40 protein-coding genes and 1 pseudogene are annotated in these 48,406 nt (G+C 50.6%); 27 read left to right on the forward strand and 14 right to left on the reverse strand.

The window, feature by feature from the left end:
* Nucleotides 1-259 (reverse strand): annotated as a pseudogene (locus tag ED901_RS25430) (spore coat protein U); the annotation flags it as partial.
* Nucleotides 260-681: 422 nt separating this feature from the next.
* Here ED901_RS25430 and ED901_RS14635 point away from each other — a divergent pair.
* Nucleotides 682-1,458 carry a YdcF family protein gene (locus tag ED901_RS14635; RefSeq protein ID WP_122096331.1) on the forward strand — a complete coding sequence of 259 codons (777 nt, stop codon included), beginning with the start codon at nucleotides 682-684 and terminating at the stop codon, nucleotides 1,456-1,458.
* Here the strand turns inward: ED901_RS14635 and ED901_RS14640 are convergent.
* A complete protein-coding gene (locus tag ED901_RS14640; protein ID WP_122096332.1) occupies nucleotides 1,437-2,972 on the reverse strand; it encodes an MFS transporter in 1,536 nt (511 codons plus the stop codon). The genes ED901_RS14635 and ED901_RS14640 overlap by 22 nt on opposite strands.
* Before the next feature lie 116 nt (nucleotides 2,973-3,088).
* Between ED901_RS14640 and ED901_RS14645 the strand changes: the two genes are divergently transcribed.
* Nucleotides 3,089-3,970: a LysR substrate-binding domain-containing protein gene (locus ED901_RS14645; RefSeq protein WP_122096364.1), complete on the forward strand. Its 882-nt coding sequence runs from the start codon at nucleotides 3,089-3,091 to the stop codon at nucleotides 3,968-3,970.
* A gap of 12 nt (nucleotides 3,971-3,982) precedes the next feature.
* Here ED901_RS14645 and ED901_RS14650 read toward each other — a convergent pair whose 3' ends face one another.
* From ED901_RS14650 to ED901_RS14665, 4 genes are all read right to left on the reverse strand, one after another.
* Nucleotides 3,983-5,113 (reverse strand): aminotransferase class I/II-fold pyridoxal phosphate-dependent enzyme, encoded by a 1,131-nt coding sequence (locus ED901_RS14650; protein WP_122096333.1) that lies wholly within the window; start codon nucleotides 5,111-5,113, stop codon nucleotides 3,983-3,985.
* A gap of 28 nt (nucleotides 5,114-5,141) precedes the next feature.
* The gene (locus ED901_RS14655) at nucleotides 5,142-5,966 is read right to left on the reverse strand and encodes an amino acid ABC transporter permease (protein WP_122096334.1); all 825 of its coding nucleotides are present in this window, start codon (nucleotides 5,964-5,966) and stop codon (nucleotides 5,142-5,144) included.
* On the reverse strand, nucleotides 5,966-6,784 hold the full coding sequence (locus ED901_RS14660) for a transporter substrate-binding domain-containing protein (protein WP_122096335.1): 819 nt from the start codon (nucleotides 6,782-6,784) through the stop codon (nucleotides 5,966-5,968). The genes ED901_RS14655 and ED901_RS14660 overlap by 1 nt, the downstream gene beginning before the upstream one ends.
* A 153-nt stretch (nucleotides 6,785-6,937) precedes the next feature.
* Complete coding sequence (locus tag ED901_RS14665; RefSeq protein WP_122096336.1) at nucleotides 6,938-7,597, reverse strand: DUF1345 domain-containing protein; 660 nt, start codon at nucleotides 7,595-7,597, stop codon at nucleotides 6,938-6,940.
* 171 nt (nucleotides 7,598-7,768) lie between these two features.
* Between ED901_RS14665 and ED901_RS14670 the strand changes: the two genes are divergently transcribed.
* A complete protein-coding gene (locus tag ED901_RS14670) occupies nucleotides 7,769-9,061 on the forward strand; it encodes a hypothetical protein (protein ID WP_056774890.1) in 1,293 nt (430 codons plus the stop codon).
* Nucleotides 9,058-9,696, forward strand: a complete 639-nt coding sequence (locus ED901_RS14675; RefSeq protein WP_056774892.1) for a LysE family transporter — start codon at nucleotides 9,058-9,060, stop codon at nucleotides 9,694-9,696. Before ED901_RS14670 ends, ED901_RS14675 begins: the two co-directional genes overlap by 4 nt.
* Here the strand turns inward: ED901_RS14675 and ED901_RS14680 are convergent, their stop codons facing one another.
* A complete protein-coding gene (locus ED901_RS14680; RefSeq protein ID WP_056774947.1) occupies nucleotides 9,697-10,497 on the reverse strand; it encodes an AraC family transcriptional regulator in 801 nt (266 codons plus the stop codon). It lies immediately after the preceding gene.
* Nucleotides 10,498-10,621: 124 nt separating this feature from the next.
* Nucleotides 10,622-11,590: a sensor domain-containing diguanylate cyclase gene (locus tag ED901_RS14685; protein ID WP_122096337.1), complete on the reverse strand. Its 969-nt coding sequence runs from the start codon at nucleotides 11,588-11,590 to the stop codon at nucleotides 10,622-10,624.
* A gap of 573 nt (nucleotides 11,591-12,163) precedes the next feature.
* Here ED901_RS14685 and ED901_RS14690 point away from each other — a divergent pair.
* Nucleotides 12,164-13,525 (forward strand): APC family permease, encoded by a 1,362-nt coding sequence (locus ED901_RS14690; protein WP_122096365.1) that lies wholly within the window; start codon nucleotides 12,164-12,166, stop codon nucleotides 13,523-13,525.
* Between the two features lie 50 nt (nucleotides 13,526-13,575).
* Here ED901_RS14690 and ED901_RS14695 read toward each other — a convergent pair whose 3' ends face one another.
* Both ED901_RS14695 and ED901_RS14700 read right to left on the reverse strand, forming a co-directional pair.
* Nucleotides 13,576-13,899: an AzlD domain-containing protein gene (locus ED901_RS14695; protein WP_056774901.1), complete on the reverse strand. Its 324-nt coding sequence runs from the start codon at nucleotides 13,897-13,899 to the stop codon at nucleotides 13,576-13,578.
* On the reverse strand, nucleotides 13,896-14,564 hold the full coding sequence (locus ED901_RS14700) for an AzlC family ABC transporter permease (protein ID WP_122096338.1): 669 nt from the start codon (nucleotides 14,562-14,564) through the stop codon (nucleotides 13,896-13,898). Before ED901_RS14700 ends, ED901_RS14695 begins: the two co-directional genes overlap by 4 nt.
* Before the next feature lie 98 nt (nucleotides 14,565-14,662).
* Between ED901_RS14700 and ED901_RS14705 the strand changes: the two genes are divergently transcribed.
* From ED901_RS14705 to ED901_RS14730, 6 genes are all read left to right on the forward strand, one after another.
* Nucleotides 14,663-15,211 carry a helix-turn-helix domain-containing protein gene (locus tag ED901_RS14705; RefSeq protein WP_122096339.1) on the forward strand — a complete coding sequence of 183 codons (549 nt, stop codon included), beginning with the start codon at nucleotides 14,663-14,665 and terminating at the stop codon, nucleotides 15,209-15,211.
* Nucleotides 15,212-15,452: 241 nt separating this feature from the next.
* On the forward strand, nucleotides 15,453-17,321 hold the full coding sequence (locus ED901_RS14710) for a beta-glucoside-specific PTS transporter subunit IIABC (protein ID WP_122096340.1): 1,869 nt from the start codon (nucleotides 15,453-15,455) through the stop codon (nucleotides 17,319-17,321).
* Nucleotides 17,318-18,733, forward strand: a complete 1,416-nt coding sequence (locus tag ED901_RS14715; protein ID WP_122096341.1) for a glycoside hydrolase family 1 protein — start codon at nucleotides 17,318-17,320, stop codon at nucleotides 18,731-18,733. Before ED901_RS14710 ends, ED901_RS14715 begins: the two co-directional genes overlap by 4 nt.
* A gap of 23 nt (nucleotides 18,734-18,756) precedes the next feature.
* Nucleotides 18,757-19,596, forward strand: a complete 840-nt coding sequence (gene licT / locus ED901_RS14720; protein WP_056774919.1) for a BglG family transcription antiterminator LicT — start codon at nucleotides 18,757-18,759, stop codon at nucleotides 19,594-19,596.
* Between the two features lie 1,067 nt (nucleotides 19,597-20,663).
* On the forward strand, nucleotides 20,664-21,134 hold the full coding sequence (locus tag ED901_RS14725) for a helix-turn-helix transcriptional regulator (protein WP_240993937.1): 471 nt from the start codon (nucleotides 20,664-20,666) through the stop codon (nucleotides 21,132-21,134).
* A gap of 77 nt (nucleotides 21,135-21,211) precedes the next feature.
* Entirely contained in the window at nucleotides 21,212-21,910 is a 699-nt protein-coding gene (locus ED901_RS14730; protein ID WP_122096343.1) for an EAL domain-containing protein, read from the forward strand.
* A gap of 29 nt (nucleotides 21,911-21,939) precedes the next feature.
* On the opposite strand, the gene ED901_RS14735 is transcribed toward ED901_RS14730, so the two are convergent.
* Nucleotides 21,940-22,146, reverse strand: a complete 207-nt coding sequence (locus ED901_RS14735; protein WP_122096344.1) for a hypothetical protein — start codon at nucleotides 22,144-22,146, stop codon at nucleotides 21,940-21,942.
* A gap of 56 nt (nucleotides 22,147-22,202) precedes the next feature.
* Between ED901_RS14735 and wbaP the strand changes: the two genes are divergently transcribed.
* The 15 genes from wbaP to ED901_RS14810 all read left to right on the forward strand — a co-directional run bounded on the left by wbaP (nucleotide 22,203) and on the right by ED901_RS14810 (nucleotide 40,135).
* Nucleotides 22,203-23,633, forward strand: a complete 1,431-nt coding sequence (gene wbaP / locus ED901_RS14740; RefSeq protein ID WP_122096345.1) for an undecaprenyl-phosphate galactose phosphotransferase WbaP — start codon at nucleotides 22,203-22,205, stop codon at nucleotides 23,631-23,633.
* Nucleotides 23,634-23,863: 230 nt separating this feature from the next.
* Nucleotides 23,864-25,003, forward strand: a complete 1,140-nt coding sequence (locus tag ED901_RS14745; protein WP_056773354.1) for a polysaccharide export protein — start codon at nucleotides 23,864-23,866, stop codon at nucleotides 25,001-25,003.
* Complete coding sequence (locus ED901_RS14750) at nucleotides 25,003-25,437, forward strand: low molecular weight protein-tyrosine-phosphatase (RefSeq protein ID WP_305775601.1); 435 nt, start codon at nucleotides 25,003-25,005, stop codon at nucleotides 25,435-25,437. Before ED901_RS14745 ends, ED901_RS14750 begins: the two co-directional genes overlap by 1 nt.
* A 21-nt stretch (nucleotides 25,438-25,458) precedes the next feature.
* Nucleotides 25,459-27,633: a polysaccharide biosynthesis tyrosine autokinase gene (locus ED901_RS14755; protein ID WP_122096346.1), complete on the forward strand. Its 2,175-nt coding sequence runs from the start codon at nucleotides 25,459-25,461 to the stop codon at nucleotides 27,631-27,633.
* Between the two features lie 36 nt (nucleotides 27,634-27,669).
* Nucleotides 27,670-28,884: a hypothetical protein gene (locus ED901_RS14760; RefSeq protein ID WP_122096347.1), complete on the forward strand. Its 1,215-nt coding sequence runs from the start codon at nucleotides 27,670-27,672 to the stop codon at nucleotides 28,882-28,884.
* 44 nt (nucleotides 28,885-28,928) lie between these two features.
* Nucleotides 28,929-29,669 carry a glycosyltransferase family 32 protein gene (locus ED901_RS14765; RefSeq protein WP_122096348.1) on the forward strand — a complete coding sequence of 247 codons (741 nt, stop codon included), beginning with the start codon at nucleotides 28,929-28,931 and terminating at the stop codon, nucleotides 29,667-29,669.
* Nucleotides 29,670-29,729: 60 nt separating this feature from the next.
* A complete protein-coding gene (locus ED901_RS14770) occupies nucleotides 29,730-31,010 on the forward strand; it encodes a flippase (protein WP_122096349.1) in 1,281 nt (426 codons plus the stop codon).
* Nucleotides 31,011-31,063: 53 nt separating this feature from the next.
* On the forward strand, nucleotides 31,064-32,122 hold the full coding sequence (locus ED901_RS14775; RefSeq protein WP_240993938.1) for a glycosyltransferase: 1,059 nt from the start codon (nucleotides 31,064-31,066) through the stop codon (nucleotides 32,120-32,122).
* Between the two features lie 45 nt (nucleotides 32,123-32,167).
* Nucleotides 32,168-33,319: a cellulase family glycosylhydrolase gene (locus ED901_RS14780; protein ID WP_122096350.1), complete on the forward strand. Its 1,152-nt coding sequence runs from the start codon at nucleotides 32,168-32,170 to the stop codon at nucleotides 33,317-33,319.
* A gap of 53 nt (nucleotides 33,320-33,372) precedes the next feature.
* Complete coding sequence (locus ED901_RS14785) at nucleotides 33,373-33,762, forward strand: serine O-acetyltransferase (RefSeq protein WP_122096351.1); 390 nt, start codon at nucleotides 33,373-33,375, stop codon at nucleotides 33,760-33,762.
* Nucleotides 33,763-33,824: 62 nt separating this feature from the next.
* Nucleotides 33,825-34,880, forward strand: coding sequence for a glycosyltransferase family 1 protein (locus tag ED901_RS14790; RefSeq protein WP_122096352.1), 1,056 nt, complete (start codon nucleotides 33,825-33,827; stop codon nucleotides 34,878-34,880).
* Nucleotides 34,881-34,915: 35 nt separating this feature from the next.
* On the forward strand, nucleotides 34,916-36,337 hold the full coding sequence (locus ED901_RS14795) for a mannose-1-phosphate guanylyltransferase/mannose-6-phosphate isomerase (protein WP_122096353.1): 1,422 nt from the start codon (nucleotides 34,916-34,918) through the stop codon (nucleotides 36,335-36,337).
* Between the two features lie 14 nt (nucleotides 36,338-36,351).
* A complete protein-coding gene (gene cpsG, locus ED901_RS14800; protein ID WP_122096354.1) occupies nucleotides 36,352-37,731 on the forward strand; it encodes a phosphomannomutase CpsG in 1,380 nt (459 codons plus the stop codon).
* A 21-nt stretch (nucleotides 37,732-37,752) separates the two neighbouring features.
* Nucleotides 37,753-38,907 carry a glycosyltransferase family 4 protein gene (locus ED901_RS14805; protein ID WP_122096355.1) on the forward strand — a complete coding sequence of 385 codons (1,155 nt, stop codon included), beginning with the start codon at nucleotides 37,753-37,755 and terminating at the stop codon, nucleotides 38,905-38,907.
* A gap of 133 nt (nucleotides 38,908-39,040) precedes the next feature.
* Entirely contained in the window at nucleotides 39,041-40,135 is a 1,095-nt protein-coding gene (locus tag ED901_RS14810; RefSeq protein WP_122096356.1) for a GDP-mannose 4,6-dehydratase, read from the forward strand.
* 101 nt (nucleotides 40,136-40,236) lie between these two features.
* Here ED901_RS14810 and ED901_RS14815 read toward each other — a convergent pair whose 3' ends face one another.
* From ED901_RS14815 to ED901_RS14825, 3 genes are read right to left on the reverse strand one after another with little or no spacing between them, the layout of a single operon-like run.
* Entirely contained in the window at nucleotides 40,237-41,211 is a 975-nt protein-coding gene (locus tag ED901_RS14815) for an acyltransferase (protein ID WP_112164147.1), read from the reverse strand.
* Complete coding sequence (locus tag ED901_RS14820) at nucleotides 41,208-44,273, reverse strand: efflux RND transporter permease subunit (protein WP_122096357.1); 3,066 nt, start codon at nucleotides 44,271-44,273, stop codon at nucleotides 41,208-41,210. Before ED901_RS14820 ends, ED901_RS14815 begins: the two co-directional genes overlap by 4 nt.
* Entirely contained in the window at nucleotides 44,273-45,358 is a 1,086-nt protein-coding gene (locus tag ED901_RS14825) for an efflux RND transporter periplasmic adaptor subunit (protein WP_122096358.1), read from the reverse strand. The genes ED901_RS14820 and ED901_RS14825 overlap by 1 nt, the downstream gene beginning before the upstream one ends.
* Nucleotides 45,359-45,639: 281 nt before the next feature.
* On the opposite strand from ED901_RS14825, the gene ED901_RS14830 reads away from it, so the two are divergent.
* On the forward strand, nucleotides 45,640-48,351 hold the full coding sequence (locus ED901_RS14830; protein WP_122096359.1) for a cation-transporting P-type ATPase: 2,712 nt from the start codon (nucleotides 45,640-45,642) through the stop codon (nucleotides 48,349-48,351).
* Nucleotides 48,352-48,406 lie beyond the last annotated feature (55 nt).

Genomic DNA, 48,406 nt, shown 5'->3' on the forward strand with positions numbered 1-48,406 from the left:
TGGTGACCGCGCCGGTGCCGTCCGCACCAAACACCCTACCGTTGATGACGCTGGTCAAATCGGCGTAATTACCGAAGTTCAGCGTACCCCACTGGTTGGTGCCGCCGGTGGCCGTGCCATTACCGACGGTACACCCGGTACTGATGGTTAACTGAACGCCCACTTGCCCTGTTAAAGTACCGGCCGCCTGTGCGCCTGCGGACAGCGCTAAGGTTGCCGCGGCCAGAATAGCCGGAAATAAAGAATGTTTATCGCCCATGATGACTCCCAATAACTGCTTATACACTGGTGTGCATGCATGCAATCGCGTTGCGGCTGCATGTGGAAATCCTCTGGTGGTCAATTTAAAAGCATAAAAAAAATAAAAAGCATCAGTCATTCAGCCGGGATTTGCGTTTTACACTCAAGCAAAAGGGATCCCTGACCGCAGGCGCGTGGTGTCCCACGTCGCTACAGTTAAATATAAGTTAATAAATTTACCTTAAGAGGATCTTTACGTCATTTCGATGAATAAGGATAAAAAGACTAAGAAAACAAAATTAATGGTTTTTTATTCCGGTTTAATGGCTTTTTTTATGTTTAATGATGGGCGTCACGCCGCGTAACCGTGAGTTTTTTTAACCATTTTTTGAGTGGTGTTATAGGTTTATGATGGCTGCCCTTATCCGACGGAGGCTGCAAATGTTTTCTGACGCTGTGATTAACGATATAAACCGGCTGGCGCGTTTTCTCTCTTTTGATCAGACCGGGGGAAAAGGGCCAGCGGGAACGCCTTCATTGCTGATCCTGCTGGGTAACGCGATTTTACCGACCGCCGAAGCGGCGTTTGAGGCGCTGGCGCAGGGCCGGGTTTCACGTTTGCTGATTGCCGGAGGCGTCGGCCATTCCACGCAATTACTCTGTCAGACGGTGCAGGCGCATCCGCGTTACCGGCACATTTCCACTGCCGGGCGCAGCGAGGCGGACATTCTTAATGACATCGGCGTGCAGTGTTTTGGCCTCTCGGCGGACCAAATATTGCTGGAAACCGCGTCAACCAACTGCGGCGACAATGCCGTGCAGGCGCGCCGCGTGCTGGAAGCTGCGGGCGATACCCACACCCGGATTACCCTGACGCAGGATCCGCTGATGCAGCTGCGCACCGACGCCAGTTTCCGCCACGTCTGGCGCGACAGGCCGGACATCACCTTCACCAGTTGGCCGACGCTGATCCCGCAGCTTGAGCGGGCAGGCGACGGGCTGCGGTTTGCCGGCGGCCATCAGCAGGGGATGTGGTCGCTGCCGCGATTCGCGTCGCTGCTGCTGGGGGAAATCCCCCGTCTGCGTAATGCGCCGGGCGGTTATGGCCCGCGCGGTGCGGGCTTTATCGCTGAGGTCGACATCCCCGCCGACATCGAAGAAACCTATGCCCGGCTGCGGCCGGTACTGGAAGCCGATTACGGCGACAGATCTTTCTGACCGGCGGCGGTGACCTGGTCGCTTTCCTGATGATTGCCTTTCAGCGCCAGCAACACCACCAGCGCCGAAAACAACGTGATCGCCATCAGGCACAGCAGTAACGGATGCAGAGAGGCGGCATAAAGCTGCTGAAGCTGCGCGGTGCTGGCTTCAGGGATCAGCTGTTGCGTCACCGTCAGATTACCGGTCGCCAGCCGCTGCGCCGCCTGACTGAGTTCGCCGGAGCTGAAATGTGCCGCCAGCGCGCGGTGGCTCATGGCCGCCAGGATCGCCCCGACGATCGCCAGCGAAATGCCTTCCCCCGCCACGCGTGTGGTGCTGAAAATACCGGTCGCCATTCCCGCCCGCTCTTTCGGCACCACGCTGACCGACAATCCATCCATCAGCCCCCACGGCAGGCCGGTGCCGATGCCGATAAGCAGCATCGGGGCGATCATCGCCGTGACGTTTTGCGCCAGCACCGCCTGGCTCAGCCAGCCTAAACCTGCGGCGGCAATCACCAGCCCGGCGGTGCACAGCACGCCGGCTGAAATCCAGCGCGTCAGCCACGCCGCCAGCAACGGCACAATCAGCATCGGCACGGAAAGCGCCATCATCATCAGTCCGGCGCGCTCTTCGCTCAGGCCTCTCACGCCGATGAACAGCATCGGTAAAATCACCAGCAACACCACAAAACAGAAACCGGTCGCCAGCGGCAGCGCCTGCACGCCGATGAAGCGGATATAGCGAAAAAGAGAGAGATCCAGCATCGGCTGTTTGACCCGCAATTCCACCCCGACAAATATCACCAGCAACAGCGCCGCACCGGCCAGCAGCGCAACAACCTGTGTGCTTTGCACGCCGTATTGCGGGATCGCCATCAGCGCCCAGGTGAGCAGCGCCAGCATCGCGGTAAAGGTGACGGTGCCCGGCCAGTCGATGCCGGAAGCCTGCGGATTGCGGGTTTCCCGCATTTTTGATGCGCCGGTCAGCAGGGCGATCACCGCAATCACCGTGGCGGAGAAAAACACCGCGCGCCAGCCGAAATGAGCAATCAGCAGGCCGGCGAGAAACGGCCCGAAAGCCAGACCGACGCCAAAGCTGCTGCCCATCAGGCTGAACGCGCGGGTGCGCGCCGCGCCGTCGAACTCCTGCGCCAGTGCCGCCGCGCCGCCCGCCAGCGCACCGGCGGCGGCAATGCCTTGTGCGCCACGCAGCACATCCATCCACAGCAAACTGTTGCTGAACGCCTGCAATAACGACAACAGGGCAAACAGCGAAACACCGCTGATGAACACTTTTTTACGGCCAATTTCATCGGCCAGCGCCCCGGCGGCCATCAGAAAACAGCCAAAGGTCAGCATAAAGGAATTGGTTATCCAGCTCAGCGCCTGCGCGCTGCCGCCGAGTTCGCGGGCAATCGCCGGTGTGGCTACCGCGCCGCTGACAAAATTGAGCGGCAGGATCACGGCGGCGATGCACACTGTTACCAGCACCCTGAGGCTGCCAGCCGGATGGGACGAGGATGTATTCATGATTTCTCCAGAAAGTGGTGTATAACGATGATGATAAAATGTCGGCAATCTGGCGGAAACAGGCTGGAAGTCCGATGATTCAGGACAAAAACGCTCGAATAAACGGGAGTGAAAAAATGGAAAACCTGAACGGCCTGCTGGCCTTTGTGCGGGCGGCGCAGAGCCAGAGTTTTGCGGCGGCGGCGGAGCGCATGGGCATATCGGCGTCGGCGGTCGGCAAAAGTGTGGCGCGGCTGGAGGAAAAACTCAGTGTGCGGCTGTTTAACCGCAGCACGCGACGCATCAGCCTGACGGATGAAGGCCAGCTGTTTTTCGAGCGCTGCCAGAATATTGTCGCGCAACTGGAAGACGCCGAGCAGGAGCTGGTGCGGATTTCCGCCGTGCCGCGCGGCAAGTTACGCATCACCGCGCCTGCCATCGGTTACCGCATGTTGTTGCCGCACCTGCCGGAGTTCCGTCAGCGCTACCCGGAGGTCGAACTGGATCTGGATTTCAGCGACCGGATGGTGAATGTCATCGACGAAGGGTTTGATATCGCCATCCGCAGCGGAGAACTGAACAGTTCGCAGATGATGTCACGCCGCCTCGGGCCGTTTCGTTTTGTGATTGTCGGCGCTGCCGGTTATTTTGCCGAACATCCAGTACCGCTTACCCCTGACGATCTTTATCAGCACGCCTGCCTGCGCTACCGGTTTCCGGGCAACGGCCAGTGGCAGGAATGGGAGATGACCAGCGCGATGCCGCCGGAGCTGCCGCTGGCGCTGAGCAGCAACAATCTGGAATCGATTTTACAGGCGACGGTGCAGGGCCTCGGGCTGGCGTATGTGCCGGAATTTATCGTGCGGCCTTATCTGGCCTCGGGCGAGCTGATCCCGGTGTTGTCACCTTATCTGAAAGAGGGCGGCAAATTCTCGGTGGTGTGGCCGAGCAGCCGCCATATGCTGCCAAAAGTGCGGGTGTTCATTGATTTTCTGACCGAAAAGCAGGTGCTGGACTGAGCCGTTTCCTTCTTACTGTTTATCCAGCCATTTGCCCATTTCGCCCAGCGCATCGTCGAGATTTTCCCGCCCGAAACCGATGCGCAGGAAATCTTCAGACACGGCGTTGAGCGCTGAACCGTAGGCCACGGAAGGGATCACCATCACTCCGGCTTCTTCCACCAGCCGCGTGGCGAACGCTTGCGCCCCTTCTGCGCCGGTGTAACGGGGAAAGGCGAGCACACCGGCTTTCGGCACGCTGAGCGTAAACAAGTGCGGGTATTTCGCCAGAAACGTCGTGAGCGTCGCCAGCTGACGGCGCGAACGTTCCATGACCCGTTCCAGAATGGGCGCACGGGCGTTGAGCGCGAGGGCCGTCAGGAACTCACCGGGCATGGAATTACAGATCGACAAATACTGCTTCATGCGCTCCAGCTCCAGCATCCAGGCTTTATCCTGACAGGCTACCCAGCCGATACGCAGCCCCGGCAATCCGTAAGCTTTCGAGGTCACGTTCAGTGAAATGCCGCGTTCGTAAAGATCAGCGAGCTGCGGCAGCCGGTCAGCGGGATCAAATTCGGTCAGCCGGTAGACTTCGTCAGAGAAAATCCAGATCCCCCGCTCGCGACACATTGCGACCAGTTCGTCGAGTTGCGCGCGGCTTATCAGCGCACCGGTCGGGTTGTGCGGGAAATTTATCACCAGCACTTTGGTGTTGGCGCGCAACGCTGCCCGCACAAGACCGGTATCCAGTGCCCAGTGATTATTTTCATCCAGCGCCACGCCGGTCACTTCGCAGCGCGACATCGGTACGCTTTCCAGCGACTGATAATTCGGTGTGATGACCACCGCGTGATCGTCCGCGTTCAGCAGCATCTGGAAACTGGCGTAAATCGCTTCATCGGCCCCGGCAAAACTGATCACCTGCTGCGGCGTGATATGCCGGTACGTGGCGGCGATCGCTTCGAGCAGTTCCGGCGTACCGCGCAGGGGCGGGTAATCCAGCTGGGTTTGCATAAACGCCGCGCGATGCTCTTTCCCCGCCAGTTCAAACAACGTATCGATGCTCATCGATTCGGGATAGGAGGAGGACAACGGGAAACGGACGGCGTGTTCGAGGCGCGAGAGATAGCTGATTAAACGAAAATCTTCAGGAAAAGACATGGCGTATCCGTGATGAAAAAGGGCGAAATTAGCGGCGATGGCCTTGGGCAAAACGGCGCTCGAGGCGGCTTTGCAGCAGTTCTAATACAATCGACATGATCCAGTATATCGCCGCGGCGGTGGCCAGCATTTCCATATACCGGTAGGTGCTGCGGCCATAGGACTGCGCCAAAAAGTTAAGTTCCCACAGCCCCATCAGGGACACCAGCGAGGAATCTTTCAGCATCGAGATAAACATCGACCCGGCGGGCGGAATAATGATGCGCAGCGCCTGTGGCGCGGTGACGTGCACGGCCACCGTCCAGCGCGAGACGCCGAGCGCCAGTGCCGCTTCCTGCTGACCGCGCGGCACCGAGAGCACGCCGCTGCGGATCGTTTCCGCCAGATACGCGCCGTAGTTCATCGACAGCGCGATAATGCCGGAACTGAGTGCGCCGAGCACAATCCCCACCTGCGGTAACGCCAGATAGATAATCAGTACCTGCACCAGCAGCGGTGTGCCGCGAAACAGCGAGGCGTAAAACGTCGCGCAGCCAAACGCCAGCGCGTTATCGGACATCCTGCCCAGCGCGGTGATAAGGCCAATCAGCAGACAGAAAAACATCGAGCAGGCGGTGATCATAATGGTCAGCGCCGCGCCCTGAATAAAGCCGTCCGGCGACAGGCGCAGGCCGAGCAGGAACGGCAGTTTCTGGCTAATCAGGCTCCAGTCCAGCCCCATTTTGCTGAACGTGCCGAGCAGCAGGCTGAGCAAAATCAGCCACGTCAGCCCGGTTTTGAATTTAAACGCGTGTGCGTGGTGCCAGCGTTCGGGCGTTTCCACTTTCGGCTGGCTGTCCGGGATTTGTGGCATCAGGGTACCTCGTGGGTGATATCTTCACCCAGCCAGTGCTGGGAGATTTTAGCCAGCGTGCCGTCGTCGCGCAGCGATTTGATGGTGTCCGCCACTTTCTTATCCCACTCGGCGTCGCCTTTGTCGGTCGCTACCCAGTTCGGTTCCGCATACAGTTCGGTGACGATTTTGAACATCGGCGCGCGTTTGATGCGTGCGTTAGCAGTGGCTAAATCCGACACCACGCCGTCAAGGCGCACACCCGGCCCGAGCGCCAGATTCTGGAACGCCACTTCTTCATCGCTTGGAATGACATGAACGTTATCAAACGGGAAGTTGATGGGCTTGCTGCCGGGGATCACCAGCGTTTTTTGCAGATACGTTTCGTAGGTCGAGCCGATGCCGACACCAATCTTTTTATTGCTCAGGTCGGCCGCCGATTTTATGCGGTCGTCTTTCTTATTGACCACTAACACCGCCGGAGAGTTGTAGTAAGGCGTCGGGAAATCCAGCACTTTGGCGCGCTCGCTGTTTGGCGTCATCGAGCAGATACAGGTATCCCAGCGCCCCTGCCATTTACCGCCGACAATGGTTTCCCAGCCCGGCGCGATGATCTCAAGTTTCACGCCCATGCGCTGTGCCACGGCTTTTGCCACATCGACGTCAAAACCGGCCAGCTGGTTGTTGTCATCAATAAAGCCGAACGGCGGATAGTCATTCACGATGGCATTGCGCAGCACACCGGTTTTCGTGACGCGATCCAGCGTGGTGCCTGCCAGCGTGGCGGCGGAAAACAGCGTGGTGGCAAGGAGTGTCAGAGCAACAAACGAAGTGCGCATAAGCAGATCTTTCCTTAAATGTAACCAAACCGGGAGAATATTGTAAAAACCTACACTAAGTTTTAGACGTATAGAAGTCTGAATGCACGGTTTTCCGGCTTATAGTGATCTCTGCCGGAAATTTACCTGATGGCAGTGAATTGCTTTGCTCCGCTAGTTTAACAACCCCGCGCCCACGTTAATCGACAGCCCCAGGATCGCCAGATTAAAGACGAAAGAAATCACCGACTGTAACAGGGCAATCTGCCGCATGTCGGTGGTGCCCGTCTCCACGTCGGCAGTCTGCGAGGCCACGGCAATGGTGAAAGAGAAATAGAGAAAATCCCAGTAGCCGGGCAGTTCGGGCTTCTCCGGGAAAATCATCGGCGTCACCTCTTTGCTGCGGCGCAGATAATGATGATGGGCGTAGTGCAGGGCGAAAGAGGTCGGCAACAGCGCCCACGACGCGATAAGCGTGGTCGCGGTGAGCAAAATGTGCAGCACGCGCGGCGTGCCGGTCAGATCTTTCAGCGTACCGAGCTCCATCAGGATCGCCAGAATACTCACCAGACAGGTGAGGGTGACCATGCTCAGCACCAGCGTGGCGCTCTCATCCTGCGTTTTGGCGATGTGCGCAATATCCTTCGCTTCGGTGCGCAACATGCGAAACCACAGGAAAAACAGATACAGCCACGCCAGCACGTTCCAGCTAATCAACAGCCGCTGCAACAGCCCGAGCTGGGCAGGAAGAATAAAAAAACAGACCAGCCCGGCCAGAATCGAGAACAGCAGCCGGGTACGCACCTGAAGGTAATGTTTGAGAGAAAAGCTCATGGTGTTAAGCGCTTAGCAAGGAGGAACCTGTGCTTCAACTGTAGTCGCAGATTGCGGTGTTGTAATGCCACCGGGTGACACTTCCTGACGTCTGCGCAATTTCTTCCAATACCCGCTGTGATGACAGTGATGTAGTGAACTACCTCTCATGCGTACACAGGATTGGAAATCATGTTTACTACGTCATTCTGGCCAGCTGCGGCGGCCTATCAGGTTTCAATGATGGATCTGGATGTTCCGCATCATATCAATCCTAAAGCGGTGCAAACGATCCACTATTGTCTGCGCCTGACCGAGGCCATCAATCAACTGGAGGTCACCTGCGAAAGTCGTTTGCTGGATGCTTTGCGTGAGGAAATGGCTATCCAGTGTTTCCGCCTCGCGCCGCTGTTTGACGATCCGGATACCCGGCGGGGGCTGTTTCTGCGCGCCGAAATCCTGGCGGACGAATCAAGTGGCAAAACGTTGCTGCCGCAAATTGCCGGTCTGAATGAACAGCAGCTGGTGCTGGGCATTGGCAAAACCTCAACGTGGATTGGAAAATCGAAGCAAAGTTATTACTCGTCATGGTTCGGCGAGCCCGCGCCGGTGTTGCAGGAAATCTCTGACGTGATGGACAGTCTGTTTCCGGAAAGCCTGCTGTTTCTGCAAAAAGAGATCGCCGCCGATTTACTGGCGCTGCCGGGCTGCGCCTACAAAATCATCACTCTTTTCGGCATTGCCGGAGAAGCCAATACCTATCCGAAACACTTCGCCTATTTCTTCCCGGAGGACGAAGGGCTGAAGCATTCCCCTGTCAAACGCACCGTGGTGTTTGCCAATACCTACCTGCAACTGTTCGAAATGTTCTCCCGCACCGAAGCCGTGCGCCTTGGCTGGGCGGAAGAGGATTTGCCGGAAAGCCACGTCTGCCAGCGTTATCTGATCGCCTGGTTCCGCGGGCATGATCTCGGGCATTCGCTGGTGCGTAACGAAAACGTCTTCCCGATGCTCAGCAAGATTGATCGCTGGGGATCGATGATGGTGCAGGAAGCGCTGGCGGATCAGTTCGGATTGCTGATGTGCCTGACGCCACAGGTGGCGGACGGATTACAGCTCGACAGAAATGTGCTGGCGCGGATCTACTTCCTGGAAATTCTGCGCTATCTGCGTCGCGGGCCGTCGAGCTATCCGGATGCCGGGGCGGCGTGGATCCAGTTCAACTATTTACGTGAGCACGGCTGTATCGAACTCTCGGCGGAGACGATCGGTTTCCACCCTGAGCTGTTCTTTACCCAGATGGCAAACCTGACCCGCATGATGAGCGAAGAATTGCTGGGCGGCGACGCCGCGCGCGCAAAAGAGTTTATGCAGCAGTATTGCCCGCATAACAATCCGGAAGATGTGGAGATCCTGATGGCGCGTCTGGGCACTACCAACGACATGATTGAATACAACCAGATGATCAAGAGAGTCCCGCTATGATGCCGTTTTCCAATGGCTTTTTACTCAGCCTGTCGCTGTGTCTGGACATCGGCATCGCCAATATCGCCATGATCACGCTGGCAATGCAGCGCGGCTATTTTCACGGTTTCTGGCTGGGGATCGGCACCTGCATTGGTGATCTGATTTACGCTGTGCTGGCGCTGGCGGGCATGACGATTTTGCTGCAATACCAGAGCGTGCGCTGGGTGCTGTGGGTGGGCGGCTCGATGATGCTGATGTGGTTCACCTATAAAATGATCCGCGCGGCGATGGCGCCTGCGGAGGATATGTCCGCCGGGGATAACGGCCAGCCGCGGTCGGTGATGCGTAACTTCGGGCGCGGCGTGGTGCTGGCAATGTCATCACCGACGGCGATCCTGTGGTTTGCGGCGGTAGGCGGCGCGCTTATCTCGCGCATGGGGCAGGGCGGCACAGCGGAAGCGTCCTGGTTCCTGACCGGTTTCTTTATTGCCGGTGTGTTCTGGACCATCGTGCTGTGCTGCGTCGGCAGCTGGGGCGGGAAAATGCTCGGCACGAAAATGCTCAAATACTCTTACGTGGCCTCGGCGATCATCTTCTCGTATTTCGCGATCTACGTGGTGATTTCCGGCTATCGCGAATTTATTCTGGTGTGATCAGCCGCGCGCGGCAGAGCCATTGAGCGACTGCGAATACAGGTGGGGAGTGATCCCCATCATTTTTCGGAACGTGTTGATGAAATGGCTTTGATCGTAAAAACCCAGGCTGATGGCGACATCCAGCGCATTGTTATTTTTACGCAACTGATTGCGGGCTTCGAGTAAACGCAGCTGCATATGGTATTGCAGCGGCGGCATGCCGATGTGCTGGCGGAACAGCCGCACAAAATGGAACTTACTCAGCCCGCTGACCTGCGCCAGCGTGTCGAGATGGATCTTGCGGGTCAGGTGGTCGCGCATAAAATCGAGCGCCAGCGTGACCGGCCGCAGCGACTGCTCCTGCTCTTTCGCCGGTTCTTCCAGCAATGCGCCCAGCAACCACAATAAATTTTGCTCCTGATCGTCGTCGTTCAGCGTGCGTTTGTAATGGCGCAGCGCGGAAAACAGCGCCGGATTACTCAGCACGCCTTCGGTCAGCACCGGCGCGCAGTGATCGGATCGCAGATTGTGGTCGACGGATATCTGCCGCAGCAAAGACTGGGGAATGTGCACGCTGAGAAATTCCACCTTCTCATCGCCAAACAGCGATGACTGAACGGTGGACGGATTGTAGATGGTGATTTCGCCGGCACGGACCAGCTCGGTTTTGCCGTGCAGCCAGATCTCTTCCGTTCCCGTCAGATTGGCGCTGATCACGTATTCGTCGTGAGTGTGGCGCGGGAATGAGGAATTGCTCGCGGTCAGATGCGAGCACTCGATATCGTTTGCCATCGTCCATTCAGAAATAGAAAGAGACACGTTACGCTCCACGAAAGATTGCTGTGCTAAAAAGACGACTCAGACATGGCATGGGTTTTTCTTATGCGAAATTTATAGCACAAACTTTTAACAACAAAAGTGAGGAACATTCATCAGGGCCGCCTTACGCCTGCAAACGGATGTCTTCAGTGCCCAGCATCACGCCATTCTTTCCGTGATGTTTTATCGCGTACATGGCACGGTCGGCGAGCAGCAGCGCCTCGCTGAAATCACTCTCGCCGGACACCTCATCAATCCCAATCGATGCGCCGATGTGTGCATTACCGTTATCAAGTTCAAACGGGATGGTGGCGGCACCGAGACAGGCCTGCGCCACCCGTTTGACCAGCGGATGGTTCAGCCCGTAGGGCATCAGCAACACAAATTCATCGCCGCCCAGCCGCCCCGGAATAATGCCCGGCGGGCAGGCTTCCCTGAACCGCTGACTCAGCCGCATCAGCACCTCGTCACCGCTGCGATGCCCGAGGGTGTCGTTCACATGCTTAAAATTGTCCAGATCGATAAACGCCACACACAACGGGCCGCTGTTTTTTAACGCCGTAAACTGCTGGTGTAACGCGTGGCGGTTGGCCAAGCCGGTGAGCGGATCGTGATTGGCCAGCGTCGCCAGTTGCTGTTCGTAATGCTTCTCTTTGGTCATGTCGATGTGCGTGCCGGTCACTTTCAGCGGACGCCCCTGGTTATCCCACTCAGTCACCCGGCCACGATCCAGCACCCAGGTCACGGTGCCATTTTTGGCCTGCATCCGGTGCAGTGCTTCGTAAAACGGCGTCTTCCCTTCCAGATGATTGTAAAAAGCCGCCAGCACATCGTCTTTATCCTCAGGGTGTAAATGTTCGCGCCAGACTTCAAAGCGTGCGCTCAGTTCTTTTGGCTGATAGCCCAGCATGGCGCCCCAGCGGCGGTTAAAGATCACCAGTTTCCCGCTGGGCACGTCGAGCTGCCACAGGCAGAGCCCGGTGCCGTCCAGCGCCGCACTGAGCTTATTTTTGGCATCGTGCGCAATCCGTCTCAGCCGGGCGTTATGCTTTTTCAGGTTCTGGAGTTGAAGCTTCAGTGAGGATTCAGACATTTCTTACTTTTAGAGCAAATAATTTTCATTCTTGCCACATGTCTGTCTTTTGTAAACCGGGAAGCCCAAAAAGAGCGCGTCGCGCCAGATTTTCAGATTTTGCCCATACCCTGGTCTGAGGTGGCTGAAGGCGCGGGGCACAGAGGCAATGTTAAATAATGCGTGCGGAGGTTATTTTTTAATGTCCAATGCTGCCGCTTTATAAAAGCAATAACCGGACAATTCTTTTTGTTTTACATATTAAAAACAATTAATAAACCCGCAGGGAAAGGTATTTGGCAATACGTGCCAGATTTCGCTGAGTATTTTATTTAATCCCGGTGTGAGGCCTTCTTCATCTTGTCATTTCCCTGGTTATTAGGGCAAAATATGCGCCCCGCGAATCGGGGATGACCCGTTTAAAAACTTCATTCAAGTACACATTCTTCTTACAAGAAAACATTCAAAAACCAGAGGCCGGGCTTCGTACCGGATAGATATTTACTTTCAAATACCGACAGTCATGTCGCAAGGAAACATAAATGGTGCATCACTCTTTTTATGTGGCGTTCTCCGTCATGGGAATTAAACATCATGTCAGATAACGTCGTCACAGGCAGCACTTCCCGCGTGGAATTGCGTAAAACGCTTACGCTGATTCCGGTTGTGATGATAGGCCTGGCCTACATGCAGCCCATGACCCTGTTTGATACGTTCGGTATTGTCTCTGGCCTGACCGACGGCCATGTGCCTACGGCTTACGCTTTCGCGTTAATCGCCGTGCTGTTTACCGCCCTGAGCTACGGCAAACTGGTGCGCCGCTACCCTTCGGCGGGGTCGGCGTACACCTACGCACAAAAAGCCATTCATCCGGTGATCGGCTTTATGGTCGGCTGGTCGTCATTGCTGGATTATTTATTTGCCCCGATGATCAATATCCTGCTGGCAAAAATCTATTTTGAAGCGCTGGTGCCTTCCGTACCTTCGTGGATATTTGTGATCGTGCTGGTCGGGTTTATGACGATATCGAATTTACGCAGTATTAAAACTGTCGCCAATATTAATACGCTGGTGGTGGTATTGCAGATCATTCTTATTACGGTCATTACCGGCATGGTTATTTACGGCGTGAATCATGGCACCGGCTATGGCACGCTGGTCAGCACCAAACCTTTCTGGGGCGAGCACGCGCATACCGTACCGATGATTACCGGCGCGACCATTCTGTGTTTCTCGTTTACCGGTTTTGACGGTATCAGTAATTTATCCGAAGAGACGAAAGACGCCGAGCGGGTTATCCCGAAAGCGATATTCCTGACGGCGCTGATCGGTGGCGTGATTTTCATCGGCGCGACCTATTTCCTGCAACTCTATTTCCCGGACATTTCCAGCTTCAAAAACCCGGACGTCTCTCAGCCTGAAATCATGTTGCAGGTGGCGGGCCGTGCGTTCCAGTTCGGCGCGCTGATTTTTTCCAGCATCACCGTGCTGGCTTCCGGCATGGCGGCGCACGCGGGGGTTTCCCGCCTGATGTACGTGATGGGGCGCGATGGCGTATTCCCGAACCGCTTCTTCGGTTATGTCCATCCGAAATGGCGCACGCCGTCATTCAACGTGATTCTGGTGGGCGCGATTGCTCTGCTGGCGATCAACTTTGACCTGGTGACCGCCACGGCGCTGATTAACTTCGGTGCGCTGGTGGCGTTTACCTTCGTGAATCTGTCGGTGATTTCCCAGTTCTGGATCCGTGAAAAGCGCAACAAAACGTTGATGGATCACGTCCAGTATCTTTTCCTGCCAATGTGTGGCGCACTGACGGTCGGCGCGCTGTGGCTGAATCTGGAACAAGGTTCGATGATCCTCGGTCTGATCTGGGGCGCTATCGGATTCATCTATCTGGCCTGTGTCACCAAAAGCTTCCGCAATCCGGTGCCGCAGTATGAGGATGTGGCGTAACTTTGCTGCTTTAGAAAATGGCTCCTGAAACGGAGCCATTTTTGTTTCTGCTATTCCACACCGAGCCAGCGCATCAGCGCCGTGACCACCGCCGCCGCGAGAATAATCACGATAAGCGGTGCCTTCCGCCATGCTAAAAACAGCGCCACGCCAACCCCCGTGATGCGGGCGAATCCGGCAAAATGTGCCCCTTCAAACAGCGCCGACGTGGCGGCAACGGCCAGTAATAAAATGGTCGCGGAATCCGATAACATTGTCTGCGTCGCGGGCGACAGCGTCAGGCGCGAACCGAGTCGGTAACCGGCCACGCGCAGGATAAAGGTGCCGGCTGCCAGTAAAGCGATACCGGCCATCCAGAGCGAATGCTGCGTCATTTTTTATGCCTCCAGGCCAGTAATCCGAGCAGGGAAAACAGCACCGGCATGCCGGCTGCCACAAAAGGGACGGCCATCACCGAGATCACCGCGCCGCAGGACGCCGGGATCAGCGTTCTGCGTTGCCTGAGTGCCGGAAAAATCAGCGCCAGCAGGATGGCCGGGAAAACCGCATCAAGGCCGATCGCCCTGATATCGGGAATAAACTGCCCGATGAAAGCGCCGGCAATCACGCTCAGCGGCCAGAACAGGGCGATCCCCAGCCCGCACAGCCAGTAAGCCATTTTACGTTTTTCATGCGAGGGCTGGGAGATGCCGAACACGACGCTTTCGTCATTCATGAGGTGGCACCCCAGCCAGCTGACGTGTTTGCGGCCAACCAGGTCTTTCACGGCAATACCGAAAGGCAAATGCCGTGCGTTAACCAGTAATCCGGCCGCCGCTGCGGCAAACGGGCTGCCGCCACCGCCGACGATGGCGATAAACAAAAATTCCGATGCCCCGGCGAGTACCAGCAAAGAGAGCGTCAGAGGCACCCACAGCGGGAAGCCGCCTGCCACCGCCAGAGAACCATAAGAAATACCGACCAGGCCGTCGGCCAGGCAAACCAGAAAGATGGCTTTTACCACATCATTGCCGAGAGGCGCAAAGAGCTGCTTACGCATGATTAAATCCCATAACGAACGAATATCCATTATAATGAACGTATCTGAATCGTTCTTCAAGTCGAACGATCGTTCGTTATGTAAATCAGGGTGTCGCCATGTCTCAACCTATCAGCGTTATTTCTAAAGGTCTGGTGCGCGAACGTCAGCGTACCGGGTTATCACTGGCAGAAGTGGCCCGCCGGGCCGGGATAGCCAAATCGACGTTGTCGCAGCTGGAAGCCGGGAACGGCAATCCGAGTCTGGAAACCCTGTGGGCGCTGTGCGTCGCGCTGGATATTCCTTTTGCGCGGCTGATGGAGCCGGAACTGAGTAAAATGCAGGTGATCCGTCGTGGCGAAGGCCCGACGGTGATCGCAGAAATGGCCGATTACAAAGCGGTATTGCTGGCAACGTGCCCGCCGGGCGCGCGCCGGGATATCTATCTGCTGACCACTCAGCCGGGCGCGGACCGCATTTCCAGCCCGCATCCGTCGGGCTCGGTCGAGCACATCATTATCACCCAGGGCCGCGCGCTGGTCGGGCTGGTGGGATCGCCGGTCGAGCTCAATGCCGGCGACTATATTTCCTATCCGGCAGACGTGGCGCACATCTTCAGGGCGCTGGAGCCGGAGACGATGGCGGTGCTGGTGTCTGAGCAGAACTGAAGGCCAGGCTTTTTAAATAGTTCGTGATGCTCCTCGCAAAAAGTCATTTTCGCTGTTGCTGACCTGACAAGGGTATGGCGATACTTCAGGCGCAACGGGTTATCACCGGTTGCCAACGCATTTTTATTGAGGCGTGTTACTGCTCAGGCAGGCAAGACCAAAATAAGAATGCACTTCTCCTTAGGGGAGGTGCATTTTCATTTTGGTCTTTTTTTTTGCTTTTTTTCACCGGGGAAAACCTATGGATTACACACAGCTGGGCAGTGAAATTTTAACGCACGTCGGCGGCAGGCAGAACGTCAGTAAACTGACGCATTGCGCCACGCGTTTACGGATGGAATTCAATGATGACGCGAAGGTGAATGCGCAAGCCATCGAAGCGTTGCCGGGGGTGATCAGCGTGGTTCAGCGCGGCGGTCAGTTCCAGATTGTGGTGGGTAACAACGTGCAGCAAACCTTTCGCGCAATGCAAAAAGAGATCGGGGATCTCAGCGGGCAGGCGGGCGGACAGCAAAAACAGAAAGCCAAAGGTGGGATCATTTCGCAGATCATCAGCGTGATTTCCACCACCTTTACGCCGGTTATTCCGGCCATCACCGGTGCGGGGATGATCAAGGCGCTGCTGGCTATTTTGAAACTCACCGGCGTCATGAGCGCCGCCAGCCCGACCTATCATCTGCTCGACACCATCTCTGACGCGGCGTTTTTCTTCCTGCCTGTGCTGCTGGCCTACGGCGCGTCGATCAAATTTGAATGTAACCCGATCCTCGCCATGACCATCGCCGGGGCGCTGTTACATCCCAATCTTGCGCAGATGATGGCCGCGGGAACGGCGATCGATTTCATCGGCATTCCGGTACGTCTCGCCGATTATGCCGGTTCAGTATTGCCGATTATTTTCACCGTCTGGCTGATGTCGTATATCGAACGCTTCGCCGAGAAAGTCTCGCCGACCATGATTAAATTCTTCACCAAGCCGATGATCATTTTACTGGTGACGGCACCGCTGGCGCTGGTGGTGGTCGGGCCGTTCGGCATTTTCCTCAATGACGTGGTTGCCAGCGGCGCGGCCATGATTGATGGCAAAGCCAGCTGGCTTATCCCGATGCTGATGGGCGGGTTGCAGCCATTCCTGGTGATCACCGGCACGGCATGGGCCATGACGCCAATTGCGACCGGCCAGCTCAGCAAAAATGGTTTTGAGATGATCAACGGCCCCGGCATGCTGGCTTCCAACATCGCTCAGGGCGCGGCAACGCTGTGTGTGGCGTTTCGCACGAAAAACAAAAACCTGCGGCAGTTAGCCTCTTCGGCCGGGTTTACCGCACTGCTTGGGATCACCGAACCCTCGTTATACGGCGTGACGTTAAAACTGCGCAGGCCGCTTATCGCCGCGATGATCGGCGGCGGATGTGCCGGTATTTATGCCGGGCTGAGCGGGCTGGTGCGCTACGCGTTCGTGTCTCCGGGCCTTGCCGCGTTACCGGCGTTTATCGGTGAAAACCCGATGAACATCGTTCATGCCCTGATTACCTGTGCCATTGCCATCGTGGTGACTTTTGCGCTGACCTGGATTTTAGGCTTCGATGATCCGGTGGAAGAGGTGACTGAACCGCAGGATACGGCACGCCTTTCCGGCGATCCGCAGCAGATCCTCAGCCCGCTGGCCGGTGAAGCCGTGGCGCTGGATCAGGTCAGTGATGATGTGTTCTCACAAGGGCTTCTGGGGCAGGGCATCGCGATTATCCCGCGTGAAGGGCTTTTGCGCGCGCCGGTTGATGGCGAAGTGGTGACTTTCCTTCCCTCCCGCCATGCGGTCGGTATTCGTGGTGATAACGGCGTCGAAATCCTGATGCACATCGGTATTGATACCGTCAGTCTGGGCGGTAAGCATTTTACTTCCGCCCTTCAGGTCGGGGATCGGGTGAAAACGGGCGACGAGCTGGTGCGCTTTGATATTCCTGCCATCACCGCGCTGGGATACGAGATCATCACACCGGTTCTGGTGGTGAACAGTGAAGCCTATCCGCAACTGATGTGTCGCCAGCCGGGTGAGGTCAGTTTCGGAGAAACCATCATCACGCTGAATACCGCGAAGGAGAAAGTATGATTTATCAGAAGCTGCAGGGGTTTCCGGAAGATTTTCTGTGGGGCGCATCAACGTCGGCTTATCAGGTGGAAGGCGCATGGAACGAGGACGGCAAAAGTCCGTCGGTGGTCGATATGCTGGTGCATCCGGCTGACACGGCGGATTTCACCGTCGCCAGCGATCATTACCATCGTTTTCGTGAAGACGTTGCGCTGTTCGCTGAGCTTGGGCTGAAGGCCTACCGCTTCTCGGTGGCCTGGACGCGCATTCTGCCGCAGGGCACCGGCGAGGTTAATCAGGCCGGGCTGGCGTTTTACCAGCAACTGATCGACGAGTTACGCCATCACGGCATTGAACCGGTGGTCACGCTCTATCACTTTGACCTTCCGTATGTGCTCGAACAGCAGGGCGGATGGGCGAACCGGGTGACGATTGAAGCCTTTGTGCAATATGCCGACGTGCTGTTCACCGCGTTTGGCAGCAAAATAAAATACTGGCTGACCATTAATGAACAAAATACGCTGATTCTGCATCCGGGCGCGATCGGGTTGCCGGAGGGCGGGGAGTTACCCACGAAGCAGGTGTTGTACCAGCAAAATCATCACATGATGGTGGCGCAGGCCAGAGTCATGGCGCTGTGCCATCAGCGGTGCCCCGCCGCGAAAATCGGCCCGGCGATCAACACCACCTCGATGTATCAGGAAACCTGCCATCCGCTGGATGCCATCGCCGCCCATAACTGGGAAACCCTGCGCGGCTGGAGTTTTCTGGATGTCGCGGTGCATGGCCGTTACAACGCGCTGGCGTGGCGTTATCTTGAAGATCGCGGCCTGACGCCGGTGATGGCGCCGGAAGATGCCGCCATACTGTTGCAGGGGAAACCGGATTACGTCGCCATCAATTACTATTCCACCGCGACCATTGCCGCCAGCCGTGGCGATGCGTCTGATATCAGCGCGCGGGCGGGCGACCAGCAAATTATGCTCGGTGAGCCGGGCGTTTATCGCGCGGCTGACAATCCGTTTGTGGATAAAACGCCGTACGGCTGGGTGATTGACCCGGTGGGCCTGCGGCTGACCTTACGCAAGGTCTGCGAACGCTACCATCTGCCCATTCTGATCACGGAGAATGGCATTGGCGCACCGGACACCTTGCTGCCGGACGGATCGGTGAATGATGATTACCGCATGACGTTTATGCGTCAGCACATTGAGCAGATGCAACTGGCGATTAACGACGGCGTGGCGCTTATCGGGTATTGTCCGTGGGCAGCCATCGATGTGGTCAGCACCCATCAGGGTTACGCCAAACGCTACGGGTTTATCTACGTTAACCGGGGTGAAAAAGACCTGATGGATCTGCGGCGTATCAGAAAAAACAGCTTTGGCTGGTATCAGCGAGTCATTGCCTCAAACGGCGTGCAGCGCGATTAACACAGAGGATGATGGCTGAGAAGATGAAGGTCATTAAGGTACTCAATAATAGCCTGGTGCTATCAACGGATCACGATAACAACGAAGTTATCGTTATGGGCAAGGGTATTGGCTTTGGCAGCAAAGTGGGTGACGTTCTCGACCCGGCCAGCATCGAGAAAATCTATGCAGTACAAGATAATCAGAAAGGCCGTGAATATCTTCGTCTGATTGAAGATACGCCGGAAGCGCATATTGAGATTGTGCAGATGATCTTAAGCCTGGCAAACGCCGGGCTGAAGGGGCGGATCAACGAGCAGATTTTTTTCACGCTGGTCGATCACATCAGTTTTGCCATTGAGCGTTATCACAAGGGCATCACGATCCAGAACCGGCTGCTGTTCGAGGTAAAACGCTTTTATCCGCATGAGTTTAGCGTGGCCACACAGGCGCTGGTGTACATCAACCAGCGCCTGAATATCCAGCTCCCGCAGGAAGAGGCAGGGAATATTGCCTTTCATCTGGTTAACGGTCAGACCGATGTGCAAAACATGGAGCACACCCTGCTGGCGGTGAAAATGCTGAAGGATATTTTCAATATTATCCAATATCACTTTCGTCTCACGCTCGACACGGAGTCGCTCAATTACGCCCGTTTTCTGGTTCATATGCAGTTCTTTATTCAAAGAATGGTGGAGAAACAGCAGGTTGTCTCAAAGGATGATTTTATCTTTTCACAGGTCATTAAAGAGTATCCGCACGTTTACCGCTGCGCTCTGCTGATCCGCGATTATATTAAAAATCTGCTGGAGATGGAGATGTCCAACGATGAGCTGCTGTATCTGGTCATCCACCTGACGCGTATTACGCAAAGTGACGTCTGAACCCTCTCTCATTGCGGCAGTAACGCCGGCGTCAATGAGTCAATAACGTGACCAGTCTGCTGACCACGTTATTGACTGTCAGCAGGATGGCTCAGGCCAATTTTCCCCACCCGGTAATGTCTCTTTTCCCTTCAATAATCTCCCACCCTGGTTTTATCTCTGTGAGAATATTCATTTGATTATAAAATCCTGAAAATTCTAATAAACAGCAGAACCCCCCTCCCTAAATGAATTTTTATCTTAAGAATGCTCTTAGTATTTAACTGCCAGATGAAACGACTTATTTCGCCTGACGCCATGAAATAATGGCGAAAATAGCTGATCTCTGCTTAATAAGAATGCTCTTATAAAACAGCCGCTGTTTCAAAATGTCACATCTGTGCTCATAAACAGCATTAAAAGGCTAATGAATTTTGATTCTAAATACTTTTTTAAGAATGTTACCCAGTATCGATAATTTTGTGATTAATTTGCGTAAAAACTTAAACTAAAATTCCGACTAAAAAAGTTCATTATCCTGTCCTAATCAAAAAATACAGTCCAAATCGAGTGTTAATAAAATTATTCTGACCCTGTGAATTGCGCTTAAGAAAGGTCTTAGATTTCAAGCCTTATTAATGCTAAAAGCGTTACATGGCTCACAATTCGAGTGAGAATACGAATGATTACTAGGACAACGCCTAGTGTTGAGTGGGGTAAATAACGATAAGAAAGCGTAAATCGATCGGTGAAACCTATTGTTTGGTGTAATAGTGAGCGAGATAAACGATTTGAAGAGTTTTGGCTGCGTATTACTCTACTGGAAGTCACTGGGAAGGAATAAATATGATGTGAGCAATGATGAATAATTTCGTTTTTTTAAGCGTTATGAAAGTGCTCTATTCTTCCCGCTCTGTTAAAGAAGTGTCTGAGCGTTTTTAAAAACCACACTATTAGGCGGCCCAATGCCTCGGGTAATAATCTGGAGTGAGTGCCAGTTTACTAAATTGGCGATAAAAGAAATAATCTCCAAGAAACTGCCTTACGTTAACGGTGTCATTTTTTTTAACCGTGACGAGGAGGTGAACTTGTATACAAAAGATTATCTGATTATTGATCCATCGGGAGGCGGCTTTCACAAGTGTTATGAGTTTTTAAACGAAAATATCAATGTGCTGGATCCGGAACGAATACTTATCATTTCTTCAGAAGTAGACATGCTGATGCTGGGGTTACTGCTTAAAAAACAATTCAAATTTCTTAAAAAGAAAAAAGGGCTGTCAGAGATAGTCAGTGCAATACAGCAGTTTATTCAGCTTCAGAACATGACCAGTAACAAGGAGTCGTTTGATTATAAAATCACAAAAATGGAAGAAAAGGTTTTAGTCATGATGATGACCGGTCTTTCTGTGACCAGTATTTCAAACATACTAAAACTGAGCGTTAAAACGGTCAGCGTACATAAGTGTAATTCTCTGAGAAAGATAGGTGTTGATGCCAGCAGCAGTTCGGCTTTGTTCTTTCTGCATAAGCATGCTGTAGGTAACAGAATAACCTGATTGAATTTTAACAGACCAGGCACCTATTGCTGGTTTGGATAATGTCTCTTTGTATTATTTTTGCCATGGGGTAAGGGATGCGTACGGTCAAAAGAAGTGATTCCAGTTATCTCTTTGAACCGATAGTGACAGTATCTGGCGGGATACTGGGTTTTGAACTGGTAAAAAAGTCAGCGCATCAGGCAACCAATAAACAACATCCGCACGACGCGGGAAGCCAGACATTTCATTTATCTGCCGAAGAAAGAATCAAAAACTTCTTCGACGAGGTGACGCTGGCCTGTATTAATGCCGATATCTTTACCCACAATAATTTTTTACTTTCAATACGTATCGACTACGAGATTGCCAGCCATATCGTGAATAACGCAGCGATGCGCAACGTGTTACAGCAGCACAATTATATAAGACTCACGCTGGATGCGTTTTTCCCCGAGTTCAGTGCCGAACAGGACCGCCCGGTTCTGCACGCGCTGTCAGAGCATGGCCCCTTGTGGCTTGACCATTTTGGGGAAGGCAATACCAGCCTGACACTGGTCATGAATGAGAAGTTTGAACATATAAAAATAAGTCAGCATTTTTTTTGGCAACACCAGGGAACCTTATCTTTTCGACAAATTATTGAGCACCTTCAGCCATACAGTCAGGGCGTTATTATTGGCGGCATTGAAAGCGCCCGCCACCTGGAATATTTGAAAGGCAGTCAGATCCAGGGGATGCAAGGCATATTATGGTCGGCCTACAGTCAGGAGGAATTCATCCAGTCTTTTTTCTGACACTGTAAATATCAATAGGCATCAATTTTTTAATTCATTAAAGCAAGAATCGCCATCATCTGAATGCCCAAGGTGAGGGGATCCTGCTGCCCGGATAATTGCACTCTTTTTTTGGCAAATTGGTGGCCGTAAACCAGGGGCGGTAGCGTAGCTGAAATAACGGCACAATCAAAAAACATGATTATAAAAAAATTCCATGCTGACGCCCTGAATCTCAGCATCTTATTCACCATCATATCGTCTCTTTTCGGCTCACTGAAAAGGGAGGTTGATTATTTATTGTGGGGGGTATATGAAATTTCTCACCAGAAATGTTTGCGCCAGTTTATTTCTCGCTTTATCTGACTTCCTCAGTTTCACCCTTTCGCTTTATATAGCGAAGGGCATCCTAAATAATGTCATGACTCACTTTGAGCAACGTATTCCTGATGCTCAGACCGCCGGCTGGATTGTCCTGCATGGCGTACTGGCATTCTGCTGCGTTGCGTGGTTTCACCTGCGCCTCAGGCACTATTATTATCGCAAAACATTTTGGTTCGAGCTGAAGGAGATCCTTCGTACATTGCTGATTTTTGCTCTGATCGAAATCGCTGTGATCGCCTTCGCCAAATGGTATTTCTCGCGCTATCTGTGGGTCCTGACATGGATACTTGTTTTGATTGCGGTCCCTGTGGCGAGAATGCTGACCAAACAGGCGCTGCATGCCTTTGGCTTCTGGCAACGCGATGCCATCATTATTGGCAGCGGCAACAATGCCCGCGAAGCATATAGCGCCATCAAAAGTGACAGGAATCTGGGTTTACGCGTCACCCAGTTCATTTCCAGTGAAGGTGCTGATCAGCCGGGAGATATGATTGAAGGCATACGTATCATGCCCTCTGACGAGAACTGGGTACGGACGCATGTCGATAAAAAAACGCAGTTTATTGTCGCGGTGGAGTCGCATCAGAGCGGCATCCGTAATGCATGGCTGCGGGTATTTATGATCCACGGTTACAGTTCGGTGTCCGTTATCCCGACGTTACGCGGTATGCCGCTGGATAACACCGATATGTCGTTTATTTTCAGCAAGGAAGTGATGATCTTCCGCGTGCATCAGAATCTGGCAAAATTTTCTTCGCGCGTCACCAAACGGCTGTTCGACATCGTCACATCTCTGAGCATCATCATCCTGTTATCGCCTCTGCTTATCTACATTACCCGCAAGGTCCGCAAAGACGGCGGCCCGGCCATCTATGGTCATGAACGCATTGGGCAGTCAGGCAAACCCTTCAAGTGCCTGAAATTTCGCTCGATGGTGATTAATTCCAAAGAGGTTTTGGAAGAGTTGCTGGCAGGTGACGCAGAAGCCCGGGCGGAATGGGACATGACCTTCAAACTCAAAAACGATCCGCGCATAACGTCGATCGGTCATTTCCTGCGAAAAACCAGTCTCGATGAGTTACCGCAACTGTTTAACGTACTTAAAGGGGAGATGAGCCTGGTCGGTCCGCGGCCCATTATTACTGCGGAGCTGGTGCGTTATTACGATGAGGTCGAGTATTACTTGCTGAGCAAGCCGGGAATGACCGGATTGTGGCAGGTCAGTGGTCGCAGTGAGGTAGATTATTCCACGCGGGTTTATCTTGATGCCTGGTATGTTAAAAACTGGTCCATGTGGAATGATATTGCCATTCTGTTCAAAACCATCGGCGTTGTATTGAAAAAAGAAGGGGCCTATTAATTATCCTGTGATCATGGCAAGCATTGAATAACGCATTACCATAATGAGATCTGCAAAATAAATAATCTTACTTTTATTTCATGTCAGCAGAGCTTCTCTGTCGTGGACATGAATTTTTTGATTGTTTTTTAATATCTTCACACAGGAATGATGATTCGCGACTGCCGGAAGGGAATACGGAATTACTCTGGAAGGCAGATTTAACACTAAATAGCAGATGATGTGAGATAATGAAAAATAGCTTTTTTAATATTTCTTTAGTGATATTAACGTCCGGTGTATTGAGTGCGTGCACCGTCATACCCGGACAAAGTTTAAATACAGGGGACAAGCACGTAGTTGAACAACCGGACAGCAATTTTGATATTGATAAACTGGTCAATGTATATCCGTTAACGCCACGACTGGTTGACGGATTACGGCCAGATGCTGTCACGGCGCGCCCCAATCCGGAATTAGATCAGCAGCTTAAAGCCTATCAGTATCGTATTGGTGTGGGCGATGTGCTGATGGTCACGGTATGGGATCACCCGGAACTGACCACCCCTGCCGGGCAATATCGCAGTGCCAGTGATACCGGCAACTGGGTGAATGCCGATGGTACGATTTTCTATCCCTATATCGGCAAATTAAAAGTCACGGGTAAAACGGTCAGTCAGATCCGGGAAGATATCAGCACCCGCCTGGCCACCTATATAGAGAGCCCGCAGGTGGACGTCAGCATTGCGGCTTTCCGCTCACAGAAAATTTACACCACCGGTGAAGTCATAAAATCCGGTCAGCAACCCATCACTAACATTCCTCTCACGGTGATTGATGCGATTAACGCGGCGGGCGGATTAGCGCCGGACGCTGACTGGCGCAATGTGGTGCTAAACCACAACGGTAAAGACACGCAGATTTCGCTGCATGCGCTGATGCAAAAGGGTGACCTGACCCAGAACCGCCTGCTTTATCCCGGCGATATTTTATTTGTGCCGCGTAATGATGATCTGAAAGTGTTCGTGATGGGCGAAGTTGTCAAACAAAGCACGCTCAAAATGGATCGCAGCGGCATGACGCTGGCGGAAGCGCTGGGCAGTTCAGACGGTATTTCACAGAGCATGGCTGATGCCTCGGGGATCTTTGTTATCAGGCCGCTGAAAGGCAGCAATCAGGGCAAGATCGCCAACATTTACCAGCTTAACGCCAAAGATGCGGCATCGATGGTAATGAGTACCGAATTCCAGCTGCAACCCTACGATATTGTCTATGTCACCACCGCGCCGATCGTGCGCTGGAACCGCGTGATTTCCCAGATTGTCCCGACCATTACAGGCGTGCATGACATGATTGAGGCCGGTCGTTTCGTGCGGCAGTGGAATCCATAATGTTTGATGCCATTTTGATTGTCTGCACGGGCAACATCTGCCGCTCACCGATAGCTGAAAGGCTGCTGAGGCAGATGTTACCCGATAAGAAAATAGACTCTGCTGGTATGGCGGCGCTGGTGAGTAACCCGGCTGACCCCGGAGCGATGCAGGTTGCTAAAAAGCACCTGTTAGCGCTTGAAAACCACCACGCCACCCAGTTTACCTCTGCCCTTGGCCGCCAGTACGACCTGATCCTGGTAATGGAGAAATCTCACCAGGAGCAAATCAGCCGTATCTCACCTGAGGCGCGCGGCAAGATTATGTTGCTGGGGCACTGGCTCGGACAGAGGGAGATCCCCGACCCTTACCGAAAAAGTCAGGAAGCCTTTGAGTCTGTTTACCGGCTAATCGACCAGGCCTGTCAGTCCTGGTTACAAAAACTGAACGGATAACTCCATCAGGGAAATCAACGCATGTCTCCAGTCATATCAAAAACGCCCGCTTCACCGGATTCCGATGAAATAGATTTAAGTCGTCTAATTGGCGAACTTATTGACCACCGTAAATTAATTATTGTCATCACCTCGGTGATTACTGTGCTGGCGATTATTTATGTTCTCTTTGCCACACCGATTTATCAGGCTGATGCTTTGATTCAGGTGGAGCAGAAACAAGGTAATGCGATCCTCGAAAGCCTGAGCCAGGTATTGCCGGACGCTCAGCCTCAGTCAGCGCCTGAAATCGCGTTATTGCAGTCGCGAATGATCCTGGGAAAAACGGTAGATGATCTGAACTTACAGGCCGTGGTGAAACAGAAATACTTCCCGCTGCTGGGCCGGGGATGGGCAAGATTAACAGGCGACGTACCGGGTAAGCTGTCGATCAGTCGTTTGTATGTGCCTTCGGGCGGCGGCGATGTCCCTAAATTAGTGATTACGGTTATAGATAAAAATAATTACCGGGTCGAAGGCGATAATATCGACATCAAAGGCGTGGTCGGCAGTCTGCTTAATGAGAAAGGGATTTCATTGCTGGTCAATGATATTCAGGCTCCGGCGGGCAGCCGTTTCAACGTCTATTACCTGAGCAGATTACGGGCGATAAACGATTTGCTTGATGCCTTCAGCGTCACTGACCAGGGAAAAGACACCGGCATCCTGAACCTTTCGCTGAACGGCGATAATCAGGAACTGATCTCAGCCATCCTCAACAGCATCAGCCAGAACTATCTCGATCAAAATATCGCCCGGCAGGCTGCGCAGGACGCCAAGAGTCTCGATTTTCTTGATCAGCAATTACCACAGGTGCGCACGGATCTGAACACGTCTGAAGATGCCCTGAATACTTACCGTCGGCAGAAAGACTCCGTCGATCTTTCACTTGAGGCGAAATCCATCCTCGACCAGATAGTGAATGTCGAGAGCCAGTTGAATGAGCTGACGTTCCGCGAAGCTGAGATTTCACAGCTCTACACTAAAGATCATCCTACCTACAAAGCACTGTTAGAAAAGCGCCAGACCTTACTGAAAGAACGGGATCGGTTGAACAAAAGTGTTTCCGCCATGCCCGCGACCCAGCAGGAAGTTGCCAGACTTAGCCGTGACGCAGAGTCCAACCGCGCCATCTACATGCAACTGCTTAACCGTCAACAGGAACTGAGCATCGCCAAATCCAGTGCAATTGGTAATGTGCGGATCATCGACACGGCCGTGACTGAGCCGAAAGCGGTAAAACCGAAGAAAGTGCTGATTGTACTAATTGGACTGATATTGGGTGCTCTGATTTCAGTTGGGTTGGTGCTTCTGCGCGTATTCCTGCGTAAAGGCATTGATTCACCTGAGCAGCTGGAAGAGAAAGGGATCAACGTTTACGCCAGTATCCCGCTTTCAGAATGGCTGACCAGAAACAATAAGTCAGACAAAAAGCGGTCATTAAAGGCAAAAAGAAAAACATCGGCCACTAATTTTCTGGCGGTCGAGAACTCCGCCGATCTGGCGATTGAAGCGATTCGAAGTCTGCGAACCAGCCTGCATTTCGCGATGATGGAAGCCAAGAACAATGTGCTGATGATTTCTGGCCCAAGCCAAAGTGCCGGTAAAACCTTTATCAGCAGCAATCTGGCGGCGGTTATTGCTCAGGCGAACAAGAAGGTTCTTTTCATCGATGCGGATATGCGAAGAGGGTATGCCCACAAATTATTCAAAGTAGATATTGATGAGGGGCTTTCAAGTATTTTATCCGGCAAGACAAGCCCTGATAAAGCCGTCAAAAGTGTTTCCTCTGTGAATATTGATTTCATATCAAGAGGGGAATTACCTCCTAACCCGGCCGAACTTCTGATGCACCCGCGCTTCGAGACACTGATGACCTGGGCATCTGAACATTATGATCTGGTTATTGTGGATACACCGCCAATTCTGGCCGTGACAGATGCAGCAATTATCGGACGTTACGTCGGTACCACCTTGTTAGTTGCGCGTTTCGAAATGAATACCGTCAAAGAAGTGGAAGTCAGTATCAGGCGTTTTGAACAAAGTGGTATACGCGTGAAAGGGTGCATCCTTAACAGCGTTATCCGAAAAGCCAGCAGTTATTATGGCTATGGTTATACAAATTATGATTACTCTTATTCAACCAAAAATGATTAAGTTAATTTGTAAACCAGAAATAACATTGGGTATGATATGAATATTGAAAGATTTGCATTTCCAACTTTCATTTTTTTCATCTTTGTCAAAGCTTTTTCTGGCCCCATTGGCATGGTCGTTCCGTTGGTTAATTACAGTGCCGTGCTTATTATGCTCGTGCTGTTAATTTACAAGTGGATAAAAAATCTGCTGGTTATGCCATCGCTGATCATTATGTCCTGTCTGTTCATCTTTTATATCATGCTGGGCACACTTAATAGTGGCCTGATTCAGACACTGTTTGGTGTGTATATATTTATACCCTTTATGTTTAGCGTGGCGTTTTCCGGTGCAATATTTGATGGATTACTGAATTATTCAAATAAGTATTTCGTTTTTTTGGCTGCCACAAGCGTAATGGGTGTTATGTATGTGAGCAGTTTTGGTGCCCCCTGGCTAGGGGGCATTATGGATATTGGTAGTTATTCTAAGGTAGTATCGCGAGACTGGACAGCGGGAGGGGCTTTACGTAATCCCGGCTTCACCGCAGCATCATTTGATGCTGCGACATTGATGTTAATCAGCTTCTTCTTTCTATTGTATAAGCTGAGAAGTAAAAAAAGATGGATAAGTTACGCGTTGATTTCCGTTATCCCTCTCTATCCAATTTATCTTACAACCACGAAGACCACCATTTTAACCTATGCAATATTAGTATTGGTGATGATCTTACCCTCATTCGCCGCCATAGCTTTCTCAAGAATATCTATTGTATTCAGCGTGTTGTTTTCATATTTTTATATGTTACCAGGGCAAGGGCAGACACGTTATGACGAAACCAATACGTTTTTGCAGCGAATGTATGAAACTTGGCCCAAAGCTATGGGGTTACTAAAGGATAATTATGCTTATCTGATAGGTAAGGGTATCGGCGGAATAGGAACACCCTCATTATTATTTTCACCTCAAAGTTATAATCCGGCAGATAATGCATTAGTGTATCTGTATGTGATAAGCGGATCGGTCAGCGTTGTTTTTATTATTCTTTTCCTGTTTAAGTTTTTACTCTCCAGTTTTCATGATAAATATGCCAGAACGGCTTATTATCTGTTTGCCTTTTGCATCTTTACAGGTGGTGTGACGTACAATCTGTTTGAATCTGTATTTTATGCTCCATTTTCAGGAGTATTGGTCGGTGTCATTTTTAATAGCAGGTTCTGTGTGATGCGCAAGTTTAACTCGGTGAATTCGACCAGTGTCAAAATGCAGTAAAAATCATCATCACTGGTTTTACTTATATCCATTAAGGAGTCGATGTGATCCCCAAGGTCATACATTACTGTTGGTTTGGCAGGGCGAAAAAACCAAAATCAGTACAAAAGTATATTGATGCTTTTCATCGTCTTAAACCCGAAGGATATGAAATCATTGAATGGAATGAAGAGAGTTATCCGCTTGAAGGCAACACTTACCTTCTTAACGCGTACAAGCAAAAAAAATGGGCTCACGTGTCCGATTTTGTCAGGCTAGACGTGTTATATAATTATGGGGGAATTTACCTTGATACCGATATTGAAATTGTGGACGGTTTCGAAGATTTGTTGAATCTTAATCTTTTCATGGGATTTATGTGGGATTGCAATTTGGGAACGGCTGTCATCGGTGTGGCCAAAGGAAACCCGATTATTCAAAACCTCAGGGAAAAGTATCTGAAAGAAGAAATATCGTTGTCTTCACCGAACAATGATTTATTTACCCGATATTTCCTAAGCTCAGTATCCGGGTTTAAACTCAATGGTAAAGAGCAGGTACTGCCAGGAAATATCAAGATATTTGAAAAGTGTGTTTTTGAACATCCTTCATTGTTTAAAAGAAAAAACAAAACGATACATCACTTTTCGCAATCCTGGAAAAAAACAAACAAGTTTAAATCCAGACTTAAAGGAATGGTGGTTTCAGTTATGGGGCTATATTTATACAGAAAATACATATGTAAAAAATCGCTCCGCATTTCACCTTTTTATGAACGCTACAAACATGACCTTAGCACTAAGTGAGTAATAGTATTCAATCAAAGAGAATGTAATGATAACTTGTTACTTATTAGATGAACGATTATGAAAAAATATTTAGCAAACTCACTTTGGGTCTTATCAGAAAAAGTGATACGACTGACCGTCGTATTCTGTCTTTTTTCATACATCTCACAGAAGCTTTCAGTTTACGACTTTGGTGTATTTTCTCTGGCTCAGACCATAGCCTCATTAATGATCGGGATTGTTGCATTTGGATTTGATAATGTACTGATAAAAGAATTTGCAATTTCTGAGAAAGTTAATGAGGTTTTCTCAACCTCTTTCATCTTTAGAATGATGCTTTCAACATTAGTTGTTTTAATTTTTCTAATCTATATTTTGATATCAGATTATAAAGATATATATAAGGCTGTTTTTTTAATTTCTTCTTTCAGTGTTTTTTTTCAGGTTCAGACAATTTATTACTCTTACTATCAGGCGATATCACGCTCAAAAGTCATTACAAAAACAAGTGTTATAGCATTAGTTATTTCTTCGTTGATTAAACTTGTCATAATTTATCTTAATTTGGGGCTGGTTTACTATACTCTATCATTTTGCCTTGATTACTTATTTTCTTTCTTATTGATTTTTCTTGTTTCCAGAAAAGGTGGATTAATTCTTAGCTTCAAGTTTTTCAATAAAAAGACATTAATCTCTTTATTACGACAGTCATCACCTATTCTCATTTCTACTTTAATCGTAATGATTTATACACGGGTAGATCAGTTCATGATCGCCAAAATGACAGGGATGGAAGATGTTGCCAGATTCAATGTGGCGGTAAGAATCTCAGATGCTTACATGTTTATTCCTCTTGCAATCTCAGCCTCATTTTTCCCGATGGTGGCAAACGACAGTTCAGCCAGTAACATAAGAAAATATTTCAACATTACACATTTTTTCACTGTGATATCAGGATTGCTGGTGATTTTGCTAACACCATTTATCGTTAATGCGTTTTTTGGTGAGCGTTATCATGATTCTATTTCTGTGATCTATATTATCGTCATAGCAAATATTATCTCTTCATTAGGTTCTGTCAGTACCAACATACTTATCATCCGTGGAGTTACCTATCTGAGAATATACAGAGCGATATACGGTTTAGTGATCAATGTTGTGTTGAATTTTTTCCTGATCCCTAAGTATGGCATGCTCGGTGCAGCCTATGCCTCCCTCTTTAGCCAGATAATTGCAGCATGGGTAAGTAATGCATTCACAAAAAAAACGAGAGACTGTTTTTATTATCAATCGCTTTCTTTGATGACGTTTGGCATTCCTGCAATAAGAGATATTATTAGGGCAATGAGAAAGGTTTAATTCAGTGAGTACGACTCGTAAAGAGTTCACGTAAACAATTATTTGGAAGAAACATGAAGAATGTTCTTTTTGTTATGCCATTTCTTGGCAGGACAGGTGCTGAGCGCGTGATTTGTAATCTCATTAATAATATTGACCCAGGGCTATACCGTCCTCATGTTCTTCTTTATGCCAAGGATCCAGTACGTAATACACTTTTGAAAAGTTTACCAGATGATATTCCTGTCAGTTACCTTAATGTGAGAGGCCGCGCCCGGTATAATTTGCATAAGATTATTTTTGGTATCAGACGTTACTGCAAAGAAAATGACATTGAGACGATGCTAATCAGTGATGGCACAGCTAATGCCTTTATATCACCATTTTTGTTTATATTGGGCAGGAACGTCAAGAAAATTGCCAGAGAATCTAATCTGCCAAGTCTTTACGAAAAAAACCCTCTGGCGAAAATGCTGTATAAATTATGTTATAAAAACTATGACGTTATCATCGTTCAAAGTGATGACATGCTGGCAGATCTCACTTTAAAAATGGGAATACCTGATTCAAAGGTGGTTAAAATAAATAACCCATTAGACATTAAGGTGATAAGGGAAATGTCTTCCCTGAAACTGGAGCATTCATATCCAAAACATAAAGTTAATCTTTTGACTATAGGCAGGCTGACCTACCAAAAAGGTTTTGATATTTTAATTAATGCCTTTTCAAAAATTAGTAATGACAATTTTCATCTTACTATTGTAGGTACAGGCGAAGATAAAGAAAAATTAACTCAGCAGGTAAATTTATTAGGCTTACGTAAAAAAATAACATTTATCCCTTCAACTGAGAATCCTTACGCATTGATGAAGCACGCAGACGTTTTTATCTCCAGCTCTCGCTGGGAGGGATATCCTAATGTCGTTATTGAATCACTAGCCTGTGGTACCCCTGTCGTAGCAAATAACTATCCCGGCGGAATTAACGAGATAATCCACGAAAAAAATGGCTTTATATGTAATTTGGAAACGGAGTTATCCCTGGGGTTAGAGTATGTTACACATTTAACAGACATAGAGTTTGACAACCAAAAAATAATCAAGATATTTAAAGAGTATGAATCATTACTCTAGCTGAATTTTGACGTTTCAAAGAGAGCAACAGCGGATGGAACAGATATGATGCCAGCCAAAATTTTAGCCTTAATACTGTTTGTTATCCCCACCTTTACTAATGCAAGTATGGATATTGGTGTGGCAACTCATCTTAGCGACTACAACCAATCCTCAGATGATTACAGAGATATAATCAAAAGGTTAGGTTTTGATTCTGTGAGAGATGGCTTTTCATGGAATTCTGTACAAAATGAAGCAGGCAAACTGAATATTTCCAAGCAACGAATAAATTCAGATAACTTTTTTGCTAAGAATAGTCGCCAATCTGATGATATCTCGACCCTTTTTGTTCTGGGATATGGCAACAATCTCTACACACATGGTGGGTACCCTCAGAACCGGGAGCAAGTCGATAAGTTTGTAGACTATGTCGCCTGGGTTGCCACACGCTATAAAGGAAAAGTTAAATACTACGAAATATGGAATGAATGGTTGCTTGGAACCGGAGTAGGATCAAAAAGAAATAAACCCGATGATGAAATATTTCTTTATCTTGTTAAAAAATCCTCTGAGAAAATAAAACAAATAGACCCAAGTGCAGTTGTTCTTACCGGCTCTGTTAATCCATTACACAAGAATGAAGTTAATTGGCTAAATGGTCTGATTGATAAAGGATTAATGAATTATGTCGATGGGATTTCAATTCATCCCTATGCCTTCAATGAACCTGCTAGTGTCCGAGATCCGGAAGGGAGTTTTATTGCCCTTGATAGTTTCGAGGCTTCGTTGACAAACAGAGTGGGTAAAGCAGTGTCACTCTATATCACTGAGATGGGCTATCCCACCGGCTCAGGATTTACCGGTGGTGTATCGAATATTATTTCTGCACAGAACATGGTCAAATATACGCTTTTAGCGGCTTCAAAAAACTATGTCAAAGGGCTGTGGTGGTACGATTTAATGGACGATGGTCCCGACAAGAAAAATAAAGAGCATAATTTCGGATTACTATACCGTGACGGGAGTGAGAAGGAGTCAGCTCAGTTGATCAAAAAACTTATCCCTCTTATCAGAAATAAAAACTTATTACTCACCAGTAGTGAAAATCAGCACTATGTTATTACCGCGCAAGAAGGTGGCCAGCTGGTATGGGAGCGTGGTCAGAACTATTCTCTTCAGCAATGGCTGATAAAGATTAACGGTCTTAATCATTAACTTCGAGGTGGTTATCGTTGAGGAATATACTGCGTGGATTCTATTTAATAGTGATGAAGTTTTTTAAAGTTATTTACTGTATGTACCATTTCAATGACGGCCGTATAGCACTTTATAGTGAACTTACTATAGGGCTTAAAGTTTTAAAAAATAACAGAACCACACTTCCACATCCCTTCGGCGTAGTTATCGGTAGAGGCGTCAGTATTGGTGTGGACTGCCGAATTTATCAAGGGGTCACCATAGGGTCAAAACTTGAAGATGGTGTCACCTATCCGGTTATTGGTAATAACGTAACAATATACGCTAATAGCGTCATTATTGGGGATGTGAGAATTGGTGATAATGTCATTATTGGCGCGTCGACATTGGTTATACAAGATGTTCCTGAAAATTCAATCATTGTAGGCAACCCTGCAAGAATAATAAGTAAATCTATTTGATATTGCGATGTTTATTTAATTCTCATCAAATTTAATTTAAATAACACTGGGTTGATTTTGTGATGATATATATTAATGGCCGTTTTTTGACTCAAAATATGTCGGGTGTCCAGAGATTTGCCGAAGAGATTTCATTGCAGATTGAACATATCAGAGATGATGTGGTTTTTCTTGTGCCTGATATCAAAGCTATAAAGAAACAGTCTTTGTTAAAACGTATCAATGTTGAGGAAGTGCCGGGTTTAAAAGGGCACTTGTGGGAGCAGATTACCCTGCCACTCTATTTGTTGAGAAGAAAAAGTCCTTTATTGATCAACTTGTGTAATACAGCCCCTGTTTTTTATTCTCATCAGCTTGTCACACATCATGATATCACCTATCTGAAGTATCCGAAGAGTTTCCCTTTCTCTTTTCGTTTGTTATATCGGGTTATTTCACCGCTCATAATACGCAACAGTAAGCAGGTTATCACGGTTAGCCGATTTTCTCGTTCTGAAATAGCAAGTCGTTATCGGTGCCCGGATGAAAAAATCAAAATAATTTACAACGCTGTTTCTGATATATTTAAACCCCCAAAAGAGTTAGCGTCTCATCCAGATAAACAACGTTATTTGTTGGCAGTATCATCCACTAATTACCATAAAAATTTCCATGGGTTAATTGATGCTTTCTCAGATGCCAATTTAGATATTGATTTGAAAATCATCGGTGGAAGTGCTGATGTTTTCTCAAAATTAGAACTTAAACGTAATCATCCGCGTATTCACTTTGTGGGTAGGGTTAATGATGATGAGTTAGTTAAACTTTATCAGCATGCTACTGCGTTCGTGTTCCCTTCTTTTTACGAAGGATTTGGTATACCGCCTTTGGAAGCTCAGGCATGTGGTTGCCCTGTAATATCGTCAAATACCGCCTCAATGCCGGAAGTGTTAGGTGAAAGCGTCTTGTATTTTAATCCTGAATCTAAAAGCGAATTAATCAATGCATTACGCTTAATTGTCACCGATGCGGAATTAAGGGCGCAGTTAGTTGAAAAAGGCTTTAAAAATACAGAGCGATTTTCCTGGGCTAAGTCGGCAGGTAAATTAAACGACATTATCCGGAAATTTAATTTTTAACTATCAACTGTCAAATTTACCAACCGAGGGTAATCATGATCCTTCCCGTCATTATGGCCGGTGGTACCGGTAGCCGTTTATGGCCAATGTCCCGCGAGCTTTATCCCAAACAATTTTTACGCCTTTATGGCGAGCAATCTATGTTGCAGGAAACAGTTACCCGTTTAAAAGGTTTAGAGACTTCTAACCCCCTGGTGATCTGTAATGAAGAGCATCGGTTTCTGGTGGCGGAACAATTACGACAAATTAATCAGCTGTCGAATAATATTATTCTTGAACCTGTCGGAAGAAATACGGCTCCGGCTATTACACTGGCGGCACTCAGCGCTATCGATGAGGATTATGATCCTTTATTACTGGTACTGGCGGCTGACCATGTTATCGAGAATATCGAGGCCTTTCATCAGGCGGTTAACAACGCCATTCCTTTTGCCGAACAGGGGAAATTAGTCACCTTTGGTATTGTTCCCACCGGGCCTGAAACTGGCTATGGTTATATTCAACGCGGCACGGAATTTAACAACCCGTCTGCCCCCGTTTTTCGGGTGCAGCGTTTTGTTGAGAAACCTGATTTACAGACCGCTCTGCAATATCTGGAAACCGGCGAATATTACTGGAACAGCGGAATGTTTTTGTTCCGCGCGAAACGCTTTCTGGAAGAGATGGCAACATACCGGCCGGATATTCTCGATGCCTGTCTCAAAGCCATTGAGACAGCGCAACCTGATGAGCAGCAGGAATTTATCCGTGTGGATAAAGCGGCCTTTATCGCCTGCCCGGACGAGTCTGTCGATTATGCCGTAATGGAGAAAACCACCGAGGCTATCGTTGTGCCGCTGGATGCAGGCTGGAACGACGTAGGTTCCTGGGCGGCGCTGTGGGAGGTCAATAATAAGAATCTGAACGGCAATGCTGTGACCGGTGATGTCTTCACTCATAACGCCACAAATTGTTATATCAATACCGATGAAAAATTTATTGCGGCCATTGGTGTTGAGAATCTGGTGATTGTGAATACCAAAGATGCCGTATTGATTATTGATAAATCTCAGGTGCAGGACGTTAAAAAAGTCGTTGAGTTTTTAAAAAATCAGGAGCGCAGGGAATATCGTGTGCATCGCGAGTCATATCGCCCGTGGGGACGAAATGACAATGTGGTGAATACGGTTCGATATCACGTAAACCGTTTAACCGTAAAACCCGGCGGAAAATCCTCTTTGCAAATGCATCACCATCGCGCTGAACATTGGGTCATTCTTTCCGGAACAGCAAAAGTCTCGCTGGATGATAAAACATATTTACTGACCGAAAACCAGTCCACGTTTATTCCTATCGGTTCGCAACATATGCTGGAAAATCCCGGAAAGATCCCTCTGGAAATATTAGAAATACAGTCCGGCGCCTATCTGGAAGACGACGATATTATTCGTATCAAAGACCATTATGGCCGTTGTTAATTTGAGGGTTAATTATGTCTGGGAAATTGACGTGTTTTAAAGCGTATGACATCAGGGGCGAACTGGGTACTGAATTAAATGAAGATATCGCTTACCGAATCGGCCGGGCTTACGGGCAATATTTAAAGCCGACCAAAATGGTAGTAGGGGGCGATGTCCGTTTAACCAGCGAAGCATTAAAACTGGCACTGGCAAGGGGATTACAAGATTCTGGCACGGACGTGGTGGATATTGGCGTCACCGGGACGGAAGAAATTTATTTCGCGACGTCCTATCTCAGCCTTGATGGCGGCATTGAAGTGACCGCCAGCCATAATCCGATGAACTATAACGGCATGAAACTGGTGCGCGAAGAATCAAAACCTGTCAGCGGCGATACCGGGCTTCACGAAATACAGCGTCTTGCCGAGGTGAATCAGTTTACTGATATCGCCCCTGAAAAACGCGGCACTTATGAGCAGGCATCGGTACTCGATGCTTATGTCGATAAACTGATCGGCTATATCGATTTTTCACATTTTCGCCGCCCGCTCAAATTAGTGCTTAATTCAGGCAATGGTGCTGCCGGGCATGTGGTGGATGCGATTGAACAGCGTTTTATCGCGGCGGGTGTGCCTGTGGAGTTTATTAAGGTTCATCACAACCCTGATGGCAATTTCCCCAACGGCATTCCTAATCCGTTATTGCCGGAGTGCCGTCAGGATACCACAGATGCCATTATCAAATATCAGGCTGACATGGGCATCGCCTTTGATGGTGATTTTGACCGGTGTTTTTTGTTTGACCACACCGGCGAATTTATTGAAGGTTATTATATCGTCGGCTTGCTCGCCGATGCTTTTTTGGAAAAACATCCCGGTTCGCGCATTATTCATGACCCGCGCTTAAGCTGGAATACCATTGATATTGTCACTCAGGCGGGCGGTGTGCCGGTAATGTCTAAAACCGGACATGCTTTTATCAAAGAGCGTATGCGCCTTGAAAATGCCGTTTACGGCGGTGAAATGAGTGCCCATCACTATTTCAGGGATTTTTATTACTGCGACAGCGGCATGGTTCCGTGGCTGCTGGTGGCTGAATTATTGTTAGTGAAAGGCCAGTCATTAAGAACCCTGATTCATGACCGTATCAAGGCCTATCCTGCCTCCGGGGAAATCAACAGCGTTATCCTTCAGCCGAAAGAAGCTATTGGCCGGGTACTGGCCGTGTATGAAAGCGACGCACTGCACGTCGATTATACCGACGGTATCAGCCTTGAATTTGAAGAGTGGCGTTTTAATCTTCGCAGTTCAAACACTGAACCCGTGGTGCGTCTGAATGTGGAGTCGCGCGGCAATATCCCCCTGATGCAAAAGCAGACACAAAGTATTCTGGCTATTTTGTGCAAAGAATAATAAAAATTCTGAGGTTTGATTATGTCAAATGATGTAAGTGTTGGAATTGTCGCCGACTGGCTGGTGACATTTGCCGGGGCAGAGAAAGTTATCGCGGAATTTATTAAAATATACCCGGAGTCTGAACTCTATTCCGTAGTGGATTTTTTATCAGATGAGTCGAGAAAGTTATTTTATGGCAAAGACTCCACCACCTCTTTTATTCAGCGTTTACCCTTCGCCAAAACAAAGTATCAACACTATCTGCCCTTAATGCCTCTGGCCATTGAACAGCTCGACGTGACCAAGCATGACATTATTTTGTCCAGCAGCCATGCGGTGGCAAAAGGGGTATTAACCGGCCCTGACCAGTTGCATATCAGCTACGTGCATTCTCCGATACGTTACGCATGGGATTTTCAGCATCAGTATTTACGTGAGGCGGGGTTAAACAAGGGGCTGAAAGGTAAACTGGCCCGCTGGTTTTTACACAAGATAAGGATCTGGGATTACCGCACGGCTAACGGCGTTGATCACTTTCTGGCGAACTCACAGTTTATTGCCCGCCGGATAAAAAAAGTCTACGGGCGTGATGCGGATGTTATTTATCCGCCGGTTGATGTGACGCGTTTTCTGTTGCAGGAAGAGAAAGAGGACTTTTATTTTACCGCGTCCCGCATGGTGCCTTATAAGCGTATTGATCTGATTGTTGAGGCGTTTAGCCAGATGCCGGATAAAAAGCTGGTGGTGATCGGTGATGGCCCGGAAATGGCAAAAATTAAGGCTAAGGCCGAAAAGAATGTCGAGATTTTAGGGTATCAGCCCGATGCCGTTATGCAGGATCATATGCGGCGCGCCAAGGCCTTTGTCTTTGCTGCGGAAGAAGATTTTGGCATTACGCCGGTGGAAGCCCAGGCCTGTGGCACACCGGTCATTGCCTTTGGTAAAGGCGGCGTGCTCGAAACCATCAGACCTTACGGCGAAACGAAGGCGACCGGGCTGTTTTATGCCGAACAGAGTGTGACCTCGGTGATACAGGCCGTGCGGCAGTTCGACATGATTGGAAATTCTATTCTTGCGCAAGACTGCCGGGACAATGCAATGCGATTTTCTGCAGAACGTTTTCACCGCGAGCTGGAGGAATATATAAAAGGGAAATGGAATGAATTTAGCGAGAGCAAAAAAATAATCTACTAGGTTTTTTATTACGTTCACCTTGTCTTATTTCATCTCTTACGTCTGGTTTGTATTTGTTATTTTTAAGACCTTACAATTCTAATCGTGCATCCAAAAAGATGTGTTCTTTTTAATTGTAATCCAAGGATCCTGTATGTCTAAAGTTGCACTTATTACCAGTATAGCTGGACAAGATGGTTCTTATTTGGCTGAGCTTTTATTAAAAAAAGGCTATACAGTCCATGGTATTAATCGACATATTCCTGTAGTGGCGGGAGAGCAAAATGAATTTCCCGCTGAAGGGCTGATGCTTCAGTCCCCGAATTTTCATCTTCACGATGAAAATTTTTCTGACGATGCCAGTCTGAATGATTTGTTAGCCACCCTGCGGCCAGATGAAATTTATAATCTGGGCAGTCTGCGCCAGACCACCGCGGAATGTCTGCGCGCCTGTTATCCTCCCATGAGGGCGAATATCAGTGCGCTGCGCATGCTGGAAGGGATCCGTTCTCAGGGACTGGCGAATAAAACCCGTTATTATCATGCCTCGCCCTCAGAACTGTGCGGCCTGGTTAACGCCATGACCATCAATGAAATGGTGACCTCCGGCCTTTGTGCGCCACAAACCATTGCGCTGATCTCTGATTTCTGGACTGTGGTGAATTACCGGGAAACGTTCGGCATGTATGCCTGCAACGGCATTCTTTTTAATCATGAATCCCCGCGCCGCAGCGAACATTTTGTCACCCGTAAAATCTCCATCGGGCTGGCGAACATTACGCAGGGGCTGGAGCAGTGTTTGTATCTCGGTAATCTTAATGCGTTGCGTGACTGGGGCCATGCCAGAGATTACGTCAAAATGCAGTGGTCGATGTTGCAGCAGGACAGCCCGGAGGACTTTGTGATCGCCACCGGCGTCCAGTATACGGTGCGTCAGTTCGTCACCTTCGCGGCGCTGGAGCTGGGTATTAAACTGCGTTTCGTCGGGAAAGGTACCGAGGAGAAAGGGGTGATTGCGGCCATTATCAGCCCGATTGCCGCGGCGTTAAAAGTCGGGGATGTGGTCGTGGCCGTTGACCCCCGTTATATCCGCCCGGCGGAAAAGTGCAAAGCTTCCGCCAACCCGGTGAAGGCGCGCCACAAGCTGGGCTGGGGGCCGGAAACGTCATTGCAGGATCTGGTGATTGAGATGGTACAGGCCGATCTGGCCTCTGCCAAAGCCGTGGCCCGGCTTAAACTCTATGGATGAAGCACGCTGACTGCTCAACGAACCTGTTCAAAAGCCGAAGAATGCACCTACATTCTTCGGCTTTTTTTATGCCCGTTCAGCCGGTTTCACGGCGGATGTTCTCAGAAGGTAATCAGCTTTTTCGTCAGGTTATTTTTCAGCAGCAAGGTGGAAGACACCACCGAGAGCAGGAACGTCAGCAGGATGACGAAGAGTTTGGCGGTCAGTGAGTGAATCGGGATCCACTGGATCAGGATGTTGAAAAAGGTGTAGTGGAGGATATACACGCCGGTCATGGTTTTGCCGAGCGCGCCGACCATTTCGCCGACCGGCCTTTTCACCGCGTCTGCTTTCACGCCGTTGGCCGCAATGATGATCAGCACCACCAGCAGATACACCTGCGAGCCGGTCAGGATGAAACTGTTGCGCTCAAGCCTGAACAGCGAGAAGAAAAAGTGCTTCTCATACAGCCAGGTGAAGATATACACGAAAGGAATGGCCACTGCGGCGAAGGTCGCCACGCGCGGGCGGCCATAAAGCCTGGAAACCGCCGGGTCGAAGAGCAGCTGGCCGGTCAGGTAATAAAGGATCCACGTCCAGATGCGGAACTGCGCGGGCACGGATAACGCCTGATGCGCCGGATAATAGAGCGCCAGCAGATCGTAAGCGAAAGAGAAAATCAGTAAGACGGCAATCACGCACGCCAGCACGCGCGTGCGCTGAGCCAGCCAGTCTACCAGTGTGTGGAAGGTGTAAATGATCACCAGCGAAAAGATAAACCATGGCTGGATCAGATACCCCTTCTGATACGGCTCCCACAGGTAATAGAGGGAGAACCAGAAAATAAACAGGGTTAATATTCCGCGGATCTTTCTCATCTGCCATTCAGAGGTGGTGTCCTCAGAGCAGGAACCGGCGTCCATGTAGCCGTTGACCACAAAAAATAACGGTGTGGCGATGGTGGAGATAAACGTCAGAAAGGCCAATACGGTGTCGTAGTTATAGTTGTAATCGTCGTAAGTGTTGTACACGGTGAAAAAGGTGACGGCGGTCAGGCAGCCGAGGGTTTTAATAATGTTGAGTCCCGTGGTGTTCATTGTTTGCTGCGTTGTCCTTCACGATGAAAACAGTTGTAAATCACAGGCAGAACCAGAAGTGTCAGCACTGTAGCGAATCCCAGCCCGAACATGATAACAACTGCCATGCTTTGGAAAAATACATCAAGTAACAACGGCGCCAGCCCCAGCACGGTGGTAAAGGCGGTCAGCAGAATAGGGCGCAGGCGCGAGGTGGCTGCGTAAACAATGGCTTCAGCCTGACTCTTCACTTTTTTCTGCTGATTGATCTCCTCGACCAGCACGATCCCATTGCGGATCAACATGCCGCTCAGACTGAGCAAACCAATCAGCGCCATAAATCCAAACGGAATGCCGGTCAGCAGGAAACCAAAGGTGACGCCGATCAGCGCCAGAGGAACCGTAAGCCAGATGGCGATGGCGTTTTTCAGCGAGCTGAACATCAGTACGGTAATGATAAACATCATCAGGAAGCCGATCGGCAGCGTGGTGAATAACCCCTGTTGCGCCTCGGCGGAGTTCTCCGCATCACCTCCCCACTCAATGCTGTAGCCGTGCGGCAGTTTCAGGGCCTCGACGCTGGGTTTGATGCGCGCCAGCATGTCGCCGGAGGTTTCCCCGGTGGCCGCATCCGGGTCTGTCTGTACCGTCAGCATGCGCATACGGTCGCGACGCATGATCAGCGGATCTTCCCACTCCACGCGGAACTCACTCACCACATTGCTCAGCGGAATAAACTGCTGACGCGTCTGGCTCCACACCATGATATTGGCCATGTGATCCACATCCAGCCGTTCATCCGCCGGCGGGCGTAACACCACGGGCATCAGCGTGGAGCCGTCGCGGTAAATCCCCGCCGTGCTGCCGCTGAAATTCAACTGCAACGCACTGTCGACTTCCGCTCTGTCAACGCCCAGCTCGCGGCCAAGGTACGGTGAGAACGTCGGGCGGACCATTTTGCTGCGATCCTGCCAGTCGTTACGCACGCCGTCGGCTGCGCCGTCATCCAGGATTATCTGATCCACCTGGCTGGCGATATTGCGCAAGGTGTCAGGATCTGAACCTTTGATCCGCACTTCTATCGCGCTGTCGCCGGAAGGGCCAAACATGATGCGTTTCAGGCGGGCATTCACTTCAGGGAAATTCTGGTGGATCTCCTGCTCGGTGCGCTGGACAAGCCCGGCGATTTTGCGCTGATCGTCCATGCGCACCATGATTTGCGCGTAATTAGAGTACTGGCGCTGGCCGTTGTAGGTCAGAATAAACCGCATTCCCCCCTGGCCGACGGTGGTCACGGTGTTTTCTACGCCTTCCTGCCCGTTGATATTTTTTTCGATCTCACCGGCGATTTTTGCGGTGTAGTTGATATCGGTGCCGTAAGGCAGCCAGAGGTCGACGAAGAAAATCGGCGTGTTGGAGGAAGGGAAAAAGTTCTGCCTGACAAAGCTAAAGCCCCAGACGGAAGCCACCAGCAGCGCCGCCAGCACCACCAGCGTCACGGTCTGGCGGATCAGCAACGCATTAAGCAGGCGGCGGTAAACGCGAAATATCCAGCCGCCGTAAGGGTCTGCCTGTTCATCGGGTTTTTTCTGCGCCACCGGCATGTTGGCAAACGCCCATTTCACCAGCACCGGCGTGAGGGTCAGGGCGGTCACCCAGCTGAGCATCAGCGAAATGAGCAGCACCTGGAACAGCGATTTACAGTATTCGCCGGTGGAATCCTGCGAGAGCCCGATGGGCGCGAAGGCCAGAATGGCGATCACTGTCGCCCCGAGCAACGGCAGGGCGGAGCGCTTAATGATGTGTGAGATGGCGTTCAGCAGCGGATTGCCCTGCTGACGGGAAATCAGCACGCCTTCCACCACCACAATCGCATTATCCACCAGCATACTGAGCGCAATGATCAGCGCCCCGAGGGAAATACGCTGAAGTTCGATACCAAACAAATACATGATAAGTAAGGTGCCGAGCACATTGAGCGCCAGTGACACCGCAATAATTATCCCGCTGCGCAGCCCCATAAAAATCAGCAGCGTACCGACCACAATCGCCAGCGCCATCAGGAAGTTAATGATAAATCCGTCAACGGATTTTTTGACTTCGGCAGCCTGATCGTAAAAGACTTTCAGCTGGATCCCGGCGGGTTTTTCGGCCTGCAAAGCCTTCATTTTGGCTTCGATGGCGTGACCGATGTTCATGACATTGACGCCGGGAATGTAAGAGACGCCGAGGGTCAGCGCGTTTCGGCCATTGGCATGATAAATATTGCCCGGATGATCGCTGACACCCTGAGAAATGACGGCGATGTCGCGCAGATAAATGCTGTGCGTCGACCCCGCCGGGCTGATGAGGACATTATTCAGCTCATCAATGTTTTGAAATCCGCCGGTGGGATGCAGGCGGATCGACTCACTGCCGACGGTCATACTGCCGGCATCCGACACCCTGTTCTGCTGGTTAAGCACGGTCGAAAGGCGCGCCAGCGTGACGCCGTACGCCGCCATTTTTGCGCGGGAAATCTCAATCGTGACCTGTTCAGGAAGGATGCCACCGATGGCGACCTTGCCGACGCCCGGCACCAGCACCAGTTCCCTGCGCAGCTGTTCGGCGTATTTGCGCAGCTCAGGATTGGTAAAACTGTCGCCGTAAATCGAGAAAAAATAGCCGTACACGTCGCCAAAATCATCATTCACAAAGGGCGCACTGACGCCCGGCGGAAATTGCAGCGTGGCATCATTCACCCGGCGGCGCAGTTCATCCCAAATCTGCGGAAGTTCGGAGGAGTGATAGCGGGAGTCAATGTTGACGGTGATTTGCGATAAACCGACGGCGGAAATTGACGTGATGTTATCGACGTAAGGCAGGCGTTGCAGGGCGTTCTCCAGCGGCAAGGTCACTTCTTCTTCCACCTGCTGCGACGAGGCGCCAGGATACTGCACCGAGACGACGGCGGTTTTGATGGTAAACGCCGGATCTTCCAGCCGCCCGATGTTGAACAATGCAATCAACCCGCCCACGCCGAGCAGCAGGATCACCAGCCATACGCGCGTCGGGTTATTGATAAAGCTGTCGTTGATGCCCATCACAGACCCCGTTCCCGCGTCCAGATGCGTACCGGTTGCTGCGCGTGTAATTCACCCACGCCCGCGGCTACCACCCTGTCTCCTTTCTCAAGCCCGGCGGTGATTTCAATCCCCCGCGACGTCATCTCACCCACCGTCACCTTTCGGTCTTCGACGTGCAGTTTGTCGCCTTCTCCGGCAATCAGCCAGACGTGTGCCTGATTGCGCTGCTGGCTGTCCGGGTTAAAGACCGCCTCCACCGGAACAACCAGCGTGTTGTCAGGCGTTGCGGTGGCGAGGTTTGCCGGATTGACGGTCACCGTGCCGCTCAGCCCGGCCACCGCCGGGAAGTTTTCCGGGCGCGGCATAGTCAGCGTGACCTGCCACGTTAAAGTATTGGCCTCGCTGCTGGCGGTGTGTTCTTTATAACTGGCGGTGAAATCGCGGCCGGGAAGGGTGTTGATACGCACTAACGGGCGATACTGCGCGTTACGGATATCCAGACTGGTGAACAGGTTTTCCGGCACGCTGAAAATGACATCCAGCACATCGGCGCGGCTGAGCGTGGCGACCGGTTGCCCGGCGGCAATCACCTGATGATTACGTACGTTCAGCCGGGCGATAACGCCGCTGAACGGGGCGACCAGATTCAAATCGTTCAGTTCTTCCTGGGCAATTTTCAACGCGGCGAGGGCAGAATCCCGGCTGGCTTTGTGAACTTCCAGTTCGGCCTGTGACACCACGTGCCGGCGGGCCAGCGTCTGGTAACGTTCGAACTGGCGCTGGGCCAGCGTGGACGCACTCCGGCGATCGTTGAGCCGCTGGCGGGCATCATTATTGGAAAGGCGGGCGAGAATTTGCCCCTGTTTCACCGCCTGGCCTTCGCGTACGTCTAAGGCATCGAGCTGGCCGGGGCGTTTGAAGGCGATGTCGGTGTTATCACCGGCCAGGATCCGTGCCGGAAAGACCCGCGTACTGGCCAGACTTACGGCGTCTGCCGTTGCTACTTTGACCTGGCGCGGTAAGACCGGCGCATCCGGAGTTTTCTGATCGCAGGCGCTTATCAGTAAAGCGATGACCAGCGTGAGAGAAAAACGAGTTTTCAAAATACTTCCCCTCATTGAACAACGCGCGAAATAATAAATACAAACAATATATGCAGGGATTTATATGTAATCTTACTGACTTATTTCATCATGTCTGCATTCCCTTATGACGGGTGTGAGCTGTTGTTTTTATTTGCTTATTCGTTTTTCCGGGCAGGTAATTAACACTATTTAACACGGTATATTATAGTTTATACAGCTTTACGTATCTTGCCAGAAACCTGCACGATAATTCGTTTGTTATTCTCTTATTCGTGAACCATTTCAGGGGTCAAAGGATTATGGATAATACAACGCCACAGGCTGCACAACCGTCGTCATCGGATAAACTTTGGTATCAGCTGAGTGTAGAAGAAAGCCTCGCCGGCCTGCAATCCGGGCTCTCAGGGCTGACTGCCGAGGAAGCACAAAATAAACTCAGGCAATATGGCCCGAATGTGTTGCCTCAAAAAGAAGGTAAGTCTTTATTTATAAAGTTTATCTCTCACTTCAAAGATATCCTTATTTATATATTACTGGCCGCCGCCGTGGTGACCGGGATCATGGGGCACTGGGTAGACACGCTGGTGATATTAGGCGTGGCGGTCATTAATGCCCTGATCGGTTTTATTCAGGAAAATAATGCTGAGAAATCATTGAAGAGCATTCAGAATATGCTTTCCAGTGAAGCGCTGGTATTACGCAGCGGACAACAAGTTACCGTGGGGACCGATGGAATTGTGCCGGGAGATATTGTTCTGCTGCGTCCCGGTGACAAAATCCCTGCCGATTTGCGCCTGATCGACGTCCATAACCTGCGTGTTGAAGAAGCCATTCTCACCGGTGAATCGACCGTTGTCTCGAAAAAAACCGATTCGCTGGAGGGGGAGAAATCCATCGGCGATCGCAAGAATCTCGCCTTCTCGGGCACCACGGTCAGCTCCGGTACCGCCAGCGGGGTGGTTTTTGCCACCGGCGGCCACACCGAACTCGGCCATATCAATGAAATGCTTTCCTCGATAGAAGACAACAAAACGCCGCTGCTGGTGCAGATCGACAAACTGGGGAAATCCATTTTCGTCATCATTTTGTTCATGATGGCGGCGTTGCTGATTTTCGGTTATTTGCTGCGCGATATTCCGTTCGGTGAACTGCTGCTTTCTGTCATCAGCCTGGCGGTGGCCGCGGTGCCGGAAGGGTTACCGGCCATCATCTCGATCATTCTTTCTCTGGGTGTGCAGGCGATGGCGCGTTCCAAAGCCATCATCCGGAAACTGCCGACAGTGGAAACGCTGGGCGCGATGTCTGTGATTTGTTCAGATAAAACCGGCACGCTGACCATGAACGAGATGACCGTCAAAGCGGTGATTTTGGCGGACAACGTCTGGACGGTGGAAGGCAGCAGTTATGAACCGATGGGGAGTTTCACCCTTGCCGGGCAGGCGACTCCGCAGCCTGCGGACTCTTCGCCGCTGCTGACCCAGTTTCTGCGCACGGTGGATATGTGTAATGACAGCACGCTGTCGCAGGATGCGCAGGGGCACTGGAAAATTACCGGCGGCCCGACCGAAGGCGCGCTGAAAGTGCTGGCCGCCAAGGCGCATCTGCCGGAGGTGGCGCATCAGATCAGCAGTAAAATCCCGTTTGATTCACTCTATAAATACATGGCGATTGCCTGCGAGAGAAACGGCCAGTCACAAGTGATGCTGACCGGCGCGCCGGATGTGCTGCTCAAACTCTGCCAGTTCCAGCAAACACCGGAAGGCGCACAACCGCTGGATCGCGCTTACTGGGAATCGGCGATCACGCAATATGCCAGTGAAGGGCTGCGCATGGTGGCGGCGGCCTGGAAGCCGGTCGATCAACCGGTCACCGCGCTCGATCACCCGGAGCTGAATCAGGGCATGGTGCTGATCGGCATTGCGGGCATGATGGATCCGCCACGGCCTGAGGCGATTGTCGCAATTGCTGAATGTCAGCAGGCCGGGATCCGCGTCAAGATGATCACCGGTGATCATCAGGAAACCGCCATGGCTATCGGCAAAATGCTGGGGATTGGCAACAGCGGCAACTCCATCACCGGCTATGAGCTGGAGCATATGGATGACACGCAGCTCAGAACGGCCGCCGTGCAGTTTGATATCTTTGCGCGCACCAGCCCTGAACATAAACTCCGGCTGGTGAAAGCCTTGCAGGAAACCGGTGAAATCGTCGGGATGACCGGCGACGGCGTAAACGACGCCCCCGCGCTGAAGCAGGCTAACGTCGGTATTGCGATGGGGATAAAAGGGACGGAGGTCACCAAAGAATCTGCCGACATGATCCTGGTCGACGACAACTTTGCCACCATCGCCAACGCGGTCAGGGAAGGGCGTCGGGTTTACGACAACCTGAAGAAAACCATTCTGTTCATCATGCCGACCAACCTTGCGCAAGGGTTGCTGATCATCATCGCGATCCTGATGGGCAATCTTTTGCCGCTGACGCCGGTACAAATCCTGTGGATGAACATGGCGACGTCGGCCACGCTCTCCTTCGGGCTGGCGTTTGAGAAAGCGGAAAGCCGCGTTATGCGCCGCCCGCCGCGTAACGTCAGTGCGCATGTGATGGATAAATACGCCATCTGGCGCGTGGCCTTCGTCGGTTTACTGATTTCCATCAGCGCCTTTATCCTTGAGGCGTGGCTGCAACCCCGTGGCTATGAACCGGAATTCATCCGCACCGTATTGTTGCAAACGCTGGTAACCGCGCAATGGGTTTACATGATCAACTGCCGTGATTCGGATAATTTCTCCCTCAGCCGTGGTTTGCTGCAAAACAAAGGGATCTGGATTGTCACTGTCGTGCTGTTTGCCCTGCAGGCGATCATCATCTACGTCCCGCTGATGAACACATTGTTCGGCACACGTCCGCTGCCGTTCATCTACTGGATCATCGGATTGCTGATTGGCGTCGCGCTGTTTGTGATTGTCGAGATAGAAAAGGTCCTGACACGGGGATGGCGGAAGGCGTGAGTTGTTGATTCCATCAGAAAGCAAAAAACCCGCCATAGGCGGGGTTTTTTTAATA

Origin of the sequence: Rahnella sp. Larv3_ips (assembly GCF_003697865.1) — a bacterium.
In the GTDB taxonomy this organism is placed as follows: domain Bacteria; phylum Pseudomonadota; class Gammaproteobacteria; order Enterobacterales; family Enterobacteriaceae; genus Rahnella; species Rahnella rivi.

What these genes read in the sequence shown, in the direction of transcription:
- ED901_RS14635 (WP_122096331.1), top strand. Translation starts at nt 682, where the DNA reads ATGTTTTCTGACGCTGTGATTAACGATATAAACCGGCTGGCGCGTTTT.
- ED901_RS14640 (WP_122096332.1), bottom strand. Translation starts at nt 2,972, where the DNA reads ATGAATACATCCTCGTCCCATCCGGCTGGCAGCCTCAGGGTGCTGGTA.
- ED901_RS14645 (WP_122096364.1), top strand. Translation starts at nt 3,089, where the DNA reads ATGGAAAACCTGAACGGCCTGCTGGCCTTTGTGCGGGCGGCGCAGAGC.
- ED901_RS14650 (WP_122096333.1), bottom strand. Translation starts at nt 5,113, where the DNA reads ATGTCTTTTCCTGAAGATTTTCGTTTAATCAGCTATCTCTCGCGCCTC.
- ED901_RS14655 (WP_122096334.1), bottom strand. Translation starts at nt 5,966, where the DNA reads ATGCCACAAATCCCGGACAGCCAGCCGAAAGTGGAAACGCCCGAACGC.
- ED901_RS14660 (WP_122096335.1), bottom strand. Translation starts at nt 6,784, where the DNA reads ATGCGCACTTCGTTTGTTGCTCTGACACTCCTTGCCACCACGCTGTTT.
- ED901_RS14665 (WP_122096336.1), bottom strand. Translation starts at nt 7,597, where the DNA reads ATGAGCTTTTCTCTCAAACATTACCTTCAGGTGCGTACCCGGCTGCTG.
- ED901_RS14670 (WP_056774890.1), top strand. Translation starts at nt 7,769, where the DNA reads ATGTTTACTACGTCATTCTGGCCAGCTGCGGCGGCCTATCAGGTTTCA.
- ED901_RS14675 (WP_056774892.1), top strand. Translation starts at nt 9,058, where the DNA reads ATGATGCCGTTTTCCAATGGCTTTTTACTCAGCCTGTCGCTGTGTCTG.
- ED901_RS14685 (WP_122096337.1), bottom strand. Translation starts at nt 11,590, where the DNA reads ATGTCTGAATCCTCACTGAAGCTTCAACTCCAGAACCTGAAAAAGCAT.
- ED901_RS14690 (WP_122096365.1), top strand. Translation starts at nt 12,164, where the DNA reads ATGTCAGATAACGTCGTCACAGGCAGCACTTCCCGCGTGGAATTGCGT.
- ED901_RS14695 (WP_056774901.1), bottom strand. Translation starts at nt 13,899, where the DNA reads ATGACGCAGCATTCGCTCTGGATGGCCGGTATCGCTTTACTGGCAGCC.
- ED901_RS14700 (WP_122096338.1), bottom strand. Translation starts at nt 14,564, where the DNA reads ATGCGTAAGCAGCTCTTTGCGCCTCTCGGCAATGATGTGGTAAAAGCC.
- ED901_RS14705 (WP_122096339.1), top strand. Translation starts at nt 14,663, where the DNA reads ATGTCTCAACCTATCAGCGTTATTTCTAAAGGTCTGGTGCGCGAACGT.
- ED901_RS14710 (WP_122096340.1), top strand. Translation starts at nt 15,453, where the DNA reads ATGGATTACACACAGCTGGGCAGTGAAATTTTAACGCACGTCGGCGGC.
- ED901_RS14715 (WP_122096341.1), top strand. Translation starts at nt 17,318, where the DNA reads ATGATTTATCAGAAGCTGCAGGGGTTTCCGGAAGATTTTCTGTGGGGC.
- licT (WP_056774919.1), top strand. Translation starts at nt 18,757, where the DNA reads ATGAAGGTCATTAAGGTACTCAATAATAGCCTGGTGCTATCAACGGAT.
- ED901_RS14730 (WP_122096343.1), top strand. Translation starts at nt 21,212, where the DNA reads ATGCGTACGGTCAAAAGAAGTGATTCCAGTTATCTCTTTGAACCGATA.
- ED901_RS14735 (WP_122096344.1), bottom strand. Translation starts at nt 22,146, where the DNA reads ATGATGGTGAATAAGATGCTGAGATTCAGGGCGTCAGCATGGAATTTT.
- wbaP (WP_122096345.1), top strand. Translation starts at nt 22,203, where the DNA reads ATGAAATTTCTCACCAGAAATGTTTGCGCCAGTTTATTTCTCGCTTTA.
- ED901_RS14745 (WP_056773354.1), top strand. Translation starts at nt 23,864, where the DNA reads ATGAAAAATAGCTTTTTTAATATTTCTTTAGTGATATTAACGTCCGGT.
- ED901_RS14750 (WP_305775601.1), top strand. Translation starts at nt 25,003, where the DNA reads ATGTTTGATGCCATTTTGATTGTCTGCACGGGCAACATCTGCCGCTCA.
- ED901_RS14755 (WP_122096346.1), top strand. Translation starts at nt 25,459, where the DNA reads ATGTCTCCAGTCATATCAAAAACGCCCGCTTCACCGGATTCCGATGAA.
- ED901_RS14760 (WP_122096347.1), top strand. Translation starts at nt 27,670, where the DNA reads ATGAATATTGAAAGATTTGCATTTCCAACTTTCATTTTTTTCATCTTT.
- ED901_RS14770 (WP_122096349.1), top strand. Translation starts at nt 29,730, where the DNA reads ATGAAAAAATATTTAGCAAACTCACTTTGGGTCTTATCAGAAAAAGTG.
- ED901_RS14775 (WP_240993938.1), top strand. Translation starts at nt 31,064, where the DNA reads ATGAAGAATGTTCTTTTTGTTATGCCATTTCTTGGCAGGACAGGTGCT.
- ED901_RS14780 (WP_122096350.1), top strand. Translation starts at nt 32,168, where the DNA reads ATGATGCCAGCCAAAATTTTAGCCTTAATACTGTTTGTTATCCCCACC.
- ED901_RS14785 (WP_122096351.1), top strand. Translation starts at nt 33,373, where the DNA reads ATGAAGTTTTTTAAAGTTATTTACTGTATGTACCATTTCAATGACGGC.
- ED901_RS14790 (WP_122096352.1), top strand. Translation starts at nt 33,825, where the DNA reads ATGATATATATTAATGGCCGTTTTTTGACTCAAAATATGTCGGGTGTC.
- ED901_RS14795 (WP_122096353.1), top strand. Translation starts at nt 34,916, where the DNA reads ATGATCCTTCCCGTCATTATGGCCGGTGGTACCGGTAGCCGTTTATGG.
- cpsG (WP_122096354.1), top strand. Translation starts at nt 36,352, where the DNA reads ATGTCTGGGAAATTGACGTGTTTTAAAGCGTATGACATCAGGGGCGAA.
- ED901_RS14805 (WP_122096355.1), top strand. Translation starts at nt 37,753, where the DNA reads ATGTCAAATGATGTAAGTGTTGGAATTGTCGCCGACTGGCTGGTGACA.
- ED901_RS14810 (WP_122096356.1), top strand. Translation starts at nt 39,041, where the DNA reads ATGTCTAAAGTTGCACTTATTACCAGTATAGCTGGACAAGATGGTTCT.
- ED901_RS14815 (WP_112164147.1), bottom strand. Translation starts at nt 41,211, where the DNA reads ATGAACACCACGGGACTCAACATTATTAAAACCCTCGGCTGCCTGACC.
- ED901_RS14820 (WP_122096357.1), bottom strand. Translation starts at nt 44,273, where the DNA reads ATGGGCATCAACGACAGCTTTATCAATAACCCGACGCGCGTATGGCTG.
- ED901_RS14830 (WP_122096359.1), top strand. Translation starts at nt 45,640, where the DNA reads ATGGATAATACAACGCCACAGGCTGCACAACCGTCGTCATCGGATAAA.